Genomic DNA, 43,349 nt, shown 5'->3' with positions numbered 1-43,349 from the left:
GTTTGTAATTTATGCGCTTTAACCAACTCGTCTTTGCCTTCTTCAAGTCGCTCTGCCGCCAGCTGTGTTTGACCTTTTTGAGCCAGAGCGATCGCTTCCATCGCCTTACTCTTGGCAACGCCTGCATTGGTTATAATTCCCATTATGATTTCCTGATACTCATCCATCTCTTTCACCTCATGCTTTTTTCTCTTTAGCTTACAGATTCAGTGTAAAGGTTTACAGCCGAGATCTAAACGCAAGCCTTTTCCGCCCGTAGCGGAAATTCGTTCATCGTTACTACTCAAGAACAGGGAGGGAGGTTCTTGCAAAGATGGGATCCGGTTCAAGTGGAGAAATAAGGGGAATATATAGCGAAAATCTTGTGCTTAGTTCCGAAGTCAAGCCAGTAATATGAATTTGACAGGTTCCCAAATCTTTGTTAGAGTTTTCTTCAAATATGTATAACCTTTTCATGGGATGTTACCGATAGGGCATAACCTGAATTGGCTTGTTTACACTACAAGTGTATTCAGGCTGGTTTGGGTTTTTTTATTAACTATTCCCCTTTTGGTCTCCCTTTTATCTCACACTTGGAAGGAGAACGTTTATGTCCAGTTTTATTTTTCCTAAAGATTTTTTATGGGGCGGTGCTCTTGCAGCCAATCAGGCCGAGGGAGCTTATTTGGAAGGCGGTAAAGGGCTGAGTCTGGTGGATCTGCTGCCTACCGGAGAGAAGAGAAGAAGCATTATGAAGGGGAATGTTCCTTCACTCATCCCGCTTGAAAGCGAATTCTATCCTTCGCACGGAGCAATTGATTTTTACCATCACTATCGGGAGGATATTGCGCTATTTGCAGAAATGGGCTTTAAGGCGCTGCGTGTTTCCATTGCCTGGGCTCGCATTTTTCCAACTGGAGAAGATGCTGCTCCGAATGAAGCCGGGTTGCAATTTTACGATGATCTGTTCGACGAATTGCATAAGCATGGCATCCAGCCGGTGGTGACTCTCGCTCATTTTGACGTTCCGGTAGACCTTGTTGAAAAATACGGAGGCTGGCGGAGCCGGAAGCTGGTAAATCTGTTCGAAACTTATGCCAAAACAGTATTCGCCCGTTACAAGGATAAAGTGAAATACTGGATGACGTTTAACGAGATTAACATGCTGCTCCATTTGCCGTTCCTTGGCGCTGGGCTTGTATTCCAGGAAGGTGAAAACGTTAAACAAATTCAGTACCAGGCCGCACATCATCAGCTTGTCGCTAGCGCGTTGGCTGTAAAAGCGGGCCACGAAATCATTCCGGATGTCCAGATTGGCTGTATGCTCGCTGCAGGCAGCTTTTATCCGTACACGTGCAACCCTGAGGATGTGTATCAAGGAATGGAAAAAGACCGCGAATCCTACTTCTTCATCGATGTACAGTCACGTGGCGAATATCCTGGTTATGCGAAACGCTTCTTCAAGGATCATGGATTAAACATTGAGATGGAGCCTGGCGACGCCGATATTTTGAAAAATCATACTGTTGATTACATCGGATTCAGCTACTATTCGAGCCGGACGACCAGCACAGATCCCGAAATTGTCAAGAATATGACCAGCGGCAATGTGTTTGGCTCCGTGTCCAACCCGTATCTGGATAAGTCCGAATGGGGCTGGACGATTGATCCAAAAGGATTCCGCATTACAGCCAACCAATTGCATGACCGCTACCAAAAGCCGCTGTTCGTAGTGGAAAACGGTTTTGGTGCCAACGATGTGGTTACGCCGGAAGGAGAAGTCAACGACGATTACCGGATTGACTATCTGAAGCGACATATTGCCGAAATGGGCGAAGCTCTTCAAGACGGGGTCGAAATTATCGGGTACACAAGCTGGGGACCTATTGACATTGTTAGTGCTTCCTCAGGAGAAATGAAAAAACGCTATGGCTATATTTATGTAGATCGTGACAACGAAGGCAACGGCTCGCTGAAACGGATTAAAAAGAAAAGCTTCCACTGGTACAAAAATGTGATTCAGTCTGACGGGGAGAACCTGGGAGAGTAATCGTACAACAAGTAAACAGGATCGGATGCCCCGGATTTCCGGGGATTTCCGTTTCCGTTTCTTGGGTGAAAGCGTTGACAATCGACCCTCTTCGGGCTATACTTGACGCAATTCCATCATTTTTAGGATTGTTACTGCGTAGCAGGCAAAACCTAAGCCACGAATAAGCAGATTTTATGGTCTTGTTTATTTGCTGCGCTTTGGTTTTTTTCTGTTTTCAAATAAAGGATGGAACAGGTGTGGCTCTTGCTGGCATATAGAACGGGGGATCGAGATGAATATAGCAAAGGTCATTAACAACAATGTAATTAGCGTCTACCAGTCCGACGGCACGGAACTCGTGGTGATGGGACGGGGGATTGCATTTAAGAAAAAGCCTGGAGACAAAGTGGACGAAACCAGAATTCAGAAGGTATTTGCTCTGAAAAACAAGCAGACGTCCGATAACTTCAAAATGCTGCTGCGCGAAGTTCCGCTTGATTTGATCGTGATCGTGGAAGAAATCATTAATGACGCCAAGCATAATCTGAACAGAAAGCTGAACGAAAATATTTATGTTTCTTTGACAGACCATATCAATTTCGCCGTGGAAAGATACCGGGAAGGATTAGAGATCAAAAACGCGTTATTGTGGGAAGTTAAGCAGCTATACAAAGAAGAATTTGCAATTGGTCTGAAAACGCTGGAACAAATCAAACAAAGACTCGGTATTGAACTACCTGTAGACGAAGCGGCTTTTATTGCGATTCATATCGTGAATGCTGAAATGAACGAAGAAGTCATTACCACCATGAGTATTACAAAGTTTATCCAGCAGATTATCAATATCGCCAAATATCATTTTAAGGTCGATTTTGATGAGGATTCTTTGAGTTATTTCCGTTTTATTACGCATCTGAAATTTTTCGCCCAGCGCGTATTTAAGGGGAATCACTACGAAAATAACTATGACCATTTGTACGACATGATTAAGGAAAAGCACAAGGAAGCCGCGGCCTGTACGGAGAAAATCGGAGCTTTTGTGAAAAAAGAATATAATCATGAATTAACGAATGAAGAAAAGTTGTATCTGACCGTGCACATTGAGCGGGTGGTGAACAGATAAGCCGAGCTTTTTCAACGAAAATGAATCAAGAATATACGCTTAAATGTTTTTGTTGACAAATATGTAATATTAATTGTATTATGAGAACAACAGGAATTTAATAAGTTTTAACTGGGATTGTTACTGGTTATGCAGGCAAAACCTAAGTCATGAAAAATCGCGGGACACCCATTGCCCACTATTTTTCAAGGCTTAGGTTTTTTGTGTGCCTAAATATGTAAAATGCCCTTAGAACATGGAGGTGTCTAACATGAGTTATGAAAAACTGGCTAAAGATATCGTGCATCTGGTAGGTGGAGAAGAAAATGTGGTATCGCTCGTTCACTGTGCCACTCGCCTGCGTTTTGTGCTAAAAGATGAGGCAAAGGCAGACAAAGGAAAGCTGGAAAAAACCGATGGTATTATCACGGTCAAGCAGAGCGGCGGTCAGTTCCAGGTCGTCGTCGGCAACAAAGTGCCGGAGGTTTATAATGCAATCGGCAAAGTATCCAACATTTTGAGCGAAACTGAACAAGAAGACAAATCGGCTAAAGGCAACAAGGGATTTGGCGCCGTTATAGATGTGATTTCCAGTATTTTTGCACCGCTGCTCGGAGTTATGGCAGGGTCCGGTATTTTGAAAGGTTTGCTGTTGATCGCCAGCAACCTTGGCTGGCTGCAGCCGAAAGAAACGACCTACATGATTTTGTATGCTGCAGCTGACAGCTTGTTTTATTTTCTCCCCCTCTTGTTAGCGGTTACAACAGCCCGGAAATTTGCAGGCAACATCTTTGTTGCCCTGACGATTGCCGGAGGGTTGCTTTACCCGTCTATCGTTACATTGAAAACGGAAGGTACACCTACGGACTTCTTCGGTATTCCGATTGTCATGATGAGTTATTCGTCTACCGTCATTCCGATCATTTTAGCTGTCATCGTTATGAGTAAGCTGGAAAAAGCGTGCAATCGATTCATACATGAGAGTGTCAAAAACTTTGTTACACCGTTGATCTTGCTTGTTATTATGCTTCCTCTGACTTTGATGGTCTTCGGACCCGTCGGGGTGTACGTAGGTAATGGGATTGCTGCTGGACTCGTGGCTGCGTTCAGCTTTAGTCCGCTGCTGGCTGGAGCAATCCTCGGCGCTTGTTGGCAGTTGCTCGTTATTTTCGGTGTACACTGGGGCCTTATACCTGTGTTTATTAACAACATTGCTGTTAACGGTAGAGACGGAATCAAGCCTTCTGCTTCGGCTTCCATCTTTGCTCAAACCGGCGCAGCATTTGGTGTCATGCTGAAAACTAAAAATAAAAAGCTGAAAACACTGGCAGGCTCAGCTACACTTACCGCTTTGTTCGGTATCACAGAGCCAGCCGTCTATGGGGTTACGCTGCCGCTGAAGCGTCCGTTTATTGCCGGTGTTATCGGCGGTGCTATCGGTGGTGCGATTATCGGTCAAGCAGGAACGCAGGCATTCGCTTCTGGCGCACCTGGATTGCTGACCTTGCCAATCTTTTACGGTCCTGGCGGACAAGGCTTCCCGGGATTGATTCTAGGGATTACGGTATCATTTCTGGTTTCGGCCATTTTGACCTATATTTTAGGATTTGAAGATCCGGTAGAAGAAGAGGAAAGCACTGACAATTCGACTAAAGAATCCACTCCTGCAGCTGCTGTTTCTAATGAAGAGGTTCTTAGCCCGATCGAAGGAACTGTGGTCGCTCTGTCGGAGGTTCCCGATCCTGCATTCGCTTCGGAAGCTATGGGTAAAGGTATCGCTATCCAACCGACAACGGGCAGAGTTGTAGCCCCGTTCGATGGAACCATTACTGTGGCGTTCAAGAAAAAACATGCGCTTGCGATTGTTTCGCACCATGGTGCAGAAGTTCTGGTTCACGTCGGCGTAGATACGGTCAAGCTGGACGGTAAACATTTTACTTCCCATATCAAAGAAGGCGATCAGGTAAAAGCAGGAGATCTGCTGCTTGAGTTTGATGTTGAGCAAATCAGAGCAGAGGGTTATCCTACCATTACGCCAGTTATCATTACGAATTCTTCCGAATATACTGAAATCCTTCCCATCCCTCAAGGGGATGTAATGGAGCAGGCGCCGCTGTTGAAGCTGTCTAGTGCTTCGAATGAAAAAGAGGGCATCGCCTGAATGTCTTAAGGACAAAGCTCTGATGATCCACATCCCGGATCATCAGAGCTTTTTTGTCGTCGTATGGTGTAGCCGATCAGTCCACCTGTAATTGACAATATGTCAATTAAATTGACTTGTACGGTGATAAAAACTGAACTATAATTTTTTGTAATTATGCAAATTTTCTGAAAACAGAGACTAGAAATTTATGGAATGATCAGGGGGAAAGGCAAGGAATGTTAGAGAAATGGGCAGCAGCAGTGAATGGCATCATCTGGAGTAATCCAGTGGTATATGTATGTTTGGGCGTGGGCTTGTTATTTTCAATCATGACTCGATTCCTGCAAATCAGGCATCTTAAAGAGATGATCCGTTTGGTATTTAAAGGGAAAAGCTCTGAGGCAGGGGTATCCTCCTTTCAGGCTTTTACAATGGCGCTATCAGGGCGTGTAGGGACGGGGAATATAGCAGGTATTGCTTTGGCTGTCGGCATGGGCGGACCAGGGGCGATATTTTGGATGTGGGTCATGGCCTTTATCGGATCGGCTACAGCCTTTGTTGAATCCACATTGGCTCAAGTATATAAGGTAAAGCGTGATGGTCTATACCGGGGCGGCCCAGCCTTTTATATCGAAAAAGGAACGGGCTTAAAATGGTTCGCCGTCATTTTTGCGGTTGTCGCTTTGGTGGCTATGTGTTTGCTTATGCCGGGAACCCAATCGAACTCGATTGCTGTAGCATTCCATAGTTCGTTTGGGATGGATATGAAGGTCTCAGGGATTCTAGTAGTCGTTTTGCTGGCGCTTATTATTTTTGGCGGTGTAAAAAGGATTGCCAATGTCGCTCAGGTTGTCATTCCGTTTATGGCCCTTGGCTACATTCTCGTTTCCTTCTATATTATGATGACGAATATTACTGCACTGCCCGACGTATTTTTGCTGATCTTTCGTAGTGCCTTTGGCGTGGATTCTGTGTTCGGCGGTATGGTAGGGACGGCGATTGCCTGGGGCGTAAAGCGGGGGATTTATTCCAATGAAGCCGGACAAGGCTCTGGTGCGCATCCGGCAGCTGCCGCGGAAGTCTCTCATCCGGCAAAGCAGGGGCTGGTTCAGGCATTTTCTGTGTACGTAGATACCTTTTTAGTCTGTACGTCTACGGCTTTCATGGTTCTGTTCACAGGTATGTATAACGTGAAGGGACCCGGTGGCGATTTTATTGTGCACAATCTCCCCGGTGTTGAAGAGGGAACCCAATATACGCAGGCTGCGATTGAATCGGTATTTCCGGGCTTCGGCTCCAGTCTGCTGGCGATTACATTGTTCTTTTTCGCGTTTACAACCATTATTTCTTATTACTACATTGCAGAAACGAATATGGCCTATCTCGTTGCCGACCACAAGGCCAAATGGCCCATGTTCGTCCTAAAGCTGGTTATTCTGGGCTCGACGTTCTACGGAACGGTGGTCAAGGAATCAGCGTTGGCGTGGACCTTGGGGGATATGGGCGTCGGCATTATGCTCTGGGTGAATCTAATCGCCATGATTCTGCTGGCCAAGCCTGCCTTCCGTGTGCTTAAGGATTACGAACGGCAGCGAAAGCGTGGACTAGATCCGGTATTCGACCCGGAGAAGGTGGGGATTCCCAATGCCGAGTATTGGTCCAAGGAATACCGCCAGCCTGCTGATGAGCTAACAATCACCGTTGAACCAGGCAAGCTTCAAGCTAGGAAGATGATAGATAAGTAAGATCAAAGGTGGCCCCATTGGAGCCATCTTTTTTTCGTTATCTTGCCTTTACATTCCAAGAGGGGTACATATGTTCACTATTTGGTTTATAATTTAGACATAGACATGTGGGAGGCCGCATTGTACAAGAGAGGTGATTAGAATGGGAACATCTGATTTGTCTATAACTGACGACATGTGGAGAGCTATTGTAGAAAATGACGAGTCTTATGACGGCGTCTTTTGGTACGCTGTAAAGACAACAGGCATATTTTGTCGCCCCTCCTGCAAATCCCGACCTCCGAAGAAAGAAAACATTCGTGTATTTAAAACAGCAGAGCAGGCTTTGGCAGAGCAATTTCGTCCATGCAAAAGGTGCAAACCGACAGGACAGCGTTTGCCTGATCATGAATGGATGGCATGGGTTACAGAATATGTGAATTCTCACTATATGGAAGATTTATCATTGCACATTCTTGCTGAAATAAGTCATGGAAGCCCATACCATTTACATCGTACCTTCAAGCGGATCATGCATATAACCCCGATGGAGTATATTCAACAAACCCGATTGGCGCAAGCCAAGAAACAGCTCATTGACTCGGATAAGTCGGTGGCGGAAGTGGGGAAGAGCGGAGGTTTGTCCAATACTCCTTACTTTATTACGTTATTTAAAAAGAATATGGGCTGCACTCCGTTGCAATATCGTCAGCTCAAATCCCAGGAAGCACAAAATGGAGGTATACAGCATGGAAAATCAAACGAATAAGACGATCTATTGGTCATTGTTGACCCATGAGGATTGGAATTTATATATTGCAGCCACATCTAAAGGACTATGTTATGTAGGCTCGCCCAATCAACCTGTAGCCGAGTTGATTTTATGGGCAGAGAAGCGGTTTCCTGACAGTTTTTTAGTTGAGGACGTTGTGTCCTTACAGCCCTATGCCAAGGAGCTGATTGAATATTTTCAAGGAGAACGAACAAATTTTACCATTCCGTTTGACTTTCAAGGAACTCCGTTCCAAATGGCGGTGTGGAACGCGCTGTGCGACATTCCGTATGGGGAAACACAATCCTACTCAGATATTGCCCATGCTATACAAAAGCCTGCATCTGTTCGTGCGGTGGGAGCTGCGATCGGTGCTAATCCGATTTTGATTACCATTCCATGTCACCGGATTATCGGCAAAAATGGGGCTTTGACCGGATATCGTGGCGGTTTGGACATGAAAGTAAAGCTCTTGCAGCTCGAACGAGGCGAATGATGAAAAATGAGTATTTTTACAAAAATCCCAAGACTCTTCTGAATAAAGGGACAGGCTTCCTGTCAGGGTATACACACTCGTTGAACCCATATACAGGCTGCACCTTTGGCTGCTCGTATTGCTATGTGCGTCAATTGCCAGTCTCTACGTTCCGGAAGGAAGCTTGGGGGACATGGGTAGATATCAAAAATCAGGCGGCAGCTATTCTTCGCAAGGAGCTTCGCAGGGCCAAATCAAAAGGCAAAGTCACGATTTTTATGTCGTCCAGCACGGACCCTTATCAGCCTGTCGAGTACAAGGAAGAGGTGACCCGTTCATTACTGGAAGTGATGGTGGAAGATCCGCCGGATTTTCTGTTGGTGCAGACGCGCAGTCCTCTTGTACGACGGGATGCTGATTTACTGCTCCGATTAGAGGATCGCGTACGGGTGAGTATGACGATAGAAACAGATCGCGAGGATATCCGCAAGCATTTCACACCGGATGCGCCTCCCATTCAGGCCCGTTTCAAAACACTGCAACTGTTAAAAGAGGCAGGAGTACCAGCGCAGGCCACTATCGCGCCCATACTTCCAAGCAGCGAACATCTTGCCGACAAGCTTTTGCCTCTGGTCAACCGTGTCTGTATTGATGATTATTTTATGGGGGACGGCAGTGGAGGAAGGCGCACACGAAGCTTAAATATGGGTGCGTTATACGAGTCGTTGGGGCTGGAAGACTGGTATCACCCGGCTGCTTACAAAATGGTTTATGAGCGTTTTCTTCATGTTTTCCCGGAAGAAAAGCTCTACGTGAGCCAGGAAGGATTTTTACCCTGATTTGGGTTGAAGAGGGGGAGCTAATGCACACTGTAATCACCAAAAATTTTGACTATGGGGAAAAGGAAATCCATTATCTGAAAAACGCAGATCCCGTACTTGGCGCAGCTATGTCACAAATGGGCAAAGTGCAACGGGTGGTCATTCCCGATCTGTTCGCCGCGCTTGTTCATGCCATTGTTGGACAGCTTATCTCTGCCAAGGCAGTTGAAACCATATGGGCTAGAATGCAGGAAAAATTAGGTGCGATGACCCCACAAAATATTGCCATCCAGGCGGCCGAGCATATTCAAAGCTGTGGCATTACTATGAAAAAGGCTATATGTATCCTGAACATAGCCCAAACGATAGAACAGGGCTTGCTGGATTTACAGGAATTATATGAACTCTCCGATGCACAGGTGATCCAAAAACTGTCCTCGCTGCAGGGGATAGGCCCTTGGACGGCTGAAATGATGCTGCTTCATTGTATGGAGCGTCCAGATGTCGTCAGTTGGGGGGATATCGCTATTCGGCGGGGAATGATGAAGCTATATAATCTGGATACGCTTACCAGGAAGCAGTTCGAGGAGTATAGGAGAGCCTATTCGCCCTATGGATCGGTGGCCTCGATTTATTTGTGGAGCATTTCATTTCGTTAGTTAAGGATCAGGGAGTGGAGACGATTGGAAAAAACAATCAGAGAACAAATACTGTCGTACGTGGATACGGACTTTCAGAAGTTCACGGCTGCATTGCTTCCGACCATTGATAATGTACTAGGCGTACGTCTTCCGGTGCTGCGCAAGCTGGCTCAGGATATTGCCAAAGGAGATTGGCGTCTCTACCTGGAAACTGCTGAAAGTGATTACTTCGAGGAAGTGATGCTGCAGGGCATAGTTATTGGCTATGTGAAAATGAATATAGAGGAAGCGTTAAGTTATGTCGCCAAATTTGTGCCTAAAATTGATAATTGGTCCGTATGCGACAGCTTTTGTGCCGGATTAAAGTTTACGAAAAATCATAAGGAACGGGTATGGGAGTTTATTCAGCCCTATCTATTCTCCAAAAAAGAATATGAAATTCGGTTTGGCGTGGTTATGCTTCTCAATTTTTATATTGAGGAACCGTATATTAACCAGGTGCTTGAATTACTGGATCAGACTCATCGTGAGGATTACTATGTACAAATGGCGGTAGCATGGGCGATATCCATCTGCTATATCAAGCTGCCGGAGATTACGATGCATTACTTGCAGAACAACACGCTGGACGATTTTACGTTCAATAAAGCTCTGCAAAAGATCATCGAATCATACCGGGTGGATCAGGCAACAAAAACGATCATGCGCAGTATGAAGCGAAAAAGAAAATAGGATTGGCTGCTTATTTAAGGATAGGATCAGCAGTAGGTACGCGCTTTGCTTTTTTTGGAATCCAATATTAAAATGGAAGTAACTTTCGAAAAGGAGATGACGTGAATTGGCAGAGCAAGTGCGTATTGGCAAAACAGATTTATATGTAAAACAAATCGGTTTGGGTGCAAATGCGGTGGGCGGACATAATCTTTTTTCCGGTTTGAACGATGAAACGGGCAAAGAGATCGTTCGCACAGCTTTGGATAACGGCATCAATTTTCTGGATACGGCTTTCATTTATGGACCTGAACACTCGGAACGGTTGATTGGTGAGGTATTGAAGGAACGTGGCAATCGTGATGAAGCCGTGATCGCGACCAAGGGAGCACACAAATTTGTGAATGGAGAGGTTGTTTTTGACAACTCGCCGGCATTTTTGCGTGACTCTGTCGAATCCAGTCTGAAAAGATTGCAAACGGATACTATTGATTTGTTTTATATTCATTTCCCGGATGAAGCAACACCGAAGGCAGAAGCAGTCGGAGAACTGAAGAAGCTCAAGGACGAGGGTAAGATTAAAGCGATTGGCGTATCCAATTTCTCCATTGAACAGTTGAAGGATGCGAATAGCGACGGCTATGTGGATGTGCTTCAATCCGAATATAATTTACTCCAACGGGAAGCGGAAAAGGAACTGCTGCCTTACACCAAGGCGAATGGCATTTCATTTGTGCCTTATTTCCCGCTGGCAGCCGGATTGCTGGGCGGCAAATATACGAAGGATACAACCTTCACGGACATCAGAGCGAAAAATCCGTTGTTCCAGGGAGAAACATTTGCCCGCAATCTGGAAAAGGTGGAGCAGGTGCGGCAGATTGCCAATGCATTGAATGCTGAGGTAGCTCATGTTGTGCTCGCATGGTATTTGACACGCGACTCGATTGATGCGCTCATTCCAGGGGCGAAAAAGCCGGAGCAGGTGCTGGAGAATTTGAAAACGCTGAATGTTCAGCTGAGTCAGGCGGAGATCGACAAGATTGACCGCATTTTCAAGTAATCGGTTGGACTCTTATTAGTAATCACACCAACATATATTTTTTCTATCAACAGGAGCTGCCGGACGGGCGGCTTCTTTTTCGTGTATCCCTCGCATATTCTTGTAGGGTAAGTTCATCGCTGCGGGGGGATCGGATGATGAGAAAACCGCAATGGCACAGCGCACCCAACAGAAGGCGACGCGGCAGACGCAGAGTATTTTTTATTGTGGCACTTGCGCTGCTGGTAGGGATTATACAGATGGCTGCTTATGTGGAGCAGCATTTGAAGCCGCCCATGATGCATTTGGCAAAAGTGCGGGTCAAGCAAATGGCGACAGAGGCCATCAATTCAGCCATAACCGCACAGGTCGAACAGGGCAAGACAGCTGATAATCTGATCGAATGGAGAACGGATGCACAAGGGAGAACGTCCGGTTTTGTTCTCAATTATGCAGAGCATATGAGAATTACGTCAGATACGCTCAAAGCAGTCAAGGCAACAATGGACAGCATGAGCCATTTTGATGAGAGTGTTCCAATTGGTCAGGCATTGGGGAGCCCGCTGCTGGCAGCGTATGGCCCGAAGGTCCCCCTAAAGGTGGAGCCGCATGGAGCCATCAAGGTGGATTTGAATACCCGACAACAGGATGCAGGCATTAACATGGTCCTAGTGGAAGTGTACATTCGGATTACGACGGAGGTGTCTGTAGTGATCCCGTTTGAGATCCAGCCTCAAATTGTGGAGACGGAAATCCCGGTATCTTATTTGTTGGTGGTGGGCAATGTTCCGATGTACTACTATGACAATCAGGGCAAGCCCGTTGGTAAAAATGGCGCAACTGCTCCACAGCTGGCGCTGCCTTCACATACGATAGAAAGTGGCGGTGCTCCAGATTCCGGTATAGAGAGTGTTCCAGCAGCACAGGAAGAGGAAAATCCCATCCGTCAAACTTTAACGCCATAAAGCAGAGGAGAGTAATGTGAGGACTCGAAAAGGAAAAGGGACTCTACGAGGAGGTCCCTTTTTCGTTTTCTGTTTTGAGTGCTTTGCGCTCGGTCTGCTCCCACTTTCTTAATAACGGATACGGATCGAACGACCAATCGGTCCAGCCATTGTCCCGATATATGCCATAGTGCAGATGCGGTGGAAACTTTCCCTGGGTACCTGGCTTTCCGTAGCCCGAGCTTCCGACCCAGCCAACCGTCTGACCAGGTGTAACGATATCTCCTTTGTGAACGGTTTTGTCAAAGCCGGAAAGATGTGCATAGTAGTGATAGCGATTGTTGAGATCGCGAATGCCGATCCGCCATCCTCCGAATGGATTCCAGCCCTTCATTTCGACTACGCCGTAGCAGGTACTGCGAACCGGAACTCCGTAGCCAGCAAACAGATCAGTTCCTTCATGTATACGATAACCGCCCCAGCTGCGACGACTTCCCCAAGTGCTGCGATAGCTGTAAATGCTGCTTAAAGGAAGCGGAAAAGCTTGACTGTTCAGATCCAGCTTGCCATATGTCCGATACAGCTTGGCAAACTGCTGGACTCTTTGAACTGCACGGGTGTTGTGGTAATATTCCCATACAGCAATACCAAATTCGTCCTCGGTGTTCCCATATTTCCCGAGATATGAAGCGAGGCTAAAGAGTAGATCCCTGTCATTATCGCGGTCAGCGATCCCGTCGCCTGAACCGTCTTGTCCCAGCCCGGAAAATATCTCAATGGAGCGTGGAATTTGATCATCTGAATCTGGGTTCATCAGGCCGGACCAGATAGGTCCCGTAATAAATATACCGGTGATCCGTTCCGCATGCTTGCGGTCTTTGGGATGGGCCACCGTAAGTGTTCGTTCATATTGATCGATTGCAGCCAGCCTGTACCAAGGAATTCCTGTCAGTGCTTCGATGGATTGATATAAAGCCAGCCTCGACGTAAACAATGTGGCTAGAGATTGTGAAGCATTCACTTTAGCTTTCGGGGTACTTCGGGAAGACGATGGCTGTAAGTCCTCGTCAAAGGCATGAGCAGGAAGCGGACAGGATGTTGTCAGTGTAACAGCACATAACAGCAGCGATAACAGACGAACAGCACGGGCTGTCCGTGTAGGGTGAGACATTTGAACCGACCTCCTTTAGAGGGCTTGAATCGCCCAGGTAAATTCTAGCCCCGCAATCCATGGCATGAGCAGAAGCGCTTTGGTTTAGATTGAGCGATAACCGTTACTTTTATCCATATCAAGAATTTACTTTTCCGGCATCAATGTCATATCAAAAAGGGAACAATGAATGGAGGTTTTTCCATCGCTTTCATGCTATAATGTATGGCAATGAAAGCTTAAGCTCATCAGAAAGAAGGTCTATACCATTGTCTAGAAAAGTGAAGGAAGCAAAACCCGACTGGATTCGTATTAAACTTACGACAGGCGACAACTATCAGGATATCAAGAACATGATGCGTTCCAAGACATTACATACCGTATGTGAGGAGGCACGATGCCCTAATATTTATGAATGCTGGGCCAACAGGACAGCGACATTTATGATTTTGGGAGATATTTGTACGCGTGCGTGCCGTTTTTGCGCAGTGAACACGGGGATGCCTACGGAACTGGACTTGCAGGAGCCTGAACGCGTTGCGGAAGCAGCTGAAAACATGAACTTGAAGCACTGTGTCGTAACCAGTGTGGCTCGTGACGATTTGAAGGATGGGGGCGCTACTATATTTGCAGAAACGGTTCGGGCCATTCGCCGCCGAGTACCTTTTTGCAGTATAGAAGTATTGATTCCCGATTTTATGGGCGATATTGAATCGCTGCGGATCGTTATGGATGCCAAGCCAGATATTTTGAATCATAATATTGAAACAGTGGAGCGCATGTCGGATAAAGTACGGGCCAAGGCGAAATATCGCCGTTCCCTGGAGCTGCTCCAACGTGCGAAGCAATTGAATCCGTCCATTCCGACCAAATCAAGCATCATGCTGGGTGTCGGGGAAGAGTGGGACGAGATCTTGCAAGCCATGGATGATCTGCGTAAAATTGATTGTGATATTTTGACAATTGGACAATATTTGCAACCGTCCGAGAAGCATTTGTATGTGCAAAAATATTATCCACCGGAAGATTTTGCGAAGTTAAAGGAAGAGGGATTACAGCGGGGATTCAGCCACGTCGAATCTGGTCCGATGGTCCGCAGCTCCTACCAAGCGCATGAGCAGGTGAAGTCCGCCGCTCAGCATAAGGAAGAAAGCGCCCTTTCGCAGGCTTGATCCGGGAAAGGCGGTTAGATTAGCTTGTTTCAAATCGGTGGTAAAAACTATGAAGTGTTGCAGGATCACAAGAACGGGTGGAATCCCGAAGCATTTCGTGATCGATACAGTGAAGTGCTGGATCGCTATGATTATATTATTGGTGATTGGGGCTATAATCAGCTGCGTCTGAAGGGTTTTTATAGAGAAGGACACCCTAAAGCAAATAAGGACACATCCATAGTGGTACTGGACGATTACATTAATGAATACTGCAATTTCGGTTGTGCCTATTTTGTGCTGCAAAAAAGCCGTGAAGTGCTCAACAAGAACGGAAGCAATGATGAATCCATTGCCCCGGACATCCAACAGCTGGTAGATGCTCAAAAGGAACAAGCGGAAACATTAGAAACGGAAGAGCAGCAAGAAAAATTGCAACATACAGCTGTAGAACGGGAATGGACGCAATCGCAGCAGGATTCCACGATACCGGAGGAGCCGCCAACGGAGCAAGCACGGGAAGTCCGTGAACCACGCGAATTGCAACGTCAGGAATCGAAGGAAGCCCAGGAAGCACGTGAGCGCCAGCCACGTGAAGCTCGGGAAAGTCGTCCACCCAGAGAAGGTCGTGAAGCAAACCGGCAGCGTGAAGCACGTGAATCGCGTCAGCCGAGAGAGCCGCGAGAAGCCAAGGATGGGCGCAATCCGGGAGAAGGACAGCAAGTCCGGGAGCCACGGAGACAACGTCAGCAGCAAGGGAATTTCGATAAAAAGGAATCCCGTGGATCACGCTTTGAGCGTCAATCCAAGGAAAACAGGGAAGGGCGGCAAGCCCGCGTCCCGCGTGATTCCGAAGGCCAGCGTCCGGCAGGGCCTGCTGCCAGAGCCGAAAGAGCTGAGATCAGCCAAAAGAATAAAACATTCATAGCTCCACAACAAAACGGTTCCTGAGATTCAGGAACCGTTTTGTTTGTAAGTAAGGGCGGTATCTTTAGGTGAAAGTCCCAAACGGGGCCGGCAAACGCACGGGCCAAGGTACACGACACATCTTTAACAAAAAGTGGAGCTGTACTTCAGTTTAGTGATCGGATTTGAGTCCTGCTCCACACATCGGAATTAAGCAATCAGATGTCTTTCCATTTAATTCACAATACTTCATATAAGCTGCATAAGTGGCAGCTGTGGTATACTCACAATAAACACCTTTTTCAGCAAGAGCTTTTCTGGCATCCATAATTCGGTTTTCCGGAGCTGTAATGACTTCAATATTGTACTTATATATATATTCCAGGATTTCCTCACCGCGCATCGGGACACCAATAGCAATTCCCTCCGCTATTGTTGGCTCAGGGATTACACGAGCCGGATGCTTTTCTTTAGCAATAACTGCTTTTGCGAGAGGATCGCAGTATTCGCTTTGGACTGCTATTATTTTCGGCATATTCTCAATGACGGCACTCTCTAAGAGTTCTTCCAAGGCCTTTACAATACCAATGAATAGCGTACCGTTGCCCAGCGGAACAAAAATATGATTAGGAATTCTGCGCATCTGCTCATAGACTTCATAAATATAAGTTTTTGTGCCTTCATAGAAGAGAGGATTATATACATGATTTGCGTAATATTTTCCCTCGGTATCGACTTTCGCTCTGCAGACATCTGCACAGTCATCTCTTGAACCAGGCACGACATTTACCTGTGCATTGTGGGATTTAATCATATTAAGCTTCTTCGGTGATGTACCTTCTGGAACAAAAATCTCACAATCAATTTCGGCTTTTGTACAGTAAGCCGCCACACTATTTCCAGCATTGCCACTGCTGTCCTGAACAACAGCGTTCACACCAATTGCCTTGCAGTGAGCAATCAATACTGCGGCACCTCTATCCTTGAAAGATAAAGTCGGCATGAAATAATCCATTTTAAGCAGGACATCATCATTAAACGGAATCACTGGTGTCATACCTTCACCCAGGCTTATTTCACGCCAATGCTCTCCTTCCAATGGGATAAAAGCACGATAGCGGAAAATGCTCCAGGTATCACGATCGACTAAAGACAGATCAAACTTTGGAGGCTTAAAATCCAATTTCCAAAGACCGCCGCAGTCACACTTCGCTTTTCTAGTGGATAACTCTGCCGTCATATCACACTTTGAACAAATATATTTCATTTTTGATTCACCTCCGCAATAGCCTCAATTTCTACAAGGCATCCAAAGTGGAGTTTGCCAACAGGCACAACAGTCCGTACCGGTTTGTGTTCACCGAAGAATTCAGCGTAAATTTGGTTAACGACGTCCCATTGATCAATATCTGATACATACACTCTACACTGGACAACATCATGACGGCAAAGTTCGGCTTCTTTTAGAACACGGTCAACATTTTCTAAAGCAAGTTTAGAGTGTGCTTCTATGCCACCGTCCGGTAATTTCCGAGTATCCGGGTCCATAGATAGTTGTCCAGAAATGTATAACATTCCATTAGAAATAATTCCAGCTGCGTAATGTCCCTTATTTTCACCACAGTATTTTGGTTCAATCTTTTTCATATTTTTATCCTTTCTGTCTTATTTTTTTACTTTTTCCCTCTTGCTTCATCTAGGTAACTGTAAATGGTAACTTTAGATAAGCCTAAACTTTCAGCTACCTTATCAATAGCACCTTTTACTAAGAACACTCCCTTTTCATCCATGAAACGTATAAGTTCTATATTATCTTTTCTTTTTAAACTGCCCACATCTCTATTCCGTATGATATTATCAATTAGCTCATCTATGATCGTCATCACATCATGATTAGGCACATCATTCTCGGCAGGCAATTCATCCTGTGTAAATTCCGGCAGAAAACCGATGACTTCTTCCTTTATTAGATAAGAAAGAGTCAAGTCATAGTTAATGCAGAGCATTCCTACTACTTCACCTTTCGCATTACGGATGAGTGCTGAAGATGATTTGACTTTCTTGCCATTCTCAGCCTCAAATACATAATTCGCGGTACAATCCTCTTTGAACTTTTTACTTAGCAAGACTTGACGTATGAGATGATCAAATGACTGGCCTTCTTTTCGTCCGGTTACAGTACCGTTTGCAACATATACGACTGAACTTTCGGGTTGTGTCAAATCATGAATGGATACCTCGCAGCTTTTCCCAAATGTTTGTGAGATCACATTTGCAACTGGGATATATGATTTAAGGATAGGATGCAATTTTATGGCCTCCAATTGTTTTATATAAAAAAATATTCGATATTATATATTTTTTTATATAATATGTGAAGTCGACCTGTCAATGTATAACACCTTCTTGAAGCTAATTAAACACTGTTGAAATATAATTTTTTATATATAAAATAGCTCCATCCATAATTATTGAATATAGTATTTCCATTTTTAGTTACACTAACAGTCTAAAACTTTATTTTCATTTAACAGTGAGCTTGGTTAACCTTTTGGAACTGCCGTATGGGGACCCGCAAGTTCGGTGGTGTAAGAGAACGGGGGATAGACACTCCTTCTACTCGATTAAAAAAAGAGCCGGAGTCGGCTCTTTCACAGGTTCTAATTGAGAAAAGCGTTGCGTACCCGATCCCAAAAGGGAAAAGGGCGGTAACGAGCGAAGCTGATTTTTTGACTTGAGACCTGACAGCGAACAGAGATCAGATCATCCACAGGAAAGTTCAGGTGATCTACCGTCAATAAAAGACGCTGTTCCTTTCGCGAAAAAATATCACAATGGTGATGTTTGGGCAGGAGCAAGGGCGATCCCAGCGTCCGATATACACGGTTATTAATGGAAGCGATCTCCGTTAATTGCAAGGCTTCAATGGTGGGGTGAACCATCGCTCCGCCGAGTGCTTTATTATAGGCAGTCGTTCCGGAGGGCGTCGAAACACATATGCCGTCACCACGGAACATTTCAAAAGTAATATCGTTAATATCTACCTGGGCAACAACAGTACCATCTACGCCTTTTAACGTGAATTCATTCAAGGCGATAAAAGAGGCATTTCCAGACTTTTTGTGAATCTCCAATTCAATCAGCGGATACTTGACGATTCTCGGGTTAAGCAACCCCTCAGATTCGCCTTGGCTCATCAGCTCGATTAGCTCCTCCAGCTCGTCCGCACGCCAATCAGCGTAAAAACCCAGATGACCGGTATGTACACCAACAAAGGCAATATCCGGAATTCGGTCGATGAAGGTATGAAACGCATGCAGCATCGTACCATCGCCTCCAATAGACACGACGATTTCCGGCGATTCGGCATCCAGCTTGAAATTCTTTTGTTGGGCAAGACGGTGAAATTGCTGGCTCAAGTCCATGGAGTGCTGATCCCCGCGATCCAGAACATAATATCTCAAGATGAAAAGCTCCTTTGTCATGGGTATATACCGATCATAATCAATTATGAGCAAGAACACAATCGTTCATTGCCTGTACGCCCTTTTCCACCACGCGAATAAGTGACTTGTACCGACGCTCAAGCAGGAGAGAACCAGCATCCCGGCCAGCAGGCAGGCAAGGAGCAGAAGGCTTTGCAACAGCATCGTAGACGAAAAGCCGGGGGACCATGTGATGTCATATATCGGATGAAACACGGGCGAGCTTCCTTGGCTCATTAGTGGACGCCATAACAGAAGAGCGAGTAGTGCTGAGATGACACCGTGTGCAGCCCGTGCCAGCAAGAATGGCATATACCGTAGATTCGTCATATTTAAAATACTTGCGACCTGCGCATGAACGGACAGTCCCCCCCAGGAGAGAACAAAGGCTGCTGCGGCCACTTTGAACGGCAACGCCGCTCCTGTGGCTTCACCTGCGGCTTGCGCTCCTAACGTGACCTCGAAAATACCGCCCACAATAGACTCCGTTAACGTAGGAGGAAGACCGCAGACAGTCAATAAGCTCGCCGTAAGCAGACGAAGGCCGCTCATTAAGCCTGAGTTCGTCAAAGCCTCCAGAATAACGCAGAAGAATACAACCAGCCCCCCTACGACAATAATAAGGCGTAGAGAGGAAGTAATCGCCTGACGGAGCAGCTCGCCAAACGGTCGCCCGTCTTCCAAGCGCGCTGCATGCATGGCATACAGGGCTTGACGCAGCTGCCCGGGCTGTCGTGCTGGGGATGTGCTTGTCTTTACATCCGAGGTGCTACCGGACGCTGGTTCAGGTTGCCTACTATGAATATCAGCATCCCCTGAACGGGTACCATGAAAGCGCATGAGCAGGCCGATGAGCAGTACACCACCGTAATGGGCTGCACCCAGTACGAGTGCAATTTCTGGCTGATGGAAGAAGCCGACGGAAACCGCACCGATCAGAAAGATGGGATCAGAGGAAGTCGTAAATGCGACCAAACGCTCTCCTTCAATGCGAGTAATCCATCGTTGTTCCCACAGCTTGGCTGTTAATTTGGCCCCGATCGGGTAGCCGGATGCGCAGCTGACTGCAGCGACGAAGCCTCCGCAGCCAGGTACACGGAAAAGAGGCTGCATCAGCGGGTCTAGCAGCGCACCAATGAAATGAACAATTCCGAAACCGAGGAGTAGCTCGGAAATCACAAAAAACGGGAATAAAGAAGGAAACAGCACGTCCCACCAGATGGCAAGACCACGCAGTCCGGCATTCAGCGAAGATTGCGGATATGCGGCCATAAGCACAAATAGGGACAGCAGTATAAGGATGAGCAAAGGAAGCGAGTAACGACGGTACAGCGACATAGAGGCCCCTCCTTTGGAGTTGTACTATTATTCCTATGTCGGGGAAGGACAAAGAGTACAAAAAAGTAAAGAAAGCGATTGCATGAAAAGCTGTATTTTTGTAAAGAGTATGTTAAAATAGGAAAACAACGATCCATAACCTTAAGGATGGAGTGATCAGGATGAGTATCGTTGCCGGCTTGCTTGTATGTGCTTTTGTGTATGTTATTCGTGTCTCTCGCGTCCATCCCGGTGAAGAGGATTGGCGAAGCTATTAGTTATAATTCGTTGTATTCATAACTGACGGTGCTATATATAATTAAACAAACCTGTCTTCAAATTTCAAATGATAAGATGACGCTTATTTTAGCGTCATTTTTTGTTTTTTGTTATAATACGGGTGTATATTTATTACCATAGGACAGAAAGTTGGGGGAAAAGTGAATCCTGGCCTGAGCATTTATGACAATCTTGGGGGTGCGGAAGGTATTCGTGCTATCATTGAGGCCTTCTACCCGAGAGTTTATAAAGATCCGTTGTTAAGTCCCCTGTTCCCTGAAGACATGGAACCGGTCAAGGAAAAACAGTTCATGTTCCTGAGCCAGTTTTTTGGAGGGCCATCCCTGTTTTCCGATGCATATGGTCATCCGATGTTACGTGCCAGACATATGAAGTTTCCCGTAACGGAGGAGCGAGCAGAGGCATGGCTGTCTTGTATGGCAGGTGCGTTAACGGATGTGGGCATTGAGGAGCCGCTTCGTTCAATCATACTTAACCGTTTGTCCGGTCCTGCGCATCATTTTGTAAATACCCCGTAAGTTTACGGGGATTTCCGAATTTTGGAGAGGGTTGTAAACACATTGGAAATTGAACCGTTATATCAGATTAAGATCGTTTGTCCGCACTGTGAACAGGAATTTAAGACCTCCCGTGTCAGACCAAGCCTGAAAAAGGCCATTCGTACGGATTCAGACTTTTGTGCGTATTACAAAAATGAAAATCCCGACTTTTACGTCGTACGGGTTTGTCCTCATTGCGGATTTACCTCGACAGAGCATTCTACCGTTCAGCTGAGTGATCAGCAAACCAAACTATTCAAGGAAAAAATTGGTAATCGGTGGCAGTCTCGTGAATATAGCGGTCACCGTAGCTGGGAAGATGCGTTAGAAACGTATAAACTGGGTCTACTCTGTGCGCAGGTTATCGGAGAAAAGGAACGGGTCATAGCTAGTTTATTGCAGCATATCGCATGGATGTACCGTTATCGTGGAAATGAGGAGCAGGAGCTTCGTTTTCTCCAATTTAGTCTGGATTCTTATATCCGGGTCTATGAGCTGGAAGGTGTCGGAGCGAATAATGCCAAGCTGCTCTATCTGATTGGAGAATTGCATCGGCGTACAGGTAATTTTCACGAGGCGGTACGCTGGTTTTCGCGTGTCATTAATGATAAGAAAATTATGGATGCGGCGATGATCCGGGCTTCCCGTGAACAATGGGCTGTACTGCGAGAGCAAATGCTGGCTAAGGATATCAGTTTGCCGGAGGAAATGCAGGACGCAAGCTCTTCTTAAGAAAAGAAAGGTGTGTACTATGGCCGCTTCAGGCTCATGGTTCACACCTTGTTTGTACAACGGGTTATCTTGTCTTGCAACTGCCAACTGCCTCATGAATTAATGATGGCGGAGTGTGGTATCTGACAGCAAATAATCGGCATCACAATCCACCAAAGTTATCTTGTTATGGCAGCATGGGAACACAAGCAGCTTTTTCATACCTTCATGGATGAGCTTAAGCTCTTTTGGCTTCAGGGGCAGCAAAACATTCTCATGGTCGCAAAACGGACAAGATTGTACATATACGTCCCCCATGACAATGTCGTAAGGCCAGGTTTTATGAAAAGGGATCATGATTTGTCCGACTCTCCGCCGTTCGGGTCAGTGGTTTCTTCTTTGGCCAGTTCGGCCAGCTTTTGCATCAAAATGTGCTGGGGTGTATGCATAAGGTGTTCCAGCGGAATGCCAAGCTTTTCGGATAATTTCACAGCCGTTTCCGGCGAAATTTGTAAGGGTCTCATCCTGTATTCCTCCCAATTGTAGTGATCTTATCATCACGATGTAGCTTTATTGTATATGAAACCACATGAATTCGCCAAAAAGAAAGGTGGAACTATTATGAAAACACCGTTAAAGCAAACATGGGATCTGGAATCTATATTCAGTGGAGGCTCCTCCTCTGCCTCATTTCATGCATTTTTGGAGGAATTGGAGGGCAAAGTTCAGCAGTTGCAATCTCAGCTTAAAGCTGCGAAGGTACCACAGACGGTATTGGATACCGAGCATCTGGATAGTGTGCTGAATAGCATGCAGGAGCTGTTTAATGGTGCGTCGCAGGCGGGTTCCTTTGTTTCCTGTCTCACTGCTCAAAACCAGCACGACAAGCTTGCTGTTCAACTGGGGGCACGCGTGAATACGCTGTACGCACAGGTGAAAAGTGCTTTGGTCTCTTTCCAGAACCTGCTGGCACAAACCAGTGAAGACATTTGGCAGAAGTGGATGGAGCGTGAAGCTATCAAGCCGATTTCTTTTGTCCTGACTGAATACCGGAATGAAGCGCGTGAGAAAATGGCACCTGAGCTGGAGAGCCTTGCATTGGATTTGGGTGTGGACGGCTACCATGGCTGGGGTGACTTTTATGATACGATTGTCAAAAATATGACGATTCCTGTACCAGAGAATGGCAAGATCGTAAACCTGTCTGTTGGGCAAGCGGCTAATAAATTGGATGAACCGGATCGCAGCGTGCGTCAGGATGTGTTTGCACGTTGGGAAGCGGCATGGACTCAGGTGGAGGACTACTGTGCGGATACGCTGAATCACCTGGCAGGCTTCCGTCTCAAGCTATATGAAAACCGAGGCTGGACAGACGTACTTAAGGAGCCGCTGGAGATTAGTCGTATGTCAGCGCAAACGCTTGATACCATGTGGCAGGTTATTAATGAAACGAAGCCTATTCTGGTCAAATATTTGGAGCGGAAGGCGAAATTGCTGGGGTTAGAGAAGCTGTCCTGGCATGACGTTGAGGCTCCATTGGGAACATCGACCACTAAAATTCCGTACGACGACGCAGCCGTTACGATTGTTGAGCAATTCGGCAAATTCAGTTCAAGAATGGCTGATTTTGCCCAAATGGCTTTTGAGAAAAGCTGGATCGAAGCAGAGGATCGTCCAGGAAAACGTCCTGGTGGCTTCTGTACATCCTTGCGACTTAGCAAAGAGACCCGTATTTTTATGACCTATGCCGGATCACCATCCAACGTTTCGACACTGGCCCATGAACTTGGACACGGTTATCACCAGCATGTAATGAACGAATTACATCCGCTGAATCAAAATTATGCCATGAACGTGGCTGAAACAGCATCGACGCTGGCAGAACTTATTGTGTCGGATGCTTTGCTGGAAGCTGCCGAAGGTCAGGAGAAAGTCGCTTTGCTAGAGGACAAAATCCAGCGCGGAATAGCCTTCTTCATGAACATTCACGCCCGCTTCCTGTTTGAAACCCGGTTTTACGAATTGCGGAAAAAAGGGGTCGTAGGAGCGCAGCAGCTGAGCGAGTTAATGGAGCAAGCGCAGCGTGAAGCATTCAGCGGTGTTCTGGATGAGGTGCACCCTCATTTTTGGGCATCCAAGCTGCATTTCTATATTACGGACACGCCGTTCTACAACTTTCCGTATACATTCGGTTATATGTTCAGTGCAGGGATTTACGCTTTTGCGAAAAAGAATCCAGACGGATTTGCCGATCAATATGATGCTTTACTGCGTGATACAGGTCGCATGACGGTGGAAGAACTGGCATCCAAGCATTTGGGTACCGATCTAACACAATCTGACTTCTGGCGTAATGCTGCGCAAGTTACCGTTCAGGACATTGAGCAATTTTTGCAAATGACAGACTAACAGAAATACATTTCAAGCAGGTCTCCCTTAAGGGAGGCCTTTTTTGTATTCAATGCAGAAGATGAAGAATAACGTCACAATATGTCGAAGTGTTATTGATATTACCTGTTAGCGAAATTTAAATTAGTGGATATACTTAGATAATAGTTATAAATACCCATTTATGTTGATTTTGATTGTAACGTTAAAATTATTCACATATAATTGAGCCGTAAGACCTATTAAAAATTACAAAACAGGTATATAGGGGGATTTTTATGAAAGAAGATTTAGGTCAATTGTCTTTAATGAGGCAGCTGGATATCGTTTTTAAAGAGCTGGATCATGAGCTGGCGGGTTTGTCGTCAGGCATCGTATTTGTACAAATACGCAACAATGTGATTGGAAAATTTGGGATCAGACATAATCCGATTGCAGGGAAGGGAGGTACCTTTGCAGCTGTAGAGCCGGGATTATCTGCGAAGCATCGTGAGGATTTTCGTCATATGGCCTTGGAAACGTTAAATCACAAGCGCAGCTGGACTCACGGTGAGATTGCTTTTGATTTTGCTGTAAGGCAGGGGATCATTCTGATGGATGCCACGCTGGAATCGAACTATAACATGGCGAATCTCATGATCCGTTATAACAAGCCTACATATCGAGATCGAGCGGCCAATTCGGAATAATCATCCATAAAAGAATAAAGGAAAGGCGGCCTTCCTATCGGAAGACCGCCTTTGTTATATGCTCGTCATAACGCGCATTTTGTTAAAATACAATGAACGGAATGCCCATGTGGAATAATGACGCTTATTGACCTGAACGACCTGATAATTGCTGTTCGGCCAGCTGTACTAAGCGTTTAGTGATATAGCCTCCCAGAGAACCAGCCTCACGGGATGGCATATCACCATAGTAACCGTCTGCCGGAATGGTGATGCCCAGTTCTTGCGCAGCTTCATATTTCAATTGTTGCAGTGCGTTGTTAGCTTGAGGAACGACCAGCGTATTGCTATTGCTGCGACGTCCTCTGCCTTGATTGGCCTCATACATGTGTAGTCACCTCCTTCGGCTGTGATGAGGTTAGTATGCGACAGTGTTATGAAAATATGCGCCGAAGGAAGGAAAGTATAAAAAGGAGAATTATGGTTGATGAATGTGGATCTGAGTCTTGAGGTTGATGGATTGCTGAGGCTCCAGACGAATCAATCCACCTTCTCCGACAGGATCAGATAAATTGGGAGCGTCAGGCAGCCAGGTATAAGGTTCAATGCAGAGATATTGATCGCATTCGCCTTTGGTATACAACACCCAATACTTAAAGTATTGCTCATCCGCTGTGTAGCGAATCTGATAACCGTCATCACGAGTCAATAGAGCTTTAGCCGGACCTTCCGATGCCCGCAGCAGAGTGTCCAGATTCGTTCCTTTCAGAGAGAGACCCGAAGAGAGCTGTTCCAAATCCTCCAAAGCAGTAATTTTACCCGTAGGGAGCTGTTCAGCATCCTGTTCATATACTCCGTTCACAGGCAGCTTCAGGCGCCAGCGCTCAGGTTCTCCGTCCACCATAAACCAGGTGTGATATCCCAAGCCAAAAGGTGCTGTTTTTTCCCCCAGATTCGTTACTTGCAGCGTTTGACTTAATACAGAACCCTGCAAGCGGTAAGTCATCTCCAGACGCAAAGGAGTGGGGAACTGCTCAATCCAGTGCGGATCACTTTCTGTCAAAAGCTCGGTAGTTACGCTGCAACCTTCCTCATCCTCTTCAATATCACTGCAGCGCCAGGATTGATTGCGGTGCAGGCCGTGTATATGATTGTCGTTGGCCGTGTTTCGGTCAAACTGATATGAAACACCCTCAAACTCAAATTGTCCTTTGCGGATTCGGCCGGGAGGGATCAAAATCGGCAAGCCAAAATGATAAGGCTTTTGTAAATAAAAAGCCAATTCCTCCTCGCCGGGACGCCGTACGATATCACGGTTCAGCTTCAGATCACGCACTGAAATAATATTATTCCCGAGGCGAGGGATCATCGTAACTTCCAGTTCAGGGCTATGTAAAACATACGTGTCGTAACCGTTCCAGTGTTCTTTGGTCACTTGTTTCATATTTCATGCTCCTTTGTCCACTATAATCGGTTGAAGCTTTGTGTCATTATGATAACAGATTTTTGATCGCAGGGCACAATCGTCATTTGACAATAACATTATACGGAATTATCATTAAATGTAATTTAGAAAGTAATGACATGGAAACACGATGATGAGGACAAGTAAGCTTTGCACAAGCTCTTCAGAAAGCCGGTGGTGGATGAGAATCGGTGAGCCTGTATTGCTGAATGGACCTTGGAGTGCCGTACAGAACAGGATGTGACCATCCTCAGTATGACGGCCGATTGCTCCCCGTTAACGGAGCTTTAAGATTGCAGGCAGCCATGGACATAGTCCCGACAAGTGCTAGGCTGGCGGCAATGAATAAGGGTGGTACCACGGTCTCGCGTCCCTTGAGGATGCGGGGCCTTTTTGCGTTCAAAATGAATTAAATCACAGGAGGAATGATGAACATGAAAACTGTACTTTCAGGCATTCAGCCCAGCGGACAACTTACTTTGGGCAATTACATCGGTGCAATGAAAAATTTTGTCAAATTACAAGAGGATCACCAATGTTACTTTATGGTTGTAGACCTTCATGCGATTACCGTACCGCAGGAACCGGCTCAATTGCGCGAGCAGTCTGAGGCGGTAGCGGCATTGTTTATCGCAGCAGGCATTAATCCGGAGAAATCCAACGTCTTCTTGCAATCCCATGTCCCTCAGCATGCTGAATTGGGATGGTTGATGACAACACTCACGAATATGGGCGAGCTGGAACGTATGACCCAGTTCAAGGACAAAGCGGCAGGCAAGGATTCCGTAGGAGCGGGGCTGTTCGTATATCCGTCGCTGATGGCAGCGGACATTTTGCTCTACAATGCGGATCTTGTCCCGGTAGGTGAAGACCAGAAACAGCATCTGGAGCTGACACGTGATTTGGCAGGTCGTTTTAATCACCGCTATGGAGATTATTTTACGGTTCCCGAACCTTACATTCCTGAAGTAGGGGCGAGAATTATGTCCCTGGATGATGCATCCAAAAAAATGAGCAAGAGCAACCCGAATGCTGGCAGCTATATTGCTCTGCTGGACGAACCGAAAGTCATTCGCAAAAAAATCAGCCGCGCTACTACCGATTCTGGTAGTGAGGTTAGATATGATCCGGCAGGTAAACCGGAAATTAGCAATTTGATGGGCATTTATAGCCAGTGTTCCGGTTTGTCGCTCCAAGAAGTACAGGATCGCTTTGAAGGCCAAATGTATGGAACGTTCAAAAAAGAACTGGCAGAGGCTGTTGTAGCTACACTTGAGCCGATTCAGCAGCGATACCATGACATTCGGGAATCCGGTGAGATTGGACGTATTTTAGCCCAATCCGCAGAGCGTGCGCGAGAAGCCGCTGAAGTCACGCTGACTGCGGTCAAAGAGCGCATGGGCTTTTTACCCCAACTACGCTAAAAGCACACATAGTCAGCGTAAATCAGGCAGCCAACGCAATCAGGTGCGTGATAGGATGGGCTAGGAGCGGCGTTGGCGGGCCTTGACCACGAAGCCCCAGCCGATATTGCCTACAGAAAGAAGTCCGAGTAAAATAGCAAGCCATGCGGAATAACTGATCGATATAGCGGCTGCTGTCAGCAGGACAATGGATGAAACGGCGAACCACAGGGATAAACCTTTGCTCATGGTAAAAACCTCCAGCTTCGAATGTTGAATTTCAGGAATAAGCAGGTGTAAGCGAGCCATAATAATCTTGCAAGCTTGCAATGAACCTCACTCACAAAGAACTGAAAGGAGATTCAAATATGAGCAGACGTCGTTCAAACAACCTGCAAGTACCGCAGGCCAACGCCGCTTTACAACAATTAAAATATGAGGCCGCTCAAGAACTGGGCATCACCATCCCTCAGGACGGTTACTACGGTAATGTGGTTTCCCGCGAAACAGGCTCTCTTGGGGGATACATCACGAAAAAGCTGGTCCAACAAGCAGAACAATCCTTGTCTGGCAGCAGCCGTATGCAGTAATACACATAAACACTCCATCTTGGAAGCTGTATTATGAGCAACTGTGATGAAAGAAAATCCGGAGCATTCATGCTCCGGATTTTTTGCGCGCATGGCTTATGACCATTGTGAATCACGCAAGTCCGCTTCGTCAAGAGGGCGCTTTCATCCAGGTCTTTATGAAGGTGTTTTTTTCGACAAGCAAAAACAGCAAGCTCCAAGATCACAGGAGACTTGCTGTTTGTCGTTCACAAGGTTTGCGGTTTGCTTACAAACATTTGTTAATTTGTATGCAAAGAGAGACGTTTTTGCATTTTTTCATGACTGAGCCAGCCGATATAACTCTTGATCAGCCCGAACTGCTTATCCATCGTGACGACGGCGACGAATGGATATTGTTTTCGGTGACGGTACCTTACATCCGCCCACCGCACAATGTAGCCCCATTCCAGCTCCTCCACCTCGGCAACGGCAAAGGAGGAAAAATAACGAAATGCCTGCACATCGCGATAGGATTTGGAAGCTTCTGCGGCCGGGTGTGTGGATGGGACTGCATGCTTCGTCCAAAACAAATGCTTTCCGTTTAATCCCCCAATGTCATAACTTCCATTCTGGTGTGCTTTTACCACATGCCACCGATTCCATGAAACCGTGGGAATGATATAATAGTTATCTCCCTGACGGCGCTCGTCGTCCATATCACGCACCCTATTTTTGAGACGGAAATGGCTCCAGGTGCGCCAAATGTAATACAAGCAAAGAGCGACGTACAGTGTAATAAATAAGGGAGTGGGTGGAATCAATCCGGTGATCCACAGCATAATCGCAGCAACATGGGTGCCGAAAATAAAGGGATCAAAGATGTGGATGATATTCCATGATATCCACTTGTCCGTAAAAGGCCGGAATGCCTGTGTCCCATACGTATTGAACAAATCGGTGAACACATGCAGGCAGACGGCAATCGTTACCCAGAGTGCTACATGGCCTGCGGGCACATCCCTGAAAATAAGGCAAATCAGTCCCGTTATGGACAAGATCCATATTAACCAGAAGGGAATGGAATGTGATAATCCACGGTGATTGCGAATGTAGGCTGCATTGTTCTTCAACCGAAACAGGGTATCAAAATCCGGAGCCTGTGACCCTATGACAGTAGCGATCAGAATGACTGCCGCCAACTTTGGATCTTCGGCGACGGCAGGATCGGTGTAGGCCAGCCCGGCCAACCCGATTCCCATGACAAAGTGTGTGGCTGTATCCATATCTGTCGCTCCTTTTGATTGTATCCTGTACTTATTACTACCCAAATTTACTGTAAACGATCAGCAGTGGCGATTTGCAGCCCAATTGTGAACGTTTTGTGCGTTTTCTGTCAAACTTTTTAGGGGGAGGGTATGATAAAATTTATATCGGAGTTCAACTTACTCCCGAATTCATATATCTCTAAGGGGGAGTTACTCATAATGGATAACATTAGCTATAAGGCTTCTTCGGATGCGGCTGCTTATACTGTGAAATCTAAGCCACCCGGTAAAGCGGGCACATGGAAAGATTTTATTACAGTTACCAAGCCAGGCATTCTTCGTACAAATTTGGTTGCAGCTTTTGGTGGTTTCTGGTTAGCTTCACAATGGGACGTTGACTATATAAAGTTAATTCTTACACTTTTAGGTACGGTGCTGATTATGGCCTCTTCGTGTGTTTTTAACAACTTTTTTGATCGTGAGTTGGACATGAAGATGGAACGTACACGTAATCGTTCATTGCCAACAGGGCGTTTGACCCCTACAACGGTGTTGTCATACGCTATTATTTTGGGCATCGCCGGGTTGGCTGTGCTGTTCTCCTTCTCTGGTATCCAGGCAGGGCTACTGGGCATACTTGGCATGTTCGTTTACGTCGGTATTTATACACTTTGGTTAAAAAGATCGTCTACATGGAGTACATCCATCGGCGGTATTTCAGGGGCGATGCCTCCTGTGATCGGTTATGTGGCTGCTTCCGGTCGTATTGACATGGGCGCCTGGCTCTTATTCGCATTGCTGTTCTTATGGCAACCGCCTCACTTCTGGGCACTTGCGATTCGCCGAGTTGAGGAATATCGTGCGGCAGGATTTCCATTGCTGCCAGTCGTGAAGGGCATTCATCGGACTAAGATTCAAATGATTCCTTATATTGTGTTGTTGATTCCGGTACCCATTCTTATGTACGCTTATGGGTATGCCGGTATGATTTTCATGATTGTGTCCGTGTTATTGTCTGTTCTTTGGGCATTTTATGCCTTTAAAGGTTTTACCATTAAGGAAGAAGAAACGGATTCCTGGGCTAAAAAAGTCTTTTTCTTTTCCATTAATCATCTGACACTCAGCTTCCTGCTGATGATCGTTGATACGGTTCATAAGTTCTAATATGATGGTTAGTACCATTTGTCAGGGTTACCCTATAGCTGTCCAACAGGCATGAAAGCAGCCTGCGGACAGCTATATTTGTTTTTTTGACTAAAGAACAGGTGGATATAAAATATATTCCTCCAGCCCTGCTTTTTCCAATTGAGCGATCACATATTCATCTGGAGTGCCTTCAACGCCGGCATATCCTTTGCGGGTATACATATGATGTGCATCTGCAAAAGTATCTGCAAGCACACCCCGTATTTTTTTCCCGGAGCTGTCGTTGTCCATAAATAAGTATATTTCGTCATTCTTGACATGCTTGCGGAGGGATTCCAGTTTTGTAGTGTTTAATGTACCGAAGGTACACAAAATGTTAACCTCCGGATCAAGTAATCGGCGAAGTTTACTGCGGTCATTTTTTCCTTCGACAATGACGGTAATTGCCATCTTGCCACCCCCTGCTTGATGCCTGTGCTCGAAATTCCCCGGGAAATGAATGAATATGTGTATAGTGTAGCTCCAAAGGAGGTTCTCATGCAAAAAACAATAAAACAGCCTGCCAGAAGTGGCAGGCATGGGTACAAGGACGGCATGTTAGGCAATTCAAGATATTAAATCCAGCAAGTACGGAGAATGATGACGAGAAGAATATAGAGAACAAGAATAGTGCCGGTCGAAGTTCCTAAAACATGACAAGGATGACAGTGGCTCATGGACTGCACCTCCCCTTTTTAATAATTTATTCAGTCAAATTAGTGTATGTTGGCAGGGATATCAGGTACTGTGCATTTGCCCTCGGGAGCATCATTTTGGGCTGCAAAGGTAGCCGTATCTTAAATTAGCTGGGATGATAGGGTCCGGGGGCAGATAATGGCGGTGTCGAAGATAAGCGCTTTACAGGAATAAGCAGCAAACCGAGCATTAGAATTAAGAATGCGACAAAAAAAGGAGATAGATCATCCGGCAGCTGACCCGCCAGGACAGGCCCGGCAAAGGAGCCGATGGATGTTGCAATAGATTGCAGTGCAAAGGTTTTACCTAGCCGCGTGCCTCCAAGCCGTATAAAGAGAGAGGCAAGTGCAGGGAAAATGATGCCTTTGGCTGTTCCCAAAATAAAAAGGATGATGCCGATGGTCGCTTCGGCTACGATGGCGAGTGCGTAGAAGCTTAGGGACATTAGAATAATGCCGCAAATCAGCCGCACCATCGGTGAATATTTGTTTAGAAAAAGCAGGCTCAGCGTACAGAGCGCTCCCAAGCTGATGATGGAAAAGAGCAATCCGGTAGACATCATGGACGCAGAGCCGTTATTCCGCAATGGGATCTCATAAAATAAAATACCTTGTGCACACGCCAGAACAAAAGGCAGGAACAGATAGCGCCAATTGAATGGTAAAAGTGGCTGTGACTCGGACAATGGAGCAGGTGTCGTTTGTCCGTCAGATAATTGGGCCTGTGGAGCGGGGGCTGCTTTAGGCAAGGTGAAATACGACATAAGTCCCGTGACTACGAGAATGATGCCAAGGGAGCTGAATGTCTCGCTAAAGCCGAAGCTGGCTACGATGAACGCTCCCGCCGCTGGAGACAGGACAGAGGCCAGTGTGTGGACGACGCCGTGTCCTGACATATATTTGCCCTGTGTAACTGGATGATCAGATAGCTGTGCCAGCATAGCCAGACAGGCAGGGGACAAAAAGGCCAGCACAAAACCGCTAATCGCACGCAGAAAAAGTAATTCCCACGGGGTGTGGATGTACGATTGAATGATAAGGATGATGCCTGCGGCTGTCAGGCTGAACATAATATATCGGCGGCTGCCGTGCTTGTCGACCATGGGTCCGGCCATCAAATTGCCAGGCAGGTGAGTCAGGGAGTAAATCCCCATCATCCAGCCGATAAAGGTAGGTGCCGCACCCAGGGAAATAGCGAATGGTGTCAGAATCGGATATTGTGCGTGCAGGTCAAAAAAGGCAATGAACAAAAAGAGATACAGCCAGAGGGCTGTTTTCATGTGGATGACCCCCTTTCCCTAATGTAATTTTCATACTGGTTCGTATCGGCCCTTCCTAAGTTGTACGCGGGAGTGGACGAACATAGACCATTTTGTACGGACAAGATTTGAATGAACATGCAGTGGGAAAGAGCTAAGCTGACAGGACATCATGGAATCATGTATAATTACAGAGACAATTTTGCAATTAGAATCATGCAGTTGAAAACGGGAGTGTAGCGAAATGGATAAGAACGTCTGGACAGAGTTTTTGCAACATAATTGGCAGATCGTTCAGGATAACTGGCTGTATATATTGATTGGGCTTGTTCTATTGTTTGTCATATTGAATATTGTAAAAACTCTTGTAAAATGGCTGATCGTCATTATTGTGGTTGCAGGCTTGCTAATCTACAGCGGTATTTCCTTTGAGCAGGTCGGCAAGGTAGTTACTCAGGCAAAGGATGATGCGATTAACAAGGTTCAGAGCGAGGCTTTGAACATGATGATAAAAGAGAGCCAGAACGCAAAATACACCTCTAATGGGGATGGTACATTTTCGGTAACCAGCTCCAATCTGGAAGTCAAAGGTCCGTTTGAGGGTGACAAGGTCAAGGTATGGTATCAGGGAATGTCGCTGGGCGAGTGGAGTATGAGCGATACGGTCAAGAAATATATCGAAAGTGCGAAAAGCTTGGCTGTTACACAGTCGCCGCAGTCGCCGTAAGACAGGAGGAGCACAATGAACCCATCCTGGCTGGAGTCTGTTCTTCATTGGAATGGCGTGACGGTGTTTCTGATCGCCATCGTACTGTTGTCGTTGATACAAGGGTGGAGGCGAGGAGCTTCCAGATCTGTAGGTGCGCTGTTTAGTCTCATCGTGGATGGCATACTCACTGTGGCGGGTATTTTGTGCTCGCTTGGGTTAGCCATGTGGCTTTCACCGAAGGTGCAGCAATGGCTGGCGGTTTATATGGAGCATTTGCCGCAGCGAGGACTAAGCGGAATCGAGCAATTTTATTATACGCTTGTGGCAGGTTTAGAGGGTTTTCCGCTACTGCGGTTTGCCGTATTGTTTATGCTTAGTTATGCGATCGCTCAATTCGTACTGCGTGCGATTTATGTGCTGGTAGTAGGTGGCAGGTTGGATTCTCCTGTTCGTGAGCAGCAAAAGAAATCAGGCTTTTTCAGCAGGGTGGCCGGGGCCGGGATTGGTACGGTGATCGGCGGAGCACGCGCTATCATGGTTATAGCCTTGTTGTTCATAGGTGTAAGCTTATACCCGGACAGCGGATTCAGCAGCTATGTGCAGGCTTCACCGATTTATAAGCAGGGGGCGCAATCGGTCATTGAACCGTTATCCGGTACTCTGATTAAGGATAAACTGCCCGTATTTACGCAGGCCGTTACCAAGGAATTAAACGGCATCATGCAGCGTAAATACGAAATAATCGACCGTGAAATTCCGAACGATATCAATCAAGCTGCGGCTAAGATTACACAGGGGGCTAGTGGTGACGAGCAAAAGGCCAAAGCGCTGTATGAGTGGGTAGGCACCCGCATCAGCTATGATTACGGTAAGGTAGAAGCCTATGAACAGCGTGGCGAGTGGCATGAGCAGACCCCTAGAGACACGTTTGATACACGCAAGGGCGTTTGCATCGATTATGCCCGTCTGTATGCAATGATGGCCCGATCTCAGGGGCTTCAGGTCAAGGTGGTGACCGGACTGGGATACAACGGACAGGGGGGCTATGGTTCACATGCCTGGAATGAAGTGTATTTAAGCGGGCGGGATCAGTGGGTACCGTTAGACCCGACCTGGGCACAAAGCGGGAACTGGTTTAATCCGCCTGGTTTTGCCCAGACACATATCAAGGATAAAGTGATTTAAAAGGAGTGGAGAAGGGCACATGAGAAAGATGGACAACGAGCAGGGAAAAGACAACGAGTCGTCCGACCGAAAAAGATTCAGCTTCAGGATTAACCTGTTCTTTTTCAGCTCGTTCATTATATTTACTGTCATTATCGTAAGATTGGCGATACTTCAATTTGTGGAGGGGCCCCAGCTTAAGCAGCAGGAGGCCAGTAATGTTACCAAAAATGTACCGCTCACGCCGATTCGCGGAACGATTTACGATTCAACCGGGCAGAACAGGCTGGCGTATTCTACACCTGTACAATCGCTGTACATCACACTCTCCAAAAACTACAGCGACAGCATGGAAAAATTGCGTGATAATGATAAAAAGCTGCTGCCTGAGCTGGAGAATATGACACAAAAGCTGGCAAATCGCTTTGCTGAATATGGTGATAAAAATGAGCCGAAAATGACAGCGGAGCAAATTATGGACGCTATGGACCGGAACTATCAACGATTTAGCGGCTTTACGCCCCGTCTGATCAAAACCAATCTCAGCAAAGAAGAAGTTGCCTATTTCATGCAGCATAAGAGCGAGTTTCCAGGCGTGGATGTCGTGGAGGAAACGGTACGCCATTATGATCCTGATACGGTGGCTGTCCAAACAGTTGGCTACATTAAAAGCTATAAAAGTGCGCGTGAATCGTTGTCTAAATATAAGAATATTCAAAAATCCATGTCAGCTGAAAATGACCCAGGACTTATTTATATGGATAATGAATCTGTTGGCTTTGATGGACTGGAATTTCAATATCAGGAACAGTTACGAGGGAAAAATGGCTATAAAACCGTCCCGATTGATCCGCGCAACATGCCGGAAGGTGTAGATTCTGTTACTCCCCCGCAAAAGGGAAACAACATTTATTCCACCATTAATAAAGAGATTCAGGTTAAAACGGAAAACGCCATTATGGATCAATTGAGATGGCTCCATTCACATGCTGTATCTGGCAAGACTCATCCTTATGCGAAAACAGGCTTTGCGGTAGCCATGGAAGTGGATACAGGGAATGTAGTCGCGATGGCCAGTATGCCGGACTATGATGCGAATTATTGGCAGACTGGAACAATTTCGTCAGAAAAGTATAAAGAAATTGAACATGTTTATCAAAACGGTACAATTAAGAACGTTGGCTCTGGCCAACCTGGACAGCACCCTGATTCTACTGTACTTCTCGGATCAACTATTAAACCGTTGTCTGTTCTTATTGGATTGGAAGAAGGACTGTTTACAACAAATACGTACTATCAAGATACAGGCGCGGCTTATTTCGGACGTAACAACTCATCACGGGTGCAAAACTCATCTGGTCATGTATACGGTATAATGGACCCGGCTTCTGCTATTCGCCATTCCTCCAATGCATTTATGGTCGACATGGTTGGCAAGCGCTTATATAACAAATATATTAATAACGCCTCAGAAGACCAAGGCGTTAATGTATGGGACCGTTATATGAAGGAGTTTGGATTAGGCGTTTCCACTGGAGTAGACTTGCCAGGGGAGTTTAAGGGGCTTTTAGAATATACGAAAAAAGACGAGTCAGCCCTTTCCAGACTGGCATATGCTTCCTTTGGCCAGCAAGGCAAGTATACTCCAATGCAACTTGCGCAATATGCAGCGATGATTGCAAACAAGGGCAAACGGATGGAGCCGCATCTGGTTAGCCAAATTAAAGATACCAACGGCAATGTAGTCCAGACGATTAAGCCTAAAGTGTTGAATGAAGTGAACTTCCCGGACGCTTACTGGAATGAAGTTATACGCGGGATGGCTACAGACGTCAGCGCATTTAATGGTTTCCCTTATGACTTTGCCCGCAAAACAGGTACATCGCAGCAAAGCGTAGGCGGCAAGCTGAAGGATAACGGGGTATTCATTGCCTTTGCTCCACGACAAAATCCGAAGCTGGCCGTAGCGGTTGTCATTCCTGAAGGAGGCTTCGGGGCTTGGAGCGCCGGACCTGTAGCACGCAAGATTTTTGATGCTTATGATGAAGTTTATGGATTGGACGGAGTACCTAAGAAAAAGGATACCACGGCAACCGACCCGAATGCAGGCAAACAGCCATAATCTCATACAACAATATCATTTAATAAAGCTTCTCTTAGCCATTGTGCTGAGGGAAGTTTTTTTGTTATTTTTAAATGATTTCTTACAAAATTGTAATCGCCAATTTCATCGTTATTTACATGAATTGTGGTAGGATCAGGAATATGGGACCAAAATGTGAGATCAAACAGAAAGGAGTAATGACAGCCAGTATGAACAAAAGTGGTTTGGATAAAAAATTTTCATTCAAAAAGAAAAACAATGAAGAGAACGAAGAGACACAAATAAAGCAGACGACCTTGCGAACGAACCTTGTTTTTTTCAGTGCTTTTGTGCTGTTTGCCCTTATCATTACCAGACTGGCTATACTGCAGTTTGTGCAATCCGAGGAGTTGAAGGGGCTACAGCAGTCTGTAAATACCAAAAATATCCCGTTAGTTCCGAATCGTGGGACGATTTATGACTCTACGGGTACGGTCAAGCTGGCGTATTCGACTCCGGTACAATCTCTGTATGTGACCTTGTCACAGGATTATAGCAAGCGTGCAGAGAAAGGCCGTAAGCCTGGAGAAAAGCTGCTTCCTGAACTGAATGCGTTTGCTGATAAGCTTGCTGCCAAATTAAATAAATTGGGGCATCAAGAGGGAGAAAAGCTTGATGCAGCGGAAATTAAGAAGCGTCTGGACCCGGACTATAGTCAATATAGGGGCTTTACCCCACGTCTGATCAAATCCGATCTAAGCCGGGAGGAAATCGCATATTTTCTGGAGCACAAAAAGGAATTTCCCGGCGTGGAGATCGTAGAAGAGAGTGTCCGTCATTATGACCCGGATCGGGTAGCGGTCCAAGCGATTGGATATATGTACAAGTTCAAAGGTGCCCGTGCGAACCGGCCCAAATATAAAGAGCTTTTCCAAGCCAATTCGGAGGTTCTAAGACCGGAACAGGTTTACCTGGAAAGTGAAACGGTCGGATATGATGGCCTAGAGCTGCAATACCAGGACGAGCTGAGAGGAAAAAACGGCTATAAAACGGTGGAAGTCAATCCGCGCAGCATGCCGGAAGGAGTAGAATCGATTACTCCTCCGAAAAAAGGACATCATCTCTATTCCACCATCAACAAGGAAATTCAGCAAAAAACCGAGCAAGCGATTATGGATCAGCTTCATTGGCTTCATACGCATACGGTATCCGGGAAGCTCCACCAAGATGCCACCACGGGCTTTGCTGTAGCGATGGAGGTCGAGACAGGAAATATCGTAGCGATGGCCAGTATGCCGGATTATGATCCTAATGTATGGAAAACCGGTAGTACGTCGCCTACGGTATATAACGAAATTCAGCATAAAATGGGGAACGGAACGATTAAGTCTGTACCGAGTGGAAAATCGGGTCCTCACCCGGAGTCCTCCGTGTTACTGGGTTCAACCATTAAGCCCCTCACGGTGCTGATCGGGTTGAAGGAAAACTTGCTTTCACCCGGACAAACTTATTTGGATACAGGGAGCGCGTATTATGGTAAAAACCAATCCAGCCGGGTCGGTAATTCGGGCGGACATGTGTATGGTAGTTTGACCCCGGACAAAGCCATTGAGTTCTCATCCAATACGTTTATGGTGGATATGGTGGGCAAGCCATTGTATGACAAGTACGGAAGTAATGTAGGCGTGCATCAGGGTATTGATGTTTGGGACAAGTATATGAAGGAATTCGGATTAGGCGTGCCGACTGAAGTAGATTTGCCGGGGGAATGGGCGGGCAGACTTGAGTATATGAGCAAGCAGGAAAGTGCGCTGACGCGCTTGGTGCAGGCGTCCTTCGGTCAACAAGGGAAATACACGACGATGCAGCTCGCCCAGTATACGACTGTACTGGCAACAAAGGGCAAGCGTATGCAGCCACATTTGGTCAGTAAGATTGTGGATGATCAAGGGAATATCGTGCGTGAATGGAAGCCTAAGGTGCTGAATGAGGTTGCTTTTTCCGAAACGTACTGGAATACGATCATTCGCGGCATGGCTACGGATGTTAAAGCATTTAATGGATTTCCGTATGATTATGCCCGGAAAACAGGGACTTCTGAGCAGATAGTGGGACGTGCGGTTAAAGATAACGGGGTGTTCATCGCTTTTGCACCGCGGCAAAATCCGAAGCTGGCCGTAGCAGTCATTATTCCCGAAGGGGGCTTTGGCGCGACGAGCGCAGGACCGGTGGCGCGTAAAATATTTGATGCATATGACGAGGTGTACGGGCTGGACGGTATCCCAAAAAAGCCGCAGACATCGAAGTAAGGGCTTGAATTTTTTTGTGGGCTTCTCTTTTTCATGGTAAAATGTCGTTGGACATATGGGACATACAGGAGGAAGAGAAACCATGGGAGAGAAACATTATAAATACAAACTGCTTGCGCTCGATATGGATGGAACTTTGCTGAACGACAATCATGAGATTACCCTGGATACGATTAACTGGATTAACAAGGCGATTCAGGAAGGGATTCACGTATGCTTGTCCACTGGCCGGGCGGCGATGCATGCTCTGCCCTATGGTCAGCAGCTCGGCTTGGAAACGCCAATGGTAACGGTAAACGGCAGTGAGGTATGGAAATCACCTCATGAGCTGTGGCGCCGTTATTTGCTTGATCGGGAGCTTATTCGCAAGATGCATCAGATTGCTGTAGAAACAGACTCCTGGTTTTGGGCCTACTCAACGGAGGAATTATATAACAGAGACCGTTGGCCAGATACATTAGATACACAGGAATGGCTCAAATTCGGTTATAATACGGAAAATGACGAGATTCGCCAGCAAATTTTGCTCAAGCTTCAGGATATGGGGGGACTTGAAATTTCCAACTCCTCGATGACGAATTTGGAAATTAACCCGGCTGGCATATCCAAAGCCAGTGGAATCGCTGAAGTGTGCGATCTGCTGGGAATTACCATGGAACAGGTGGTTGCAGTTGGCGACAGTCTGAATGACCTGGCTGTCATTCAAGCGGCTGGACTGGGCGTAGCGATGGGTAATGCTCAGGACACGGTAAAAGAAGCGGCTGATCTGGTCGTGGCTTCCAACAATGAAGACGGTATCGCAGAAGTGATCCGCGATTATATACTTGTTAAATAGAACACATGAGGCTGCATACAGGATGAATGGACAAGAAGGAGGAGGCCCATGGACGTTATAGGCTGGATTGTGATTGTCGCGCTGTTCATTGTTGGCATGGCTGGAGCGGTATATCCCGTATTGCCGGGGGCGCTCGCCATCTATTTTGCTTTTTTTGTATACGGTTGGTTTTTCTCGTTTGCTCCATATAATACATTGTTTTGGATTATACAAACACTGATCGTTGTTGCACTTTTTGTTGCGGACTATGCTGTTAATGCGTGGGGAGTCAAGCGATTTGGCGGCTCGCGTCTGTCGGCGACCCTCAGCACGGTCGGGATTATTATTGGTCCCTTCGTTATTCCAGCATTCGGCCTGATTTTGGGGCCATTTATCGGCGCTGTGCTGGGTGAGCTGATAGGCAAAGCCCCGCTGGAACGAGCCATCAAAGTGGGCTTTGGCTCTGTACTGGGGCTGTTTACCAGTACTGCCATGAAAGTGATTTTGCAGCTTGCTATGATTATAGTATTCTTGATTTGGGTGTTATAACGGATAGCTCGTTATTATGATTTGCAGAGACAGAATCGACATGCGGCTCCGCACCGGTGATGGCTCAGGCCATGACTGTTTTTGCGGAGCTTTTGCATGCATGTGAACAGCAAGAAAGAAGGGAACACATTTTGTCCAATAAAGAAACATTCCTTAAAGGCACGCTTATTTTAGCCGCTGCTGCCCTAGTGGCCAGAGTGCTTGGTCTGGTACAGCGTGTTCCATTGGAGCATTTGCTTGGTTCCGTGGGGAACGCCTCGTTTACCATTGCGAACAACGCTTATTTGATGCTGCTCACAGTGGCTACAGCCGGCATTCCTAGCACATTAAGCAAAATGGTGTCAGAACGCTATGCGCTGAATCGGCCTTCGGAAGCGCGACGTGTGTATCATGCAGCTTTGCTATTCGCGGCCGCGGCGGGCATTATCATCACGGTGGTGCTGTATTTTGGAGCGCCTTATTTTGCAGAGCATGTAGCAGGGGTTCCGCAGTCTGCTTTGGCTATTCAGGCTTTGGCACCAGCCTTGCTGCTGTTTCCTGCCATTGCCATGATGCGCGGGTACTTCCAGGGGCGGGGTAATATGACCGCAGGCGGTATATCACAAATTGTGGAGCAGGTTGCACGGGTGGCGACCGCTATTTTACTCGCTTTTATTATTTTGAAGCTGGGTTATGGAGACCGTGAGGTTGCGGCCGGGGCATCCTTTGGGGGAGTCATGGGAAGTATTGGCGCTCTGGCGGTCATGCTGTACTATACGGTGAAATTGCGTCGTCAGGATCGCCAGGATCGACAAGAGCAATTCCAGGAGGAAAGCTCTCCGCTGCCGATGCTGCGCATTTACAAAGACATTTTCACGCTGTCCATTCCCATTGTATTGTCATCCCTGACCGTTCCGGCGGTCAATTTTATTGATACGTCGATTGTGGTTAGATTGCTGTCCGGCCAAATTGGATTGGATATGGCTACTACCCAATTGGGTTATCTAGGGTCGCGGGCGCAAAGTGTGGCGGGAATTCCCCCGATTTTGGCCATTGCGCTCAGCCAATCGCTCATACCCATCATTTCGGCGGCTTTTGCCCGCAAGGATGAGCGCCATTTGCAAAACCAGATGACGCTGGCCCTGCGTATCTCGATTTTGACTGGAATGCCGATTGTGCTGGCTTTATGTGTAACCGCCTATTCCATTAATGGCTTGCTGTTCAGCTCGCTTGGAGGCAGCGGGATTATCGCTGTTTTGACGCTGGGAACGATATTCCAGATTACAATGATGACGTCCAACTCTATTTTGATCGGTATGGGCAAGCCGCGTATCTCCATGGTTAATGTCATGGTCGGTATCGTGGTTAAATTTGTCGCGAGTTGGCTGCTGGCTGGCTGGCTTGGAATTTACGGTATCATTGGCGCGACCGGATTATGTTTCCTCGTCATTACACTGTTGAATTTGCGTGTACTCAAAGGGATTGTTTCCTTCTCCATCATGGGCCGTCGCTGGGTAGGCTTTTTGACCGCAGTCGTCGTCTCGGGAGCAATCGGCTACGGTGTAAATGAAGCTTGCATTCTGCTGGTGCAGCTTATGCCTGCACGGGTGGCCTTCTTCATCGCATGCTGTATTGCGGGAGCAGTTGTGCTGGTATGCTATCTGGTGCTGCTGGTAGTCCTGGGCGTGCTTCGCAGGGACGAGTTGGGCAATTATCCGCGTATATTGCAAAAGGTACTGCGTCCGCTGATGCGTCTTCAGCGTGGGTCTTCGGCAGAACAAGGCTAAAAAGCCAGGTAGTTTTTTTAGCCTGCTCAGTGAAAAGGCCGCAGGCTGACATGGGCGTCGTGGGCCATGGCTGTTTTTTGGATGCCGTGGCGATGCTCGTGCCGCATCGCAAATAACAGCGGCCGTCTTGGCTCGCTCAGATGCCCGAGGGTGGAGCCGTCCTGAAACCAGTCATAGCGGGGAATCGGATCATAAGCCGTATCCGACCAGACGGCATTCAGCTCCGGGCTGTAGAGACGTTTTCCTGGCGGCAGCCATTCATGTGCTAAAAGCGTTGCGTTCTCTCGAAGAGAGCGCAGCGCTTTTTGTTCATATGAGGTGAACAGTCCAGGCCAGTAGTCGCTGCGTGAACCGGTATGCGGCACGCTGGTCACGAAGGCTGACACTTGATCCAGCACCTGCTGGTGGCCAAACAGCATGGCATAGAGGCTTTTGCCAAAGCCGATCCGTTCGCCCAGATGACCAAAACGTTCCATCACCAGTCCGGCGAGCCCGCCATTCAATCCCAGCGGAAATATAATCTGGTTGAGCTGAAGCCAATCATGCAAATAAAAGCCAGGCTTGTGCATCACAAATTTTTGAAAATACGGGTCCTTCACAACACGACCCTCAATATAGTTCTGTTCGTTAATAATGAGGGCGACGGTCAACAGAGAGCTATCCCGCCAAGCCCAGAAGCGTTCCCAAAAGGGTTTCATGAAAGGCGATACGTGAAAATAGGGCAATAAATGAAAGCAGCTCCGGCCCAAACGGCGGCTGTGCATGTACAGTTGGAGCTGCGGATACGCGTCCTGAAAAATGAGCGCGTTACAGCGCTCCAGCAGCCGATACAGCCACTCCTTTTCCTGTTCGCCGAACAGGTTGCCAATCAGGCCGCCTTTGAGATCGGTCATATTGTAACCGCCGTTGCGGGAAACGAGATGAGCCAGCAGTGCCCAATGCAATTCTGGATAGCCGCGATAGCATTCGAGGTAAGCGGTAGTCCGTGTGATATTGCTGCGATTCTGCTGTGCGGTATCGTTCTTGATCCGCTCCAGCAGCTCACAGTCTGTTTCACATAAAGGCATATTTAACGAAGAGGGCCGCGTAGCCGGTCCGTTCGTCAGCATGAGTGCTTCGGCTTCATCCATTGCA

The 43,349-nt window shown here is 46.7% G+C and carries 43 protein-coding genes, 1 pseudogene and 1 other annotated feature; of the genes and pseudogenes, 27 read left to right on the top strand and 17 right to left on the bottom strand.

The genetic code is table 11. The features are described 5' to 3' along the window. On the bottom strand, nt 1-167 hold a 167-nt coding region (locus WG8_RS28835), incomplete at its 3' end, for a PTS lactose/cellobiose transporter subunit IIA (protein ID WP_007432016.1). A gap of 422 nt (nt 168-589) precedes the next feature. Here WG8_RS28835 and WG8_RS19750 point away from each other — a divergent pair. The 11 genes from WG8_RS19750 (at nt 590) to yunB (ending at nt 12,404) form a co-directional block, all read left to right on the top strand. Then, the gene (locus WG8_RS19750; RefSeq protein ID WP_007432015.1) at nt 590-2,029 is read left to right on the top strand and encodes a 6-phospho-beta-glucosidase; all 1,440 of its coding nucleotides are present in this window, start codon (nt 590-592) and stop codon (nt 2,027-2,029) included. A 274-nt stretch (nt 2,030-2,303) separates the two neighbouring features. After that, nucleotides 2,304-3,134, top strand: a complete 831-nt coding sequence (gene licT / locus WG8_RS19745) for a BglG family transcription antiterminator LicT (RefSeq protein ID WP_007432014.1) — start codon at nt 2,304-2,306, stop codon at nt 3,132-3,134. A 250-nt stretch (nt 3,135-3,384) separates the two neighbouring features. Further along, nucleotides 3,385-5,274 (top strand): beta-glucoside-specific PTS transporter subunit IIABC, encoded by a 1,890-nt coding sequence (locus WG8_RS19740; protein WP_007432013.1) that lies wholly within the window; start codon nt 3,385-3,387, stop codon nt 5,272-5,274. Between the two features lie 218 nt (nt 5,275-5,492). Then, the gene (locus WG8_RS19735; protein WP_007432012.1) at nt 5,493-7,001 is read left to right on the top strand and encodes an alanine/glycine:cation symporter family protein; all 1,509 of its coding nucleotides are present in this window, start codon (nt 5,493-5,495) and stop codon (nt 6,999-7,001) included. A 142-nt stretch (nt 7,002-7,143) separates the two neighbouring features. Next, nucleotides 7,144-7,749 (top strand): bifunctional transcriptional activator/DNA repair enzyme AdaA, encoded by a 606-nt coding sequence (locus WG8_RS19730; RefSeq protein ID WP_007432011.1) that lies wholly within the window; start codon nt 7,144-7,146, stop codon nt 7,747-7,749. After that, a complete protein-coding gene (locus WG8_RS19725) occupies nt 7,730-8,248 on the top strand; it encodes a methylated-DNA--[protein]-cysteine S-methyltransferase (RefSeq protein WP_007432010.1) in 519 nt (172 codons plus the stop codon). The genes WG8_RS19730 and WG8_RS19725 overlap by 20 nt, the downstream gene beginning before the upstream one ends. After that, entirely contained in the window at nt 8,248-9,066 is an 819-nt protein-coding gene (locus tag WG8_RS19720; protein WP_007432009.1) for an SPL family radical SAM protein, read from the top strand. Before WG8_RS19725 ends, WG8_RS19720 begins: the two co-directional genes overlap by 1 nt. A 23-nt stretch (nt 9,067-9,089) precedes the next feature. Next, a complete protein-coding gene (locus WG8_RS19715) occupies nt 9,090-9,707 on the top strand; it encodes a DNA-3-methyladenine glycosylase family protein (RefSeq protein WP_007432008.1) in 618 nt (205 codons plus the stop codon). Between the two features lie 24 nt (nt 9,708-9,731). Further along, entirely contained in the window at nt 9,732-10,421 is a 690-nt protein-coding gene (locus WG8_RS19710; RefSeq protein WP_007432007.1) for a DNA alkylation repair protein, read from the top strand. 106 nt (nt 10,422-10,527) lie between these two features. After that, nucleotides 10,528-11,460, top strand: coding sequence for an aldo/keto reductase (locus WG8_RS19705; RefSeq protein ID WP_007432006.1), 933 nt, complete (start codon nt 10,528-10,530; stop codon nt 11,458-11,460). 134 nt (nt 11,461-11,594) lie between these two features. Then, a complete protein-coding gene (gene yunB, locus WG8_RS19700) occupies nt 11,595-12,404 on the top strand; it encodes a sporulation protein YunB (protein ID WP_043891268.1) in 810 nt (269 codons plus the stop codon). Between the two features lie 43 nt (nt 12,405-12,447). Here the strand turns inward: yunB and WG8_RS19695 are convergent, their stop codons facing one another. After that, nucleotides 12,448-13,554, bottom strand: coding sequence for a M23 family metallopeptidase (locus WG8_RS19695; RefSeq protein WP_007432004.1), 1,107 nt, complete (start codon nt 13,552-13,554; stop codon nt 12,448-12,450). Between the two features lie 248 nt (nt 13,555-13,802). On the opposite strand from WG8_RS19695, the gene lipA reads away from it, so the two are divergent. Further along, nucleotides 13,803-14,705 (top strand): lipoyl synthase, encoded by a 903-nt coding sequence (lipA, locus tag WG8_RS19690; protein ID WP_007432003.1) that lies wholly within the window; start codon nt 13,803-13,805, stop codon nt 14,703-14,705. A gap of 24 nt (nt 14,706-14,729) precedes the next feature. Continuing rightward, nucleotides 14,730-15,635, top strand: coding sequence for a YutD family protein (locus WG8_RS19685; RefSeq protein WP_007432002.1), 906 nt, complete (start codon nt 14,730-14,732; stop codon nt 15,633-15,635). A gap of 127 nt (nt 15,636-15,762) precedes the next feature. On the opposite strand, the gene WG8_RS19680 is transcribed toward WG8_RS19685, so the two are convergent. From WG8_RS19680 to ylbJ, 5 genes are all read right to left on the bottom strand, one after another. Continuing rightward, nucleotides 15,763-16,857: a threonine synthase gene (locus WG8_RS19680; protein WP_007432001.1), complete on the bottom strand. Its 1,095-nt coding sequence runs from the start codon at nt 16,855-16,857 to the stop codon at nt 15,763-15,765. Then, complete coding sequence (locus WG8_RS19675) at nt 16,854-17,237, bottom strand: RidA family protein (RefSeq protein WP_007432000.1); 384 nt, start codon at nt 17,235-17,237, stop codon at nt 16,854-16,856. Before WG8_RS19675 ends, WG8_RS19680 begins: the two co-directional genes overlap by 4 nt. 26 nt (nt 17,238-17,263) lie before the next feature. Continuing rightward, the gene (locus WG8_RS19670) at nt 17,264-17,899 is read right to left on the bottom strand and encodes a helix-turn-helix transcriptional regulator (protein WP_007431999.1); all 636 of its coding nucleotides are present in this window, start codon (nt 17,897-17,899) and stop codon (nt 17,264-17,266) included. Nucleotides 17,900-18,250: 351 nt separating this feature from the next. Then, the gene (locus WG8_RS19665; RefSeq protein WP_007431998.1) at nt 18,251-19,054 is read right to left on the bottom strand and encodes an NAD kinase; all 804 of its coding nucleotides are present in this window, start codon (nt 19,052-19,054) and stop codon (nt 18,251-18,253) included. A 66-nt stretch (nt 19,055-19,120) separates the two neighbouring features. Then, entirely contained in the window at nt 19,121-20,413 is a 1,293-nt protein-coding gene (gene ylbJ / locus WG8_RS19660; RefSeq protein WP_007431997.1) for a sporulation integral membrane protein YlbJ, read from the bottom strand. Between the two features lie 419 nt (nt 20,414-20,832). Here ylbJ and WG8_RS19655 point away from each other — a divergent pair, with 419 nt between their 5' ends. Together WG8_RS19655 and WG8_RS19650 are read left to right on the top strand one after the other, a co-directional pair. Beyond that, nucleotides 20,833-21,210 (top strand): globin domain-containing protein, encoded by a 378-nt coding sequence (locus WG8_RS19655; RefSeq protein WP_007431995.1) that lies wholly within the window; start codon nt 20,833-20,835, stop codon nt 21,208-21,210. A 42-nt stretch (nt 21,211-21,252) separates the two neighbouring features. Next, nucleotides 21,253-21,963: a DUF2225 domain-containing protein gene (locus WG8_RS19650; RefSeq protein ID WP_007431994.1), complete on the top strand. Its 711-nt coding sequence runs from the start codon at nt 21,253-21,255 to the stop codon at nt 21,961-21,963. Nucleotides 21,964-22,062: 99 nt separating this feature from the next. Here WG8_RS19650 and WG8_RS28830 read toward each other — a convergent pair whose 3' ends face one another. After that, nucleotides 22,063-22,299 (bottom strand): hypothetical protein, encoded by a 237-nt coding sequence (locus WG8_RS28830; protein WP_007431993.1) that lies wholly within the window; start codon nt 22,297-22,299, stop codon nt 22,063-22,065. Further along, nucleotides 22,296-22,466 carry a YycC family protein gene (locus tag WG8_RS26760; protein WP_007431992.1) on the bottom strand — a complete coding sequence of 57 codons (171 nt, stop codon included), beginning with the start codon at nt 22,464-22,466 and terminating at the stop codon, nt 22,296-22,298. The genes WG8_RS28830 and WG8_RS26760 overlap by 4 nt, the downstream gene beginning before the upstream one ends. Before the next feature lie 97 nt (nt 22,467-22,563). Between WG8_RS26760 and WG8_RS19640 the strand changes: the two genes are divergently transcribed. Beyond that, on the top strand, nt 22,564-24,351 hold the full coding sequence (locus WG8_RS19640) for a M3 family oligoendopeptidase (RefSeq protein WP_007431991.1): 1,788 nt from the start codon (nt 22,564-22,566) through the stop codon (nt 24,349-24,351). 257 nt (nt 24,352-24,608) lie between these two features. Beyond that, a complete protein-coding gene (locus WG8_RS19635) occupies nt 24,609-25,019 on the top strand; it encodes a hypothetical protein (RefSeq protein ID WP_007431990.1) in 411 nt (136 codons plus the stop codon). 124 nt (nt 25,020-25,143) lie between these two features. Here WG8_RS19635 and WG8_RS19630 read toward each other — a convergent pair whose 3' ends face one another. Together WG8_RS19630 and WG8_RS19625 are read right to left on the bottom strand one after the other, a co-directional pair. Continuing rightward, nucleotides 25,144-25,386 carry an alpha/beta-type small acid-soluble spore protein gene (locus WG8_RS19630; protein ID WP_007431989.1) on the bottom strand — a complete coding sequence of 81 codons (243 nt, stop codon included), beginning with the start codon at nt 25,384-25,386 and terminating at the stop codon, nt 25,144-25,146. A 90-nt stretch (nt 25,387-25,476) separates the two neighbouring features. Next, entirely contained in the window at nt 25,477-26,442 is a 966-nt protein-coding gene (locus WG8_RS19625) for an aldose 1-epimerase (RefSeq protein WP_007431988.1), read from the bottom strand. 142 nt (nt 26,443-26,584) lie between these two features. After that, nucleotides 26,585-26,841, top strand: a binding site (T-box leader). Between the two features lie 56 nt (nt 26,842-26,897). On the opposite strand from WG8_RS19625, the gene trpS reads away from it, so the two are divergent. Continuing rightward, nucleotides 26,898-27,887 (top strand): tryptophan--tRNA ligase, encoded by a 990-nt coding sequence (gene trpS, locus WG8_RS19620; RefSeq protein WP_007431987.1) that lies wholly within the window; start codon nt 26,898-26,900, stop codon nt 27,885-27,887. A 60-nt stretch (nt 27,888-27,947) separates the two neighbouring features. On the opposite strand, the gene WG8_RS27485 is transcribed toward trpS, so the two are convergent. Beyond that, nucleotides 27,948-28,115, bottom strand: a complete 168-nt coding sequence (locus WG8_RS27485) for a hypothetical protein (RefSeq protein ID WP_007431986.1) — start codon at nt 28,113-28,115, stop codon at nt 27,948-27,950. A gap of 119 nt (nt 28,116-28,234) precedes the next feature. On the opposite strand from WG8_RS27485, the gene WG8_RS19615 reads away from it, so the two are divergent. Continuing rightward, a complete protein-coding gene (locus tag WG8_RS19615; protein WP_007431985.1) occupies nt 28,235-28,456 on the top strand; it encodes an alpha/beta-type small acid-soluble spore protein in 222 nt (73 codons plus the stop codon). Between the two features lie 260 nt (nt 28,457-28,716). Here the strand turns inward: WG8_RS19615 and WG8_RS19610 are convergent, their stop codons facing one another. Beyond that, on the bottom strand, nt 28,717-29,700 hold the full coding sequence (locus tag WG8_RS19610) for a metal-dependent hydrolase (RefSeq protein WP_007431984.1): 984 nt from the start codon (nt 29,698-29,700) through the stop codon (nt 28,717-28,719). A 201-nt stretch (nt 29,701-29,901) separates the two neighbouring features. On the opposite strand from WG8_RS19610, the gene cyoE reads away from it, so the two are divergent. Beyond that, nucleotides 29,902-30,846 carry a heme o synthase gene (gene cyoE, locus WG8_RS19605; RefSeq protein ID WP_007431983.1) on the top strand — a complete coding sequence of 315 codons (945 nt, stop codon included), beginning with the start codon at nt 29,902-29,904 and terminating at the stop codon, nt 30,844-30,846. A 90-nt stretch (nt 30,847-30,936) separates the two neighbouring features. On the opposite strand, the gene WG8_RS19600 is transcribed toward cyoE, so the two are convergent. The 3 genes and pseudogenes from WG8_RS19600 to WG8_RS19595 all read right to left on the bottom strand — a co-directional run bounded on the left by WG8_RS19600 (nt 30,937) and on the right by WG8_RS19595 (nt 32,842). Beyond that, entirely contained in the window at nt 30,937-31,278 is a 342-nt protein-coding gene (locus tag WG8_RS19600; RefSeq protein WP_007431982.1) for a toprim domain-containing protein, read from the bottom strand. 164 nt (nt 31,279-31,442) lie between these two features. Next, nucleotides 31,443-31,511, bottom strand: a pseudogene (locus tag WG8_RS29575) (YjcZ family sporulation protein); the annotation flags it as partial. 158 nt (nt 31,512-31,669) lie between these two features. Then, on the bottom strand, nt 31,670-32,842 hold the full coding sequence (locus tag WG8_RS19595; RefSeq protein WP_007431981.1) for an MFS transporter: 1,173 nt from the start codon (nt 32,840-32,842) through the stop codon (nt 31,670-31,672). A gap of 223 nt (nt 32,843-33,065) precedes the next feature. Between WG8_RS19595 and WG8_RS19590 the strand changes: the two genes are divergently transcribed. The 7 genes from WG8_RS19590 (at nt 33,066) to WG8_RS19560 (ending at nt 42,215) form a co-directional block, all read left to right on the top strand. After that, complete coding sequence (locus tag WG8_RS19590; protein ID WP_007431980.1) at nt 33,066-33,548, top strand: hypothetical protein; 483 nt, start codon at nt 33,066-33,068, stop codon at nt 33,546-33,548. A gap of 15 nt (nt 33,549-33,563) precedes the next feature. Then, nucleotides 33,564-34,715 (top strand): transglutaminase domain-containing protein, encoded by a 1,152-nt coding sequence (locus tag WG8_RS19585; RefSeq protein WP_007431979.1) that lies wholly within the window; start codon nt 33,564-33,566, stop codon nt 34,713-34,715. A 19-nt stretch (nt 34,716-34,734) separates the two neighbouring features. Beyond that, complete coding sequence (locus WG8_RS19580) at nt 34,735-36,816, top strand: peptidoglycan D,D-transpeptidase FtsI family protein (RefSeq protein ID WP_007431978.1); 2,082 nt, start codon at nt 34,735-34,737, stop codon at nt 36,814-36,816. Nucleotides 36,817-37,007: 191 nt separating this feature from the next. Further along, entirely contained in the window at nt 37,008-39,086 is a 2,079-nt protein-coding gene (locus WG8_RS19575; protein WP_043891266.1) for a peptidoglycan D,D-transpeptidase FtsI family protein, read from the top strand. An 82-nt stretch (nt 39,087-39,168) separates the two neighbouring features. Continuing rightward, a complete protein-coding gene (locus WG8_RS19570; RefSeq protein ID WP_007431976.1) occupies nt 39,169-39,921 on the top strand; it encodes a Cof-type HAD-IIB family hydrolase in 753 nt (250 codons plus the stop codon). A gap of 48 nt (nt 39,922-39,969) precedes the next feature. Continuing rightward, complete coding sequence (locus tag WG8_RS19565; RefSeq protein ID WP_007431975.1) at nt 39,970-40,449, top strand: DUF456 domain-containing protein; 480 nt, start codon at nt 39,970-39,972, stop codon at nt 40,447-40,449. 131 nt (nt 40,450-40,580) lie between these two features. Beyond that, nucleotides 40,581-42,215 (top strand): putative polysaccharide biosynthesis protein, encoded by a 1,635-nt coding sequence (locus WG8_RS19560; RefSeq protein WP_007431974.1) that lies wholly within the window; start codon nt 40,581-40,583, stop codon nt 42,213-42,215. A gap of 26 nt (nt 42,216-42,241) precedes the next feature. Here WG8_RS19560 and WG8_RS19555 read toward each other — a convergent pair. Then, nucleotides 42,242-43,349: DUF2515 family protein (locus WG8_RS19555; protein ID WP_007431973.1), on the bottom strand; the 1,108-nt coding region annotated here is incomplete at its 5' end.

Origin of the sequence: Paenibacillus sp. Aloe-11 (genome assembly GCF_000245715.1) — a bacterium.
In the GTDB taxonomy this organism is placed as follows: Bacteria; Bacillota; Bacilli; order Paenibacillales; family Paenibacillaceae; genus Paenibacillus; species Paenibacillus kribbensis.
Note: the sequence above shows the minus strand (reverse complement) of the source record. Positions and strands in the feature narration are given on the sequence as shown.

What these genes read in the sequence shown, in the direction of transcription:
- WG8_RS19590 (WP_007431980.1), top strand. Translation starts at nt 33,066, where the DNA reads ATGGATAAGAACGTCTGGACAGAGTTTTTGCAACATAATTGGCAGATC.
- WG8_RS28830 (WP_007431993.1), bottom strand. Translation starts at nt 22,299, where the DNA reads ATGATCCCTTTTCATAAAACCTGGCCTTACGACATTGTCATGGGGGAC.
- WG8_RS19750 (WP_007432015.1), top strand. Translation starts at nt 590, where the DNA reads ATGTCCAGTTTTATTTTTCCTAAAGATTTTTTATGGGGCGGTGCTCTT.
- WG8_RS19640 (WP_007431991.1), top strand. Translation starts at nt 22,564, where the DNA reads ATGAAAACACCGTTAAAGCAAACATGGGATCTGGAATCTATATTCAGT.
- WG8_RS19585 (WP_007431979.1), top strand. Translation starts at nt 33,564, where the DNA reads ATGAACCCATCCTGGCTGGAGTCTGTTCTTCATTGGAATGGCGTGACG.
- WG8_RS19695 (WP_007432004.1), bottom strand. Translation starts at nt 13,554, where the DNA reads ATGTCTCACCCTACACGGACAGCCCGTGCTGTTCGTCTGTTATCGCTG.
- WG8_RS19565 (WP_007431975.1), top strand. Translation starts at nt 39,970, where the DNA reads ATGGACGTTATAGGCTGGATTGTGATTGTCGCGCTGTTCATTGTTGGC.
- WG8_RS19720 (WP_007432009.1), top strand. Translation starts at nt 8,248, where the DNA reads ATGAAAAATGAGTATTTTTACAAAAATCCCAAGACTCTTCTGAATAAA.
- yunB (WP_043891268.1), top strand. Translation starts at nt 11,595, where the DNA reads ATGATGAGAAAACCGCAATGGCACAGCGCACCCAACAGAAGGCGACGC.
- cyoE (WP_007431983.1), top strand. Translation starts at nt 29,902, where the DNA reads ATGGATAACATTAGCTATAAGGCTTCTTCGGATGCGGCTGCTTATACT.
- WG8_RS19580 (WP_007431978.1), top strand. Translation starts at nt 34,735, where the DNA reads ATGAGAAAGATGGACAACGAGCAGGGAAAAGACAACGAGTCGTCCGAC.
- WG8_RS19610 (WP_007431984.1), bottom strand. Translation starts at nt 29,700, where the DNA reads ATGGATACAGCCACACACTTTGTCATGGGAATCGGGTTGGCCGGGCTG.
- ylbJ (WP_007431997.1), bottom strand. Translation starts at nt 20,413, where the DNA reads ATGTCGCTGTACCGTCGTTACTCGCTTCCTTTGCTCATCCTTATACTG.
- WG8_RS19715 (WP_007432008.1), top strand. Translation starts at nt 9,090, where the DNA reads ATGCACACTGTAATCACCAAAAATTTTGACTATGGGGAAAAGGAAATC.
- WG8_RS19635 (WP_007431990.1), top strand. Translation starts at nt 24,609, where the DNA reads ATGAAAGAAGATTTAGGTCAATTGTCTTTAATGAGGCAGCTGGATATC.
- WG8_RS19735 (WP_007432012.1), top strand. Translation starts at nt 5,493, where the DNA reads ATGTTAGAGAAATGGGCAGCAGCAGTGAATGGCATCATCTGGAGTAAT.
- WG8_RS19595 (WP_007431981.1), bottom strand. Translation starts at nt 32,842, where the DNA reads ATGAAAACAGCCCTCTGGCTGTATCTCTTTTTGTTCATTGCCTTTTTT.
- WG8_RS19570 (WP_007431976.1), top strand. Translation starts at nt 39,169, where the DNA reads ATGGGAGAGAAACATTATAAATACAAACTGCTTGCGCTCGATATGGAT.
- WG8_RS19740 (WP_007432013.1), top strand. Translation starts at nt 3,385, where the DNA reads ATGAGTTATGAAAAACTGGCTAAAGATATCGTGCATCTGGTAGGTGGA.
- trpS (WP_007431987.1), top strand. Translation starts at nt 26,898, where the DNA reads ATGAAAACTGTACTTTCAGGCATTCAGCCCAGCGGACAACTTACTTTG.
- WG8_RS19675 (WP_007432000.1), bottom strand. Translation starts at nt 17,237, where the DNA reads ATGAAAAAGATTGAACCAAAATACTGTGGTGAAAATAAGGGACATTAC.
- WG8_RS19615 (WP_007431985.1), top strand. Translation starts at nt 28,235, where the DNA reads ATGAGCAGACGTCGTTCAAACAACCTGCAAGTACCGCAGGCCAACGCC.
- licT (WP_007432014.1), top strand. Translation starts at nt 2,304, where the DNA reads ATGAATATAGCAAAGGTCATTAACAACAATGTAATTAGCGTCTACCAG.
- WG8_RS19725 (WP_007432010.1), top strand. Translation starts at nt 7,730, where the DNA reads ATGGAAAATCAAACGAATAAGACGATCTATTGGTCATTGTTGACCCAT.
- WG8_RS27485 (WP_007431986.1), bottom strand. Translation starts at nt 28,115, where the DNA reads ATGAGCAAAGGTTTATCCCTGTGGTTCGCCGTTTCATCCATTGTCCTG.
- WG8_RS19575 (WP_043891266.1), top strand. Translation starts at nt 37,008, where the DNA reads ATGAACAAAAGTGGTTTGGATAAAAAATTTTCATTCAAAAAGAAAAAC.
- WG8_RS19625 (WP_007431988.1), bottom strand. Translation starts at nt 26,442, where the DNA reads ATGAAACAAGTGACCAAAGAACACTGGAACGGTTACGACACGTATGTT.
- WG8_RS19600 (WP_007431982.1), bottom strand. Translation starts at nt 31,278, where the DNA reads ATGGCAATTACCGTCATTGTCGAAGGAAAAAATGACCGCAGTAAACTT.
- WG8_RS26760 (WP_007431992.1), bottom strand. Translation starts at nt 22,466, where the DNA reads ATGAGACCCTTACAAATTTCGCCGGAAACGGCTGTGAAATTATCCGAA.
- WG8_RS19630 (WP_007431989.1), bottom strand. Translation starts at nt 25,386, where the DNA reads ATGTATGAGGCCAATCAAGGCAGAGGACGTCGCAGCAATAGCAATACG.
- WG8_RS19730 (WP_007432011.1), top strand. Translation starts at nt 7,144, where the DNA reads ATGGGAACATCTGATTTGTCTATAACTGACGACATGTGGAGAGCTATT.
- WG8_RS19680 (WP_007432001.1), bottom strand. Translation starts at nt 16,857, where the DNA reads ATGAAATATATTTGTTCAAAGTGTGATATGACGGCAGAGTTATCCACT.